General features: G+C 67.4%; 57 protein-coding genes (2 of these 57 only partly in view). 34 read left to right on the top strand and 23 right to left on the bottom strand.

Annotated features, from left to right (window positions below; genetic code table 11):
* Positions 1 to 41 carry the final stretch of a PTS sugar transporter subunit IIA gene (locus tag ACP15H_RS23140; RefSeq protein WP_425068485.1) on the top strand. It extends 430 nt beyond the left edge of the window, so the window shows 41 of its 471 coding nt (coding positions 431-471); its start codon lies beyond the left edge, outside the window; its stop codon occupies positions 39 to 41.
* A gap of 24 nt (positions 42 to 65) precedes the next feature.
* Here ACP15H_RS23140 and ACP15H_RS23135 read toward each other — a convergent pair whose 3' ends face one another.
* Together ACP15H_RS23135 and ACP15H_RS23130 are read right to left on the bottom strand one after the other, a co-directional pair.
* Positions 66 to 287: a DUF1150 family protein gene (locus ACP15H_RS23135; protein ID WP_425068484.1), complete on the bottom strand. Its 222-nt coding sequence runs from the start codon at positions 285 to 287 to the stop codon at positions 66 to 68.
* 34 nt (positions 288 to 321) lie between these two features.
* Positions 322 to 783, bottom strand: coding sequence for an Hsp20 family protein (locus tag ACP15H_RS23130; protein ID WP_425068483.1), 462 nt, complete (start codon positions 781 to 783; stop codon positions 322 to 324).
* A 192-nt stretch (positions 784 to 975) separates the two neighbouring features.
* Here ACP15H_RS23130 and ACP15H_RS23125 point away from each other — a divergent pair, with 192 nt between their 5' ends.
* Complete coding sequence (locus ACP15H_RS23125; protein ID WP_425068482.1) at positions 976 to 2727, top strand: heparinase II/III family protein; 1752 nt, start codon at positions 976 to 978, stop codon at positions 2725 to 2727.
* An 82-nt stretch (positions 2728 to 2809) separates the two neighbouring features.
* On the opposite strand, the gene trpS is transcribed toward ACP15H_RS23125, so the two are convergent.
* Positions 2810 to 3883 carry a tryptophan--tRNA ligase gene (trpS, locus tag ACP15H_RS23120; RefSeq protein ID WP_425068481.1) on the bottom strand — a complete coding sequence of 358 codons (1074 nt, stop codon included), beginning with the start codon at positions 3881 to 3883 and terminating at the stop codon, positions 2810 to 2812.
* 221 nt (positions 3884 to 4104) lie between these two features.
* On the opposite strand from trpS, the gene ACP15H_RS23115 reads away from it, so the two are divergent.
* Complete coding sequence (locus tag ACP15H_RS23115) at positions 4105 to 5892, top strand: peptide ABC transporter substrate-binding protein (RefSeq protein ID WP_425068480.1); 1788 nt, start codon at positions 4105 to 4107, stop codon at positions 5890 to 5892.
* Between the two features lie 3 nt (positions 5893 to 5895).
* Here ACP15H_RS23115 and ACP15H_RS23110 read toward each other — a convergent pair whose 3' ends face one another.
* Positions 5896 to 7179 carry an MFS transporter gene (locus tag ACP15H_RS23110; protein ID WP_425068479.1) on the bottom strand — a complete coding sequence of 428 codons (1284 nt, stop codon included), beginning with the start codon at positions 7177 to 7179 and terminating at the stop codon, positions 5896 to 5898.
* Positions 7180 to 7246: 67 nt separating this feature from the next.
* On the opposite strand from ACP15H_RS23110, the gene ACP15H_RS23105 reads away from it, so the two are divergent.
* Complete coding sequence (locus tag ACP15H_RS23105; RefSeq protein WP_425068478.1) at positions 7247 to 8188, top strand: succinylglutamate desuccinylase; 942 nt, start codon at positions 7247 to 7249, stop codon at positions 8186 to 8188.
* Here ACP15H_RS23105 and murJ read toward each other — a convergent pair.
* The 4 genes from murJ to ACP15H_RS23085 form a co-directional block, all read right to left on the bottom strand.
* Positions 8157 to 9743, bottom strand: a complete 1587-nt coding sequence (gene murJ / locus ACP15H_RS23100) for a murein biosynthesis integral membrane protein MurJ (RefSeq protein ID WP_425068477.1) — start codon at positions 9741 to 9743, stop codon at positions 8157 to 8159. The genes ACP15H_RS23105 and murJ overlap by 32 nt on opposite strands.
* A 348-nt stretch (positions 9744 to 10091) precedes the next feature.
* Positions 10092 to 11345 carry a flavin-dependent oxidoreductase gene (locus tag ACP15H_RS23095; protein ID WP_425068476.1) on the bottom strand — a complete coding sequence of 418 codons (1254 nt, stop codon included), beginning with the start codon at positions 11343 to 11345 and terminating at the stop codon, positions 10092 to 10094.
* 19 nt (positions 11346 to 11364) lie between these two features.
* Positions 11365 to 11751, bottom strand: coding sequence for a gamma-butyrobetaine hydroxylase-like domain-containing protein (locus ACP15H_RS23090; protein WP_425069956.1), 387 nt, complete (start codon positions 11749 to 11751; stop codon positions 11365 to 11367).
* A 20-nt stretch (positions 11752 to 11771) separates the two neighbouring features.
* Entirely contained in the window at positions 11772 to 11990 is a 219-nt protein-coding gene (locus ACP15H_RS23085; RefSeq protein ID WP_425068475.1) for a Trm112 family protein, read from the bottom strand.
* A 126-nt stretch (positions 11991 to 12116) separates the two neighbouring features.
* Here ACP15H_RS23085 and ACP15H_RS23080 point away from each other — a divergent pair, with 126 nt between their 5' ends.
* The 3 genes from ACP15H_RS23080 to ACP15H_RS23070 are packed head-to-tail and all read left to right on the top strand — an operon-like array spanning position 12117 to position 14282.
* Positions 12117 to 12392, top strand: coding sequence for a metal/formaldehyde-sensitive transcriptional repressor (locus ACP15H_RS23080; RefSeq protein ID WP_425068474.1), 276 nt, complete (start codon positions 12117 to 12119; stop codon positions 12390 to 12392).
* Positions 12393 to 12403: 11 nt separating this feature from the next.
* On the top strand, positions 12404 to 13321 hold the full coding sequence (gene dmeF / locus ACP15H_RS23075; protein WP_425068473.1) for a CDF family Co(II)/Ni(II) efflux transporter DmeF: 918 nt from the start codon (positions 12404 to 12406) through the stop codon (positions 13319 to 13321).
* 46 nt (positions 13322 to 13367) lie between these two features.
* The gene (locus ACP15H_RS23070) at positions 13368 to 14282 is read left to right on the top strand and encodes an aminotransferase class IV (protein WP_425068472.1); all 915 of its coding nucleotides are present in this window, start codon (positions 13368 to 13370) and stop codon (positions 14280 to 14282) included.
* Positions 14283 to 14458: 176 nt separating this feature from the next.
* On the opposite strand, the gene ACP15H_RS23065 is transcribed toward ACP15H_RS23070, so the two are convergent.
* The 5 genes from ACP15H_RS23065 to ACP15H_RS23045 all read right to left on the bottom strand — a co-directional run bounded on the left by ACP15H_RS23065 (position 14459) and on the right by ACP15H_RS23045 (position 18978).
* Entirely contained in the window at positions 14459 to 15187 is a 729-nt protein-coding gene (locus tag ACP15H_RS23065) for an LON peptidase substrate-binding domain-containing protein (RefSeq protein WP_425068471.1), read from the bottom strand.
* Between the two features lie 10 nt (positions 15188 to 15197).
* The gene (gene trxA, locus ACP15H_RS23060; protein ID WP_425068470.1) at positions 15198 to 16130 is read right to left on the bottom strand and encodes a thioredoxin; all 933 of its coding nucleotides are present in this window, start codon (positions 16128 to 16130) and stop codon (positions 15198 to 15200) included.
* Between the two features lie 80 nt (positions 16131 to 16210).
* Positions 16211 to 16546, bottom strand: a complete 336-nt coding sequence (locus tag ACP15H_RS23055) for an Mpo1-like protein (RefSeq protein WP_425068469.1) — start codon at positions 16544 to 16546, stop codon at positions 16211 to 16213.
* A gap of 9 nt (positions 16547 to 16555) precedes the next feature.
* Positions 16556 to 17770: a CaiB/BaiF CoA transferase family protein gene (locus tag ACP15H_RS23050; RefSeq protein ID WP_425068468.1), complete on the bottom strand. Its 1215-nt coding sequence runs from the start codon at positions 17768 to 17770 to the stop codon at positions 16556 to 16558.
* Positions 17767 to 18978 carry a CaiB/BaiF CoA transferase family protein gene (locus tag ACP15H_RS23045; RefSeq protein WP_425068467.1) on the bottom strand — a complete coding sequence of 404 codons (1212 nt, stop codon included), beginning with the start codon at positions 18976 to 18978 and terminating at the stop codon, positions 17767 to 17769. The genes ACP15H_RS23050 and ACP15H_RS23045 overlap by 4 nt, the downstream gene beginning before the upstream one ends.
* A 118-nt stretch (positions 18979 to 19096) precedes the next feature.
* Between ACP15H_RS23045 and ACP15H_RS23040 the strand changes: the two genes are divergently transcribed.
* From ACP15H_RS23040 to ACP15H_RS23025, 4 genes are all read left to right on the top strand, one after another.
* Complete coding sequence (locus ACP15H_RS23040) at positions 19097 to 20497, top strand: sulfatase-like hydrolase/transferase (RefSeq protein ID WP_425068466.1); 1401 nt, start codon at positions 19097 to 19099, stop codon at positions 20495 to 20497.
* A 13-nt stretch (positions 20498 to 20510) separates the two neighbouring features.
* Positions 20511 to 21482 (top strand): Bug family tripartite tricarboxylate transporter substrate binding protein, encoded by a 972-nt coding sequence (locus tag ACP15H_RS23035; RefSeq protein WP_425068465.1) that lies wholly within the window; start codon positions 20511 to 20513, stop codon positions 21480 to 21482.
* A gap of 98 nt (positions 21483 to 21580) precedes the next feature.
* The gene (locus tag ACP15H_RS23030; protein ID WP_425068464.1) at positions 21581 to 22594 is read left to right on the top strand and encodes an aspartate-semialdehyde dehydrogenase; all 1014 of its coding nucleotides are present in this window, start codon (positions 21581 to 21583) and stop codon (positions 22592 to 22594) included.
* 109 nt (positions 22595 to 22703) lie between these two features.
* A complete protein-coding gene (locus ACP15H_RS23025; protein ID WP_425068463.1) occupies positions 22704 to 24134 on the top strand; it encodes a tetratricopeptide repeat protein in 1431 nt (476 codons plus the stop codon).
* Here ACP15H_RS23025 and ACP15H_RS23020 read toward each other — a convergent pair.
* From ACP15H_RS23020 to ACP15H_RS23010, 3 genes are read right to left on the bottom strand one after another with little or no spacing between them, the layout of a single operon-like run.
* Entirely contained in the window at positions 24131 to 24727 is a 597-nt protein-coding gene (locus ACP15H_RS23020) for a TIGR04282 family arsenosugar biosynthesis glycosyltransferase (RefSeq protein WP_425068462.1), read from the bottom strand. The two genes, ACP15H_RS23025 and ACP15H_RS23020, sit on opposite strands and share 4 nt — an antisense overlap.
* Complete coding sequence (locus ACP15H_RS23015) at positions 24724 to 25401, bottom strand: TIGR04283 family arsenosugar biosynthesis glycosyltransferase (protein WP_425068461.1); 678 nt, start codon at positions 25399 to 25401, stop codon at positions 24724 to 24726. The genes ACP15H_RS23020 and ACP15H_RS23015 overlap by 4 nt, the downstream gene beginning before the upstream one ends.
* Positions 25398 to 26339 (bottom strand): radical SAM protein, encoded by a 942-nt coding sequence (locus tag ACP15H_RS23010; RefSeq protein WP_425068460.1) that lies wholly within the window; start codon positions 26337 to 26339, stop codon positions 25398 to 25400. The genes ACP15H_RS23015 and ACP15H_RS23010 overlap by 4 nt, the downstream gene beginning before the upstream one ends.
* Positions 26340 to 26505: 166 nt before the next feature.
* On the opposite strand from ACP15H_RS23010, the gene ACP15H_RS23005 reads away from it, so the two are divergent.
* Positions 26506 to 27087, top strand: coding sequence for a malonic semialdehyde reductase (locus tag ACP15H_RS23005; protein WP_425068459.1), 582 nt, complete (start codon positions 26506 to 26508; stop codon positions 27085 to 27087).
* A 1-nt stretch (position 27088) separates the two neighbouring features.
* Here ACP15H_RS23005 and ACP15H_RS23000 read toward each other — a convergent pair whose 3' ends face one another.
* Both ACP15H_RS23000 and pdxY read right to left on the bottom strand, forming a co-directional pair.
* Positions 27089 to 27784 (bottom strand): LysE family translocator, encoded by a 696-nt coding sequence (locus ACP15H_RS23000; protein WP_425068458.1) that lies wholly within the window; start codon positions 27782 to 27784, stop codon positions 27089 to 27091.
* A 7-nt stretch (positions 27785 to 27791) separates the two neighbouring features.
* Positions 27792 to 28655, bottom strand: coding sequence for a pyridoxal kinase PdxY (gene pdxY / locus ACP15H_RS22995; RefSeq protein WP_425068457.1), 864 nt, complete (start codon positions 28653 to 28655; stop codon positions 27792 to 27794).
* Positions 28656 to 28723: 68 nt separating this feature from the next.
* Between pdxY and ACP15H_RS22990 the strand changes: the two genes are divergently transcribed.
* The 7 genes from ACP15H_RS22990 to ACP15H_RS22960 all read left to right on the top strand — a co-directional run bounded on the left by ACP15H_RS22990 (position 28724) and on the right by ACP15H_RS22960 (position 35349).
* Positions 28724 to 29605 carry an HpcH/HpaI aldolase/citrate lyase family protein gene (locus ACP15H_RS22990; RefSeq protein ID WP_425068456.1) on the top strand — a complete coding sequence of 294 codons (882 nt, stop codon included), beginning with the start codon at positions 28724 to 28726 and terminating at the stop codon, positions 29603 to 29605.
* Positions 29602 to 30675 (top strand): MaoC family dehydratase, encoded by a 1074-nt coding sequence (locus ACP15H_RS22985; RefSeq protein ID WP_425068455.1) that lies wholly within the window; start codon positions 29602 to 29604, stop codon positions 30673 to 30675. The genes ACP15H_RS22990 and ACP15H_RS22985 overlap by 4 nt, the downstream gene beginning before the upstream one ends.
* 134 nt (positions 30676 to 30809) lie before the next feature.
* Positions 30810 to 31208: a succinate dehydrogenase, cytochrome b556 subunit gene (sdhC, locus tag ACP15H_RS22980; protein ID WP_425068454.1), complete on the top strand. Its 399-nt coding sequence runs from the start codon at positions 30810 to 30812 to the stop codon at positions 31206 to 31208.
* A 10-nt stretch (positions 31209 to 31218) separates the two neighbouring features.
* Positions 31219 to 31605: a succinate dehydrogenase, hydrophobic membrane anchor protein gene (gene sdhD / locus ACP15H_RS22975; protein WP_425068453.1), complete on the top strand. Its 387-nt coding sequence runs from the start codon at positions 31219 to 31221 to the stop codon at positions 31603 to 31605.
* 3 nt (positions 31606 to 31608) lie between these two features.
* Complete coding sequence (sdhA, locus tag ACP15H_RS22970; RefSeq protein ID WP_425068452.1) at positions 31609 to 33453, top strand: succinate dehydrogenase flavoprotein subunit; 1845 nt, start codon at positions 31609 to 31611, stop codon at positions 33451 to 33453.
* A gap of 32 nt (positions 33454 to 33485) precedes the next feature.
* On the top strand, positions 33486 to 34265 hold the full coding sequence (locus tag ACP15H_RS22965; protein WP_425068451.1) for a succinate dehydrogenase iron-sulfur subunit: 780 nt from the start codon (positions 33486 to 33488) through the stop codon (positions 34263 to 34265).
* Positions 34266 to 34320: 55 nt separating this feature from the next.
* Positions 34321 to 35349 (top strand): amino acid ABC transporter substrate-binding protein, encoded by a 1029-nt coding sequence (locus ACP15H_RS22960; RefSeq protein ID WP_425068450.1) that lies wholly within the window; start codon positions 34321 to 34323, stop codon positions 35347 to 35349.
* Between the two features lie 161 nt (positions 35350 to 35510).
* On the opposite strand, the gene ACP15H_RS22955 is transcribed toward ACP15H_RS22960, so the two are convergent.
* On the bottom strand, positions 35511 to 37115 hold the full coding sequence (locus tag ACP15H_RS22955; protein WP_425068449.1) for a serine hydrolase domain-containing protein: 1605 nt from the start codon (positions 37113 to 37115) through the stop codon (positions 35511 to 35513).
* Positions 37116 to 37196: 81 nt separating this feature from the next.
* Between ACP15H_RS22955 and ACP15H_RS22950 the strand changes: the two genes are divergently transcribed.
* A complete protein-coding gene (locus ACP15H_RS22950; protein WP_425068448.1) occupies positions 37197 to 38006 on the top strand; it encodes an enoyl-CoA hydratase/isomerase family protein in 810 nt (269 codons plus the stop codon).
* A 165-nt stretch (positions 38007 to 38171) separates the two neighbouring features.
* Here ACP15H_RS22950 and ACP15H_RS22945 read toward each other — a convergent pair whose 3' ends face one another.
* Positions 38172 to 38360: a DUF1289 domain-containing protein gene (locus ACP15H_RS22945; RefSeq protein WP_422032121.1), complete on the bottom strand. Its 189-nt coding sequence runs from the start codon at positions 38358 to 38360 to the stop codon at positions 38172 to 38174.
* Positions 38361 to 38367: 7 nt separating this feature from the next.
* Entirely contained in the window at positions 38368 to 39039 is a 672-nt protein-coding gene (gene phaR / locus ACP15H_RS22940; RefSeq protein WP_425068447.1) for a polyhydroxyalkanoate synthesis repressor PhaR, read from the bottom strand.
* A 142-nt stretch (positions 39040 to 39181) separates the two neighbouring features.
* On the opposite strand from phaR, the gene ACP15H_RS22935 reads away from it, so the two are divergent.
* The 5 genes from ACP15H_RS22935 (at position 39182) to ACP15H_RS22915 (ending at position 44040) form a co-directional block, all read left to right on the top strand.
* A complete protein-coding gene (locus ACP15H_RS22935; RefSeq protein ID WP_425068446.1) occupies positions 39182 to 39526 on the top strand; it encodes a hypothetical protein in 345 nt (114 codons plus the stop codon).
* Positions 39480 to 40664, top strand: coding sequence for an alpha/beta fold hydrolase (locus tag ACP15H_RS22930; protein WP_425068445.1), 1185 nt, complete (start codon positions 39480 to 39482; stop codon positions 40662 to 40664). The genes ACP15H_RS22935 and ACP15H_RS22930 overlap by 47 nt, the downstream gene beginning before the upstream one ends.
* A complete protein-coding gene (locus ACP15H_RS22925) occupies positions 40648 to 41520 on the top strand; it encodes a LytTR family DNA-binding domain-containing protein (protein ID WP_425068444.1) in 873 nt (290 codons plus the stop codon). Before ACP15H_RS22930 ends, ACP15H_RS22925 begins: the two co-directional genes overlap by 17 nt.
* A gap of 116 nt (positions 41521 to 41636) precedes the next feature.
* On the top strand, positions 41637 to 42827 hold the full coding sequence (locus ACP15H_RS22920) for an acyltransferase family protein (RefSeq protein ID WP_425068443.1): 1191 nt from the start codon (positions 41637 to 41639) through the stop codon (positions 42825 to 42827).
* A gap of 34 nt (positions 42828 to 42861) precedes the next feature.
* Positions 42862 to 44040, top strand: a complete 1179-nt coding sequence (locus tag ACP15H_RS22915; RefSeq protein WP_425068442.1) for an acetyl-CoA C-acetyltransferase — start codon at positions 42862 to 42864, stop codon at positions 44038 to 44040.
* 209 nt (positions 44041 to 44249) lie between these two features.
* Here the strand turns inward: ACP15H_RS22915 and ACP15H_RS22910 are convergent, their stop codons facing one another.
* Both ACP15H_RS22910 and ACP15H_RS22905 read right to left on the bottom strand, forming a co-directional pair.
* On the bottom strand, positions 44250 to 44687 hold the full coding sequence (locus ACP15H_RS22910) for a hypothetical protein (RefSeq protein ID WP_425068441.1): 438 nt from the start codon (positions 44685 to 44687) through the stop codon (positions 44250 to 44252).
* Between the two features lie 50 nt (positions 44688 to 44737).
* Positions 44738 to 45946 (bottom strand): MFS transporter, encoded by a 1209-nt coding sequence (locus tag ACP15H_RS22905; protein ID WP_425068440.1) that lies wholly within the window; start codon positions 45944 to 45946, stop codon positions 44738 to 44740.
* 145 nt (positions 45947 to 46091) lie between these two features.
* On the opposite strand from ACP15H_RS22905, the gene phbB reads away from it, so the two are divergent.
* The 9 genes from phbB to ACP15H_RS22860 form a co-directional block, all read left to right on the top strand.
* Entirely contained in the window at positions 46092 to 46817 is a 726-nt protein-coding gene (gene phbB / locus ACP15H_RS22900) for an acetoacetyl-CoA reductase (RefSeq protein WP_425068439.1), read from the top strand.
* A 94-nt stretch (positions 46818 to 46911) separates the two neighbouring features.
* Positions 46912 to 47310, top strand: coding sequence for a carboxymuconolactone decarboxylase family protein (locus tag ACP15H_RS22895; protein WP_422008704.1), 399 nt, complete (start codon positions 46912 to 46914; stop codon positions 47308 to 47310).
* 1 nt (position 47311) lies between these two features.
* Positions 47312 to 48115, top strand: a complete 804-nt coding sequence (locus ACP15H_RS22890) for a methyltransferase domain-containing protein (RefSeq protein WP_425068438.1) — start codon at positions 47312 to 47314, stop codon at positions 48113 to 48115.
* Positions 48112 to 49767, top strand: coding sequence for a gamma-glutamyltransferase (gene ggt, locus ACP15H_RS22885; protein WP_425068437.1), 1656 nt, complete (start codon positions 48112 to 48114; stop codon positions 49765 to 49767). The genes ACP15H_RS22890 and ggt overlap by 4 nt, the downstream gene beginning before the upstream one ends.
* Before the next feature lie 2 nt (positions 49768 to 49769).
* Positions 49770 to 50954, top strand: coding sequence for a class I SAM-dependent rRNA methyltransferase (locus tag ACP15H_RS22880; RefSeq protein ID WP_425068436.1), 1185 nt, complete (start codon positions 49770 to 49772; stop codon positions 50952 to 50954).
* A 25-nt stretch (positions 50955 to 50979) separates the two neighbouring features.
* On the top strand, positions 50980 to 52194 hold the full coding sequence (locus ACP15H_RS22875) for a patatin-like phospholipase family protein (RefSeq protein ID WP_425068435.1): 1215 nt from the start codon (positions 50980 to 50982) through the stop codon (positions 52192 to 52194).
* 59 nt (positions 52195 to 52253) lie between these two features.
* Positions 52254 to 52436 carry a hypothetical protein gene (locus tag ACP15H_RS22870; RefSeq protein WP_425068434.1) on the top strand — a complete coding sequence of 61 codons (183 nt, stop codon included), beginning with the start codon at positions 52254 to 52256 and terminating at the stop codon, positions 52434 to 52436.
* Entirely contained in the window at positions 52433 to 53827 is a 1395-nt protein-coding gene (locus tag ACP15H_RS22865) for an amidase (RefSeq protein ID WP_425068433.1), read from the top strand. The genes ACP15H_RS22870 and ACP15H_RS22865 overlap by 4 nt, the downstream gene beginning before the upstream one ends.
* 82 nt (positions 53828 to 53909) lie before the next feature.
* Positions 53910 to 54449: the start of an LLM class flavin-dependent oxidoreductase gene (locus ACP15H_RS22860; RefSeq protein WP_425068432.1), read on the top strand. It continues 807 nt past the right edge of the window; the window shows 540 of its 1347 coding nt (coding positions 1-540); its start codon is at positions 53910 to 53912; its stop codon lies off the right edge, out of view.

Raw genomic sequence — 54449 nt, 5'->3', positions numbered from 1 at the left:
CGCTGCTCGTCGAGACGGTCCAGGCCCAAAGCGCGGCCTGAACCGCACGGTTCCTCAGAACGTCCTCAGTGTACCAGCGCGGGCTCGAGCTCGTGCTGGCGGATCAGCGCCTGCGCGATCTCGATCGACGGCGCCGACGCCATCGGCTTGCCATCGGCCGAGAAGATGCCGATCGCATGGTCACCGTCGGGCAGGCTGATCTCCTTCACATAGGCGATGTGCTCGGAGCCCAGGCTGAGAAAGGCCTCTTCGGCGAGGGGGGTAAACATCACAACATCATTTTCCATGGCTACCTCCTTGGCAGCGTCAACGCGCTCCGCCTCAACGGCTGCGACGCGCGGTGATATCGATCGTCTGGTCCGCGCCGCCGGCCGGACCGCCGGCGTCGATGCGGATGGTTCGAATGCGGGGTTCGAGCACCGGTCGCACCAGGTCGATCGACAACAATCCGTTGTCGAGACGGGCGCCCGTCACTTCGATCCCGTCAGCCAGCATGAAGGATCGCTGAAACTGGCGGGCGGCGATGCCGCGGTGGAGATAGACCCGGTCGCCCTCGTCGGCCTGCTTGCCGCGAACGGTGAGCTGGTTCTCGACGAGTTCGATCACCAGGCCGTCGCTCGTGAAACCGGCCACCGCGAGGGTGATCCGCAGTCCGTTCTCGCCGATACGCTCGATATTGTAGGGCGGGTAGCCCTCGGCGTTCTTGGCCAACCGGTCGAGCGTGCGCTCGAGCTGGTCGAAGCCCAGTAACAAGGGCGAATTGAAGACAGAAACGCGACTCATATAAAAAAACCCCCCTCCCATGGAGCGAGTGGCAGGGAACCCCGTGCGGGCCTTCCCTTGGAATGAATCTGGGGTGCAGGAGCCGGCGTTCAAGCCCACCCAACCATCGCCAGAGCGCTCCGGCTGGGCTAAAATGCCTGAAACCTCTCCACAGCCCGGCCGCTCGAGCCTCCCGGGCCAAAGAACGAAAAGATGACCTTGGTCGCTGACACACGACGGCACGGGGAACCCTTGGTCTCCGGCGCCCGCCCCATCCGTTCGGTTCCGACCCGCCCATCTGCCGGCGCGAAAGGGGAGCGCCGCGCCTTCGGCCGCTGGCTCCTCGGCTCGTCCCTATATTCCCTGACGCTTGGCTACGCGACCCCTCGCAGTTTCTTCGCCGTCGCCGCCGATTCCTGGCCGGGCGATCCGGTGGCCGGGCAGCGACTTCTGCAGACGGGCGAGTTCGCGGCCGGCGGCAGCGGCGGCACGGTCCTCCCCGATTCCGATGATCCGCCCTGGCAGCGTGCCGGGATGGCGCCCCGCTGGCTGGACGCGCTGAACGGGTTCGGCTGGCTGCGCGACCTGCGCGACAATGGCGATCCGCACGGCGCCCTGCTCGCCGCCAAGCTGGTCGACGACTGGACCAACCGCGAATGGCGGTGGTCGCCGGTGACCTGGAAGCGCGACGTGCTGGCGGCGCGCATGGTCGCCTGGATTCGGCACTATGAATGGATGGCGGCGGCGGCCGATCCCGGCTTCGCGGCCCGCTTCGTCTTTTCGCTTGGCCGCCAGCGCGTCCATCTGCGTCGCGTCGCGCGCCACGGCATGGTCGGCCACGAAGCGGTCGCCGTGTACAAGGCGCTGATCTTCGCCGACCTCGCCTTCATCCGCGACGGCAAGCACTTCGAGAAGAGCCTCGAACAGTCGCTGGCGCGGCTCTCGAAGTTCGTGAAGCGCTATGTGCTGCACGACGGCATCGTCTCGGAACGCGCGCCTCACCTGCAGCTCACCGTCCTGCGCCATCTGATCGACGTGCGGGCCGCCCTGGTGTCGGCCGAGCGCCGCGCGCCGGCCGAGCTGGTCGCCGCGATCGACCGCATGGCGCCGATGCTGCGCTTCTTCCGCCATGGCGACGGCGGCCTGGCGCTGTTCAACGGCACGTGGGAAGGCGACCGCCGCCTGATCGATCTCGTGCTGGCGCGGACCGGCTCGGGCGAGATCGCGCCGACGATGGCGCTGGCGAGCGGCTTCCAGCGGCTGTCGGCCGGAACCTCGCTGGTGATCGCCGATGCCGGCAGCCCGCCGGGCCGCGGCATGGACGGCATCGCCCATGCCGGCACGCTGAGCTTCGAGATGAGCGCCGCGCATGAGCGGCTGGTCGTGAACTGCGGCACCTATCCCGGCGCGCCGCGCGACTGGCAGCATTTCATGCGCTTCACGGCCGCCCATTCGACGGCCGTGGTCGACGACGTGAATTCGACCGAGATCACCAACCATGGCGCGCTGGAATATCGCGCCGGCAACGTGCTGATCGATCGCGCCGACGATGCCGGCGCCCAGTGGCTCGACATGTGCCACGATGGCTACCGCTCGCTCTACGGGATCATCCACCGTCGGCGCCTGTGGCTGTCGCCCGACGGCGGCGACCTGCGCGGCGAGGATTCGTTCCTGGGCTACGAGGGCCGGCCGGTCACCGTGCCGGACCGGCGCTACATCGTGCGCTTCCATCTGCATCCGACGGTGAAGGCGACGCTGGCCCAAAGTGGACAGGCCGTCCTGATGCGTCTGCCGAGCGGCCGCGGCTGGCGGCTGCGCGCGACCGGCGCCGGCATCGGCCTCGCCGAGAGCATCTATCTCGGCGAAGAAGGCCGCGTGCGCCGCACCGAGCAGATCGTGCTGGTCGGCCAGGTTCCCGCGGAGGGCACCACGGTGAAGTGGGCCCTCACGCGCATGGAAGGCTAACGCTGGGGGCGCGCCACTCCAGTGGCGCGTCTTCCGCTTGTTCCGCCAAAGATCGCGCCACTGGAGTGGCGCGCCCCCAGCACTACGGCTTCAGGAAGCCGACCGTCTTATAGACCTCGTCGAGGATCGGCGCGGCGATGGCGCGGGCGCGCTGGGCGCCGTTGCGCAGCACGCCGTCGACATGGCCGGGGTCCTTCATCAGCCGCTGCATCTCCGCGCCGATCGGGCCCAGCTTCGCCACCGCGAGATCCGTCAGCGCCGTCTTGAACTCGGAGAACTGCTTGCCGGCGAACTGCGCGACCACGGCGTCCTTCTCCTGGTCGGCGAGGGCGGCGTAGATGCCCAGCAGATTGTCGGCGTCCGGCCGCTTCTCGGCATCTTCCAGCGTGTCGGGCATCGGCAGCGGATCGGTCTTGGCGCGGCGGATCTTCTGGGCGATCGCATCGGCATCGTCGGTGAGGTTGATGCGCGAATAGTCCGACGGATCGGACTTGCTCATTTTCTTGGTGCCGTCGCGCAGGCTCATCACGCGCGTCGCCGCGCCGAAGATCAGCGGCTCGGTGATCGGGAAGAAGTCGGGCTGGCTGAAATCGTTGTTGAACTTGATGGCGATGTCGCGCGTCAGCTCGAGATGCTGCTTCTGGTCCTCGCCGACCGGCACGTGCGTGGCCTTGTAGATCAGGATGTCGGCCGCCATCAGCGCCGGATAGGCGAACAGGCCCAGCGAGACGTTCTCGCGGTCCTTGCCGGCCTTTTCCTTGAACTGCGTCATGCGGCTCATCCAGCCCATGCGCGCCACGCAATTGAAGATCCAGGCGAGCTGCGCATGCTCGGGCACCATCGACTGGTTGAAGACGATCTGCTTCGTGCCGTCGACGCCGGCCGCCAGGAAGGCCGAGGCGATCTCGCGCGTCTGCGCGGCGAGCTGGGCCGGCTCCTGCCAGACCGTGATCGCGTGCTGGTCGACCACGCAGTAGAGGCATTCGTAATCGTTCTGCAGGCGCGCGAAGTTGCGGATCGCGCCGAGATAGTTGCCGAGATGGAGATTGCCGGTGGGCTGCACCCCGGAAAGGATCCGGCCCTTGAGGCCGCGCGCTTCGTAGGCGGCGAGATGCGGGTTGGGCGCGCCGGCGGCGGCGGGGATCGCGTCAGGCATGGATGTGGACTCCGCTAGAGGTCGATGGCGCGGGGTTTGGACCTCCGCGCACCCCGCCGGTGGAAGGTCAGGGGCGGGCGGGTATCGCGCAGACCGGACATCTAATCAAGGTGAAGCCGTTGACGGCGGCGGTCACGGCTGTTCCCATCGAATTGCACGCATCTTGCAAGATAGCCGGAGCGTCAGGGAAGCGGCTTCGACACTCTGATTGGAGGCATCCAATGGACGAGCGTGGCTTGCGTGGTCTCATCGACCGGGTAAAGGCGGGCGGGCTGTCCCGCCGCGCCTTCGTGAAACGGATGGCGGCGGTGGGACTCACCGCGCCCCTGGCGAACCAGCTCCTCGCTTTCTCGGGCGTGGCGATGGCGCAGTCGAATGCGCCCTACAAACCGACCAAGCGCGGCGGAGGCGGCCTGCTCAAGGTCATGTGGTGGCAGGGGCCGACCTTGCTCAATCCGCATTTCGCCGTCGGCACCAAGGACCAGGACGCGTCGCGCCTGTTCTACGAACCGCTGGGCGCCTGGGACCGCGATGGCAATCTCCAGCCCAAGCTCGCCGCCTCGATCCCGACCCGCGAGGACGGCATTGCGGCCGACGGCAAGTCGGTGACCTGGAAGCTGAAGCGCGGCGTCAAATGGCATGACGGCAAACCCTTCACCGCCGACGATGTCGTCTTCACCTGGGCCTATGCCAGCGATCCAGCGACGGCGGCGGTGAGCAGCGGCTCCTACAAGGACGTCGTGGTCGAGAAGGTCGACGACTTCACCGTCGTCGTGAAGTTCAAGCAGCCTACGCCCTTCTGGGCCGACGCCTTCGTCGGCTGGGCGGGCGGCATCATCCCCCGGCATCTGTTCGCCGACTATATTGGCGCCAAGTCGCGCGACGCACCGACCAATCTCAGGCCGGTCGGTACCGGCCCCTACAGGTTCAAGGATTTCAAGCCGGGCGACCTCGTCACGGGCGAGATCAACCTCGACTATCATGTGCCCAACCGGCCGTATTTCGATGCGATCGAGATGAAGGGCGGTGGCGACGCGGTTTCGGCAGCGCGTGCCGTGCTGCAGACCGGCGAATTCCACTTCGCTTGGAACCTTCAGGTCGAGGACGAGATCCTCCAGCGCATGGAGAAGGGCGGCAAGGGCCGGGTCGTCATCTCGCCCGGCGGCGGCATCGAGCACCTGCAGCTCAACAACACCGACCCGAACGTCGAGATCGACGGCGAGCGGTCGAGCCTCAAGGCGAAGCATCCGACGCTCACCGATCCGGCGGTGCGCCAGGCGCTGGCGCTGCTGATCGACCGCGATTCGATCGAGAAGCATATCTACGGCCGCATCGGCATCGCCACGCCCAACTACATCAGCAATCCCGAGAAATTCCGGTCGAAGACGACGAAATACGAGTTCAACATCGACAAGGCCAACGCCTTGCTCGACAAGGCGGGCTATGCGCGTGGGCCCGACGGCATCCGTGCCAAGGACGGCAGGAAGCTGAAATGGGTCTATCAGACCTCGATCAACCAGCCGCGCCAGAAGACACAGCAGATCATCAAGCAGGCCCTCCAGAAGGCGGGCATCGACGTCGACCTGAAGGCCGTGACGTCATCGGTCTTCTTTTCATCGGATGTCGCCAACCCCGACACCTATCCGCACTTCTACGCCGACCTGCAGATGTACAATAACGGCATGAATGCTCCCGACCCGGAGGTGTTCCTGCGTCAGTTCTGTTCCTGGGAAGCTGCGCAGAAGGAGAACAAGTGGCAGGGTCGCAACATCACGCGGTGGCAGAACAAGGAATACGACGAGACCCACAAGGCCGCCCAAGTCGAGCTCGATCCGCTGAAGCGGGCCGCCCTGCTGATCAAGTGCAACGAGCTGGTGGTCAACAATCATGTCGTCATCCCGCTGGTGGCGCGGCCCGGCGCGGTCGCCGTGATCAGCGGCCTTGTCGCGAACATCAGCGGTTGGGACAACAATACATGGGACCTCGCGAACTGGTATCGCGAGGCCTAGGCGTCAGGTCTTCTCGCTATCGCGATCGGGATGGTGGAACAGCAGGACCACCACGACCGACGACAGGGCGAGCACGGTCATCAGCAGGAAACCGTCGGCGAAGGAGCCGCGCAGGTTGAGCACCCAGCCGGTGATGGCGGGCGCGAGGAAGCCTGCGATGGCGAAGGCGAAATCCATGATGCCGAGCGCCGTCGCGGCGCGCTGCGGCACGATGTCGACGTTCACCGCATAGTAGGCCGCGTTGGCGCCCATCGAGGAGGCGACCGCCAGGGTGATGCCGGCGATGGCGACGGTGAGGTTGTCGGTGAGCGCCACCGGGATGACCGCGAGGGCGGCGACGAACTGGCTGCCGGCGATCAGCCAGGAGCGCGAGATGCGCATGCTGCCGGTGGTCTTGAGCAGATGATCCGACCAGCGGCCCATGGCCCACAGCAGGAACGCGGCGGACAGCCAAGGCAGGACCGAGAACAGGCCGACCGAGGCGAGGTCGAGCCCGTACTTGCGTTCCAGGTAGCTCGGCAGCCAGCTCATGAAGAAGAACAGGAAATAGCCGAAGACGAAGAAGGCCCAATAGTTCGCGAGCAGCGTTCGGTTGGTCAGCAGTTCCTTGAGCACGCCGGGCTCCGGCCAGGATTTCAGCACCGCGTGCGGCGCGGCGGTGACGCCGGGATCGACCTTGCGGATATGGGCGAGTTCGGCCTGGTTCACGAAGCGCGATTGCGACGGATCGTCCCGAAAGCAGAAATACCAGAGCGGAATCCAGGCGGCGGACAGGACGAACAGCGCGGCGAAGGTGAGCCGCCAGTCGAGCCAGCCGAGAAGCAGCGTCACCAGCGGTCCTCCGATCGCGAGCGCAAGTGGCACGGCCAGGAGCGCATTGGCGAGCGCCGTCGCGCGCTCATGCGGCGACAGCCAGTGGCTGACCGCGCCGGTCAGGGCTGGGAAGTTGGGGCCTTCCGAAACACCCAACAGCACACGCGCTGCATAGAGGATGGTGACGCTGGTCGCGAGCGCGGTGGCGCCGATGGACAGGCTCCACAGCACGGCTGCAATCGTGAGAATCAGCCGGGCGCCGTAGCGGTCGACCGCGAAGCCGCCGATCAGGGTGGTGATCGCATAGCCCAGGCCGAAGGCGCCCAGGATGCCGCCGGTCTCCGCCGGCGACAGGCCGAGATCCCGCTGGATCATGGGGATGGCGTAGGAGAGGGCCGCCCGGTCGACGTAGTTCACGACGGTGATCGCGAACAGCAGGAAGACGATGAACCAGCGGTACCGGCTGCGCGCCATTTGCTTCTCCTTGTCCCTGGCAAACTAGCATGCGAAGGAGCGGTGCAACCTGCCGATGGTCCTGAACATGTCCGAGACTCCGCCGATCGAATTCGCCTTCCCCGACCTGCGCCGCTGGGAGAAGGGCGCCGCGCCCTATATCCACGTGCTGGAGAGCGGCACGCCGGGGCCGACCGTGATGGTGGCGTCGCTGACGCACGGCAACGAGGTCTCGGGTGCCATCGTGGTCGATGCGCTGCTGGCCCAGAAGGTGAAGCCGCGCAAGGGCACGCTGATCCTGTCCTTCAACAATATCGAGGCCTATCACTCGTTCGACCGGCGCACGCCCTTCAAGTCGCGCCTGGTCGACGAGGATTTCAACCGCGTCTGGGGCCGGATCGACGAGCCCGCGACCACTGTCGAGACCCGGCGCGCACAGGTGCTGAAGCCGTTCGTCGAACGCGCCGACCTGCTGCTCGACCTCCATTCCATGCACGACGATGGCGTGCCCTTGATGCTGTCCGGGCCGCTCGACAAGGGCGTGGCCTTCGCCAAGAAGATCGGCACGCCGGTCGACATCGTGCGCGATGCCGGCCACGCCGCCGGCATGCGCATGCGCGACTATGGCGGGTTCGGCGATCCGAAGAGCCCCAAGAACGCGCTGCTGATCGAGACCGGCCAGCACTGGCGAGCCTCCTCGGTCGTCGTCGCCAAGGACGTGACGGCGCGCTTCCTGGTCGAGACGGGCATCGTCGAAGAGGCCGATCTTCCGGCCGGATGGCGCCAGCCCGCGCCCGCGAGCCAGCGCGTCGTCGAGGTGACCCATGCGGTCGCGACCAAGCGCGGCAATTTCACGCCGGCGCAGCGCTTCGAGGGCCAGGACGTGATCGCCAAGGCGGGCACCGTGCTGGGCCATGACGACGGCGAGCCGGTGACGACGCCCTACGACGACTGCGTGCTGGTCATGCCCTCGTCGAGCCGGCCGCTGCGGCCCGGCGTCACGGTTGTTCGCCTGGGTCGGCTGACTTGAGGTTGGGCTGGCGGCGCATCACGTAGCGCAGCTCGGAGATCCTGACCACGCCCAGCGCGGCGCCGAGCAGCGCATAGGCCGCAATACCGATCAGGCAGATGCCGGCCAGCGCCACGCCGCCCTCGATGTCGGCGCGCGATAGCGGCCTGGCCAGCCAGAGCAGCCCGAGCCAGAGCGCCCCGCCCATGCCGGCGCTCGCGGCAGCGATGCGGACAGCACGGGCGATCAACCGCCCGTCGGGCACCCATTGCCCACGCCGGCGCAGGACAGCGGCCAGCAGCGCCGCGTTGAGCCAGCCCGAAAGCGAGGAGGCGAGCGCGATGCCGACCAGCTCGAGCGACGTGCCGAACAGGAAATAGACGTTCAACAGGACGTTGGCCGTGATCGCTGCCAGCGCGATGTAGAGCGGCGTGCGGGTATCCTCGCGGGCGAAGAAGCCGGGCGCCAGCGCCTTGACCAGCACGAAGGCCGGGAGACCGACGGCAAAGGCCGCCAATGCGCTCGCCGTGCGCAGCGTATCGTCGGGCAGGAACCGGCCGCGCTCGAACAGCACGCGGATGATCGGGTCGGCCAGCAGCCACAGAGCAACCGCCGCCGGCAGGCTGAACAGCAGGCCGAACTCGAGGGCGCGGTTCTGGTTGGTCATGGCCGATTGCGTGTTGCCCGCCCGCAGCTCGCGCGCCAGCAACGGCAGCAGCGCCGTGCCGATGGCGATGCCGACGACGCCCAGCGGCAGCTGCGCGATGCGGTCGGCGTAGTAGAGCGCCGAGATCGTGCCGACCGGGAGCAGCGAGGCCCAGACCACGTCGAGCACGACGCTGATCTGCTGCACGCCGCCGCCGATCGCGACCGGCGTCGCGAGCTTCACCAGCCGTGCCACCCGCGGCGTCCAGCGCGGCCGCACCAGGCCCATGCCGACCTCGTCGCGCGCGCAGGCGACCAGCAGCCAGACCCATTGCAGCACGCCGGCGATCGCCACGCCGATCGAGGCGGCATAGCCCGAGTTGGGGAGCAGCGGCGTCAGTCCCAGCACGGCGCCGATCAGGGCGAGGTTGAGCAGCACCGGCGTTGCGGCGACATGGGCGAAGCGGTCGATGCCGTTCAGCACGCCGCCATAGAGCGAGGCCAGCGAGATGAACAGCAGGTAAGGAAAGGTGATGCGGCCGAACTCGACGGCCATGGCGAAGGTCGGCAGGTCGTCGCGCATGCCGGGCGCGAGCACGGCCATCACCCAGGGCATCGCGAGGATCGACAAGGCGGTGAACGGCACCAGCACCAGCAGCAGCGCGGCCTGGGCCTGGCGCGCGAAAGTCATCGCCTCGGCACGGCCGCCACCCGTCAATTCGCGCGCAAACAACGGCACGAAGGCCGCCGAGAACGCGCCCTCGGCGAACAGGCGGCGGAAGAAGTTGGGAAGCTTGAAGGCGACGAAGAACGCATCGGCCACGGCGCCGGAGCCGAGCACCGCCGACAGCACGATGTCGCGCACGAATCCCACGATCCGGCTCAGCAGCGTGAACCCGCCGACCGTCGCGATGGCCCGGGCGAGACTCATACGCGCGCCCTTCGGGAAACGACGGTGCAATCGCCGGTAGCCTCAATGGCCGTGGCAATTGGCAGTTCGGGGGAAGAGAAAGGTCCCTCACTGCGTTCGGGATGACAATGTTGCTGGAGTTGGCGCAGTGCGTCGATGCAGAAGACAGTGTCATCCCGAACGCAGTGAGGGACCTTTGACGCATGCGCGATGGTCCTGCCGGAAACGGCAGCAAATGCCTGTGTCATGGACATAATTCTGTCATCGCTCTCTGGCACATTCTCTCTCGGTGGTGGCCGGCGATGTGATGGCCGGTCTAAACCACCACCACGGCCGGTCCCGAGAGGGGCCGGTTTTCTTTTGGGCCGGTCACTTCGATGCGGCGGCGAGCTTCAGCAGCGTCTCGCGGTCCTGCGTGACGAGTTTCTTGTAGTCGCCGACGATCTTCTCGAGTTCGTCCGACGGCAGCACGCTTTCGAGATCGGTGAATCCCTGCGGGGCGCGCTGCTCGACGATGTCGAGCATCACGTCGATTCCCTTGCGCCGGTTGCTCTCGACGATGCGCGCGGTGGGCGGCAGGCGCCGCTCCTCGTAGCGCTTGAGCGCGATTTCGGGATCGTCGCCGACGGCCAGCTCCTGCGTGATCGCCTCGCCGTCGAGGATCGCCTGCGAGGCGCCGTTCGAGCCGATCGGATACATCGGATGGGCGGCATCGCCCAGCAGCGTGATGCGGCCATGGCTCCAGCGCGGCAGCGGATCGCGATCGACCATGGGGAATTCCAGGATCGTATGGGCGTTGCGGATGACCTCGGGGACATCGAGCCAGCCGAAATTCCAGTCGGCAAAGCGCGGCAGGAAGTCTTCCAGCCGGCCCGGCTTGTTCCAGTCCTCGCGCGAGGGCAGCGCGTCGTCGCCCATATGGAGATCGCAGATCCAGTTGATCAGTGCTTCGCCGCGTTCGGCGTGGGCGCGGCTGATCGGGTAGCAGACGAATTTCTGATTGTGATGGCCCGCCTGCACCATCGTGTTGCCGCCGAGATAGGGCTTGCCCACGGTGACGCCGCGCCACATCAGGATGCCCTGCCACTTGGGCGGGCCCTCGTCCGGGTAATAGTGCGCACGCACCGCGGAGTGGATGCCATCGGCGCCGATGAGGATGTCTGCCTCGACGTTCTCGACGGGCATGCCGTCGCGATCGACGAACTGTGCGGAGACCTTGTCGTGATGCTGTGCGAAGCGCGCGATGCGCCGCCCCATCCGGATACGGTCCGCGCCCAGCATTTCCCGGGCCGCACGGACCAGGATCATCTGCAGCTCGCCGCGATGGATCGAGAACTGCGGCCAGGGGAGGCCGGCATGGCGACCGCGCGGGTCGGCCCAGATCGTCTGGCCGTGGCGGTTGGCGTAGCGCAGCTCGCGCGTTTCGATGGCGGTGGCGGCGAGGGCGGGCTCGAGGCCTAGGCTGCACAGGATGCGCACCGCACCGGCCTGGATGTTGATGCCGACCCCCAGCGGGCGCATCTCCGAGACGGCCTCGTACACCTGCACGTCGTGCCCTGCACGATGCAGGCACATGGCTGCGGTCAATCCGCCGATCCCGGCGCCGGCAATGATGATCTTCATGGTTGGCTCGTTGGTCCGTTCAGATGTCCCGGCTCAGGCCGCGCTGGGCCAGGGCGGCCTCGTAGGCGGCCCAGCGCTCGGCCTGGGTTTCGCTGAGCTCGCGCAGATAGGCCCAGCTGTAGATGCCGCTGTCGTGGCGGTCGTCGAACACGATGCGGATCGCGTAGTGGCCGACCGGCTCGACCGAGGCGATCTTCACGTGCCGGCGGCCGCCCACGATCTTCTTCTGGTTCGGCCCGTGGCCCTGCACTTCGGCGGACGGGCTCTCGACCCGCAGATACTCTGCGGGGAGCGCGCAGGCATGGCCGTCGGAGAAGTCGATCTCCAGCCGTCCCTCCTCCTTGAAGACCCGCAGTTCGGTCGGCCACGGTGCCGTGTCCGATTCGTAATTGCCGCCGTCGGGCACGGCCTTGGGAAATTCGGCCGTCACGGCACGTCCCGCAGCTGGCGTGCCTCGCTCACCAGCATGATCGGGATGCCGTCGCGGATCGGGTAGGCGAGGCCGGCCTTGCGGCTGATCAGCTCGCCGGCCGCGGCGTCGTATTCCAGCGGGCCGTGCGTGGCGGGGCAGACGAGGATCTCGAGCAGCTTGGGATCCACGCCGGCACGGCGCGGGGCTGCGGGGTCGTCCGATGGAGGGCTCATCGTGCGGTGTTTCCCTGATTTTTGTGCCGCTCTTATAGCACGGCGGCGGATGCCCGCCCTAGTGCGCGGCGGCGCGGTCGGATGCGGGCTTTCTCACCACGGGAAAATAGTATAGGGGGGTATACTATGGCTCACCTTCAGAAGAACAAAGCCCGGCTGATGGCGCGGGTTCGCCGGATCGCCGGACAGCTGGCGGCGATCGAGAAAGCGATCGATCAGGACGCCGACTGTGCCGCGGTGCTGCAGCAGGTCGCCGGCGCACGCGGTGCGCTCAACGGCCTGATGGGCGAGCTGATCGAGGACCACGTCCGCGAGCATGTCGCACGGCCGGGACTCGACGCCGCGGCGCGCGCCGCCGGCGCCGAGGAACTGATCGCCGTCGTCCGCCGCTATGCGAAGTGAAAGGGGTCGACATGACCACCCGGAACATCGAGCAGCCTTCCCACGATCACGTGTTCCTCGGCGAGCGGCACGATGAAAATGCGCGGCGCACGCTCTGGGTCGTCGGGCTGACCGCGCTGATGATGGTGGGCGAGATCGCCGCCGGCATCGTCTTCAATTCGATGGCCCTGCTGGCCGACGGCTTCCACATGGCCACCCATGCCGGCGCGCTCGCCGTTGCGGCCGGCGCCTACGCCTTCGCGCGGCGACATGCCGCCGATCGACGGTTCACCTTCGGGACGGGCAAGGTCGGCGATCTGTCGGGCTTCGCGTCGGCGCTGGTCCTGGCGCTGGTCGCGCTGGGAATCGCCTTCGAGTCCGTCGGCCGCCTCTTCGATCCCTCACCGGTGGCCTTCGGCGAGGCGACCCTCGTCGCGATCCTGGGCCTGGTCGTCAACGTGGCCAGCGTATTCCTGCTGTCGGGCGGGCACAGCCATGGCCACCGTCACGATCATGACCACGACCATGGACATGACCACGCCGATCACGACAACAACCTGCGCTCGGCGTTCGCGCACGTCCTGGCCGACGCGCTGACCTCCGTCCTGGCGATCGTGGCCCTGGTGGCCGGCCGCTATCTCGGCTGGATCTGGCTCGACCCCGTCATGGGAATCATCGGTGGCATCGTGATCGCGGTCTGGGCGTGGAACCTCCTGCGCGACACCGCTGCCGTGCTGCTGGACACGAGCGATCCGCATCTCGAGGCCGAGGTGCGGGAGCAGGTCGAGGGGCCGGGCGATGCGCGCATCACGGATCTGCACATCTGGCGGATCGGTCCCGGCGCCCATGCCGCGATCGTCAGCGTCGCGGGCGGGGTCGACGACAAGACCATTCGCCAACGCCTCGTGTCGGTCCACGAACTGGCGCATGTGACGATCGAAACCCGTTGAGTCATGGTCCTGGTCGGGAAAGCCGAAACCGATCGAGGACCTGGCCATGGACTGTGACAGCGAGACCGCCGCCATCAAGGGTGTGGCCTACATGGACGGGCGCTGGATGAAATTGTCGGAGGCTGCGGTCCCGATCCTCGACCGCGGCTTCGTCCGCTCCGATGCGACCTACGATGTGGCGCATGTCTGGAAGGGACGCTTCTTCCGGCTGATGGACCATGTCGAGCGCTTCCAGTCGTCGATGGCCGGTCTCCGCATGTCGCTGCCGCTGACCGCGCAGCAGATCGCCGACATCATGATCGAATGTGCCAGCCGGTCGGGCCTGCGCGATGCCTACGTGCAGGTGACCTGTACCCGAGGGCTGCCGCCGGTGGGCACGCGCGACCCGCGCCTGTGCCGCAACCGCCTCTATGCCTTCGCGCAGCCTTTCGTCTGGATCGCCGACGAGGCCCAGCGGCAAGAGGGCCTGCGCATGATCCTGGCGCATACGCAGCGCATCCCGCCGGAATCGCTCGACCAGAGGATCAAGAACTTCCACTGGCTCGACCTGACGATGGGAATCTTCGAGGCCTATGACCGCGATGCCACCATCGCGCTGCTGCCGGCCGCCGACGGCACGGTGACGGAGGGTCCGGGCTTCAACGTCTTCGTCGTCCGCGACGGCGCGCTCGCCACGCCGGCGCGCGGCCTGTTCGAGGGCATGACGCGCCGGACCGTGATGGAGATCGCCGAGACGCTCCAGCTGCGGGTCGAGGTGCGAGCGGTGCAGGCGCGCGAAGTGGCCGAGGCGGACGAGATCTTCATCAGCAGCACGGCGGGCGGCATCATGCCGGTCGTGAACTACGAAGGGCGGCCCGTCGGCGACGGCCGGCCCGGCCCGCTGTCGCGCCGCATCGAGGAACTCTATTGGGCACGACACGAGGAGCCGGCGCTGTCGACTCCCGTGCCCTACGCCGACTGACGATTAGAGCCTTCCGAGCACGCTGGGTTCAACGACACCAACCTCATGCTGAGGAGCGCTCCACAGGAGCGCGTCTCGAAGCATGGGCACGAGCACCACGTTTGTTGAGCATCCTTCGAGACGGCCCTTCGGGCCTCCTCGGGATGAGGTGGTAATCAACTTGAGACCGAACGCCTCTAATTCGTGCGGCCGGGCGGTGTGTCCGAGTTGTCGCCGAAGGCGCTCATTTCGAGGAAGGCGATCAGCAGCTTGGCGCGCGCCGTGGAGTCGGCGGCTTCCAGCAGGGCCTGCTTCTCGGCCGGGCCGAACGGCAGCACCATCGACAGCGAGGTGACGAGGTTGGCGTCGGCCGCCTTGTTCACGGCATCCCAGTCGGTCGAGAGCTGGCGGCCGCGGAAGAAGGCGGCGAGGGCAGCCATCAGCCGGTCGCGGTCGAGTTCGACGACATCGTCGGCATGGTCGAGATCGGCGCGATAGGGCGAGAAGACGGACGAGACGCGGCGGTAGCCGCCTTGCGCGGGGTCGAGCTCGCGCACGATGTCGAAGCGGCAGACGCCGCTCAGCACCAGCATCAGCCGACCGTCCTCGGTCTCGTTGAAGTTGGTGATGCGCCCGGCGCAGCCGACGCGGTGCACCTTGGGCGGGCCATCCTCGGTCGCCATGCCGTCGCCGGCGAAGCCACCGGGCTGAACCGGCTGCACCATGCCGATCATGCGCGAGCCGGCCAGTGCGTCGGAAATCATCGCGAGGTAGCGCGGCTCGAAGATGTTGAGCGGCAGCTTGCCGCCAGGCAGCAGCAGCACGCCCGACAGCGGGAAGATCGGCAGCGTCTCGGGAAGCTGCTCGAACGACGGCTCGAACGGATTGCGCGCCGGCCTGTCAGAGGAGCGCTCCGAATCGCTCATGAAGAGGGGCTCACGAGAACAGGATGGTCGAGAGCCGCTTGCGGCCGTCGACGGAAATGGGATCGCTGAAGCCCAGCGCCTCGAAGAACTTCAGGAGCTGCTGGCGGGCGGCGGCCTCGTTCCAGTTGCGGTCGGCCTTGATCATGGCAAGCAACTCGTCGACCGCCTCCTGTTTCTGGTTTGCGGCCCAATAGGCCATGGCGAGGTCGAGGCGGGCCTGGAAGTCCTTCGGATCGGCCTCGGCCTTGGCCTTGAGCTCGCCGATCGGGCCGGCATCCTTGGCCTTCTCGGCAAGATCGATCGCCGCCTGGGCGGCCACGACGTCGGCGCCGGTGCGCTCCTTGGCCGGGATCTGCTCGAGCAGCTCCTTGGCCTGTTCGACATCGCCGAGCGAGACCTGGTAACGCGCGAGACCGGCCAGGGCCACGACATTGGTCGGCTCGAGCCCCAACACCTCGCTGTAGAGCTGCGCGGCGGTATCCATGTCGTTCTGCGCGACCGCGGCCTTGGCCTGTTCGAGCAGTTCGGCCAGCTCCGCAGCCGCCGGATCGCCGGTGGCGCCGCCGGAGGCCTGGATGAGACGCGCGACGAATTCCTTCAGCTGGCTCTCGGGCACCGCGCCCATGAACCCGTCGACCGGACGGCCGCCGAAGAAGGCATAGACGGCCGGAATCGACTGGATGCGCAGCTGCTGGGCCAGCATCTGGTTCTTGTCGATGTCGATCTTGACCAGCTTGACCGCGCCCTTGGCCTCCTTGACGACCTTTTCGATCATCGGCTGGAGCGTCTTGCACGGCCCGCACCACGGCGCCCAGAAATCGACGATCACCGGTACCGTGCGCGAGGCTTCGAGCACGTCCTTGGCGAACTTCGTCTGGTCGCTGTCCTTGATCAGGTCGGCGGGGGCAGCCTGCGGCGCGGCGCCCTGCAGCATCGTTTCCATGAGTCCTCGAACGGATTGGGGTGTCGGCCTGCAATGTGGCGTCGGCCCCCCCGGGAAGCAAGGGGCCACACCGATCCGTTCTAGGGGGCCCGAACCTGGTGCTTCATCAGCTCGTCACCCAGCCGGCCGGTGAGGAAGAGGCCGCACATGCGGTAATCGCTGATCAGCGACCAGAGCGGCGCCTCGAAGGTGGCGGGCTTGTTCTTCTCGATGAAGAAATGACCGAACCAGGCGGGGCCATAGCCGCACACGGGGACGCCCAGCAGCCACCACCAGTTCTGCGATGCGACCGCCCAGATCAGAAGGGCGGCGGAAGCGATGGTGCCGACATAATGAACGGCCCGCGTCGAGGGCTTCGCGTGCTCGCGCAGATAGAAGGGCCAGAACTCGGCATAGGTCCGGAAGCGTGAGGCCATCCGGAGAGCCTACCCCAAAGCACCCGACTTTTTGAGGGCGTCGATCTCCTGCTCGCTGAAGCCGCTCTCGCGCAGCACCTCGTCATTGTGCTGGCCGACCTCGGGGGGCGGGCCGGCGGTGCGCGGCGTGGCGAAGCCCAGGCGGATCGGCGTGTTCACCGTGCGCGGGATCGCGGGATTGCTCGTAGCGGCGAAGATGCCGGCATGATCCGCCTGCTCGTCGTCGATCACGTCGGCCAGCCGTCCGATCACCCCGAAGGGGATGCCGGTGCCCGACAGGCGCTTCTCCCAATCCTCGTAGGTACGGGCGGCGAAGACCGGCGCCAGCAGGTCGTGCAGGTCCTGGGCATGAGCGCGCCGCTCCGGCCGTCCGGTGAAGCGCGGATCGGCCATCAGGTCGGGCCGCCCGATGATGTCGCAGAACGTGGCCCAGAGCCGGTCGTCGCGGACCATCAGCAGCTGCAGCCAGCGATCGTCCTTCGTGCGGTAGAGGTTGGTCAGCGCATTGCGTGGCCTGTCGGGCGGCGGGCGCACCGGCAGCTGCGCGCCGATCAGCGCGCCGGCGGCCGTGGTGCCGTTGGCCCAGACGCCGTTGGCGTAGAGCGAGGTGCCGACCCAGCCGCCCTTGCCGGTCTGGTCGCGCCGTCGCAGGCCCATCAGGATCGCGGCGACCAGGGTCATGGCGGTGGCGCGGTCGCCCTGCGCCGGCAGCGAAACGCCCGGCGGACCGCCATCGTAGCGCGCCGCATCGAGGATGCCGGAGCGGCCGAAGTAAGCGGTGATGTCGAAGCCCGGACGGTCGCGGTCGGGGCCGGTCTCGCCGTAGCCGGTGAGCGAGCAGTAGACGAGGCGCGGGTTGATCGGCTGGATGTCTTCCCAGCGCAGCCGCAGCCGCTCGCGCGCCGGCGGCGGGAAGTTCACGATCATCACGTCGGCCCGCTTCAGCAGCCGTTCGAGGATCGTGCGGGCGCCGTCGGTCTTGAGGTCGAGCGCCAGCGAGCGCTTGTGACGGCCGTCGAGCTGCCACGGAAAGTTCTGGTCGCTCTGCGGATAGCTGGCGTTGCGGAAGCTGTTGCGATGCGGATCGCCGTCGACCGGCGGTTCGATCTTGATGACGTCGGCACCGAAATCGCCCAGGGCCGCCGCCGCCGCGGGCGCGGCGATGAAGGAGCTGATGTCGAGCACGGTGAGGCCCGCGAGCGGCAGCGGTTCGTCCGCCGTCATCGAAGCGCACCGCTGGCCTTGAGCGCCTCGACTTCCTGCGCACTCATCCCGGCCTCGCGCAACACCTGCTCGCTGTGTTCGCCGAGCGCCGGCGCGGCATGCGCGATGCGCTGGGTGGCGAAGCCGAGGCGGATCGGATCGGCCAGCGTCCGCGGCATCTCCGGGATCGCCGTGTCGACCACGGCGCCGCAGGCTACGGCCTGCTCATCGTCGGGAACATCCTGCGGGCGGCTGATGACGCCGAAGGTGACGCTGTGCGTCGCCAGCGCCTCGCGCCAGTGCTCGTAGGGCTTTGTGGCGAAGGTGTCGCTCAGGATGCCGGCCAGTTCGCCGGCGCGGGCGCGCCGCTCGGGCTCGGTGGAGAACCGAGGATCGTCGATCAGGGCCTCAAGTCCCATCGCCCGGCAGAGCGGCGCCCAGAGCTTGTCGGTGCGCACGATGGTGAGCTGCAGCCAGCGATCGTCGGACGTGCGGTAGATGTTGCCCAGCGCCGAGCGGGGGCGGTCGGGCGGCGGCCGGTGCGGCAGGAAGGCGCCGACGAGGGCTGCCTGGGCGATCACGCCGCACGACCACAGGCCGTTGCCGAGCAGCGAGGTGCCGACCCACGAGCCTTCGCCGGTCTTCATGCGGTGGATGAGCGCCATGAGGATGGACGAGACGAGCGCCATCGCCGTCGCGCGATCGCCCTGGGCGGGTCCGGGCACGCCCGGCGGTCCGCCTTCGTAGCGCTGCGCATCGAGCAGGCCGGAGCGGGCGAAATAGGCGGTGGCATCGAAGCCGGGCCGGTCGCGATCGGGGCCGCTCTCGCCGTAGCCGGTGAGGGAAGCGTAGATCAGCTTGGGGTTCACCTGCTTCACGTCCTCGTAGGCGAGCTTCAGCTTGTCGCGCACCGGCGGCGGGAAGTTGCAGATCAGGATGTCGGAGGTCGCGATCAGCCGGTCGAGGGCGGCACGGGCGTCCGCCTGCTTGAGATCGAGCACGATCGAGCGCTTGTTGCGCGAATCCATCTGCCACGGGTAGTTGACCGGGCTTTTCGGATAGTTCGCCGAATCCTGCATGATCCGGCGGTTGGGATCGCCGTCCGGTCCTTCGACCTTGATCACGTCGGCGCCCCAGTCGCCCAGCACGACGGCAGCGGCCGGTGCGGCGATGAATGAGCTGATGTCCAGTACGCGCAATCCCGCCAGCGGCAGGGCAGTCTCGGTCATGGATTCTCCCTTTCGCGGCCGATATGGGCGCGACGCTCTGGCCGCCGTCAACACCGCTCGTTAGCTTGATTTCGGCACGCGGTGTGCTTGCCGGCATTTGAGAACGAGGAACCCGATAGTGGCAAAGAAGCGCAAACCGAATTTTCTGATCGTGCTGATCGACGACCTCCGGTTCGACGAGCTGGGGATCTGCGGCCATCCTTATATGAAGACGCCGCATATCGATCGCATCGGCCATGAAGGCGCGATGTTCACTTCGGCGTTCCATACCACCCCACTTTGCTCGCCCAACCGTGCCTCGATCCTGACCGGCCAGTATGCGAGCCGCCACGGCATCATCGACAATGTGGCGCGCGACGCCCACAGCCATCGCTTGCCGAACTACCACGTGATCCTGCAGCGCCTGGGCTACGAAACCGCCCATATCGGCAAGTGGCACATGGGCAATTCCGGCGGTCCGCGGCCGGGCTATGACAAGTGGGTGAGCTTCCCCGGCCACGGCTCGATCATCGATCCGATCCTGAACATCGACGGCAAAGAGAAGAAATACGAAGGCTACATCACCGATCTGCTGAACGGGCATGCCATCGACTTTCTGAAGAAGAAGCGCGACAAGCCCTTTGCGCTGTTCTTCGCGCACAAGGCCGTGCATCCCGACGCGTTCCAGGCGGCCGACGGCACGATCGACTTCACCGACGGCGGCTACCGTCCCGCGCCGCGCCATGCCGACCTCTACAAGGGCGAACACTTTCCGCGCCGGCCCAATGCACTGCCTGCGGCCGATGTGGTGAAGGACAAGCCGGCCTGGACCGAAGCCCATGCGCTTCGCGTCAACGAGGCCTCGCGCAAGGTGCTGGATGGAATCCTGGCCGGCACCGACGAGGAAATCCGCCTGCGCGCCGCCATGATGGCTTCGGTCGACGAGGGCATGGGCGACATCCTCAAGCTGCTCGAGGAGAAGGGCGAACTCGACAACACCTTCATCCTGTTCCTCGGCGACAACGGCTACTTCTTCGGCGAGCACGGGCTCGGGCCCGAGCGGCGCTTTGCCTACGAAGAGGGCATCAAGTCACCGTTCCTCATCCGTTATCCCGCCTGGTTCAAGCCGGGTACGGTGAACGACGAGTTGGTGCTGGCGCTCGACATCGCGCCGACGCTCGTCGACCTCGCGGGCGGCAAGGCGGCTGACTTCAAGACGATGCAGGGCCAGTCGCTGAAGCCCCTGGCGAAGGGCGCAAAGCCCAAGGGCTGGCGCACGTCGTTCATGTGCGAATACTTCAGCGAGAACGCCATGCCGTGGCTGGTGGGCATGAGCTACAAGGCGATCCGCACCAAGCGTCACAAGTATATCCACTGGACGCAGAAATCGCTCGACGGCGTCGCGTGCGACGAACTCTACGACCTCAAGAGCGATCCCTACGAAATGAAGAACCTGATCGGCAAGCGGTCGGAGAAGGGCCTGGTCGCGCGCCTGCGCAAGCAGCTCGCGTCCCTGGTCGCGAAGTCCGTCGGTCTCTAGGAGGCTGAAAACCATGCTCTTGACGAAGAGAAGTCTCCTGGCGGCCGGACTGGCCGTCGTCTCGACGCGGAGCATGGCGCAGGCCTGGCCGACCAAACCGATCCGCATAATCGTGCCGCTGGCGCCCGGCGCCACGGCCGACATCATCGCCCGAATCTATGCCGACGAACTGGGCAAAGCGCTCGGCCAGACCGTCGTGGTCGACAACAAGACCGGCGCCGGCGGCACCATTGCCTCCGCCGAAGCCGCGCGCGCCGCCCCCGACGGCTACACGATGCTGCTGATCTCCCAGGGCACCATGGTGTTCAATATCGGGCTCTATCCGAAGCCGGGCTACGATCCGGTGAAGAACTTCGACCCGGTTGCGGTTGCAGGTTCCGTCTCCAACGTCCTGATCGTGCATCCGGACAATCCGGCGAAGACGGTGGCCGACCTGATTGCGCAGGCCAAGGCGAAGCCGGGCGAACTGACCTACTCGTCGGGCGGAACCGGGACGAGCCATCATCTGTCGGCCGTCCTGTTCGAGCGCGATGCCGGCGTGAAACTGCAGCACGTGCCCTATCGCACCACGCCCGCCGGCATCATGGGCGTCGCCAACGGCGAGGTGACGATGGCCTTCTACAACACGCCGACCGTGGTCGGTCAGATCAAGGGCGGCAAGCTGAAGGCCCTGGCTGTCACCAGCGCGCAGCGGTCGGAACTGCTGCCCGAGGTGCCGACGATGGTCGAGCAGGGGATGAAGGACTACGTCTTCAACACGTGGATGGGCTTTGCCCTGCCGAAGGGTGCACCGGCAGCGATCGTCGACAAGCTGAATGCCGAGTTCACCCGCATCGCCAATCTGCCGGCGGTGCGCGAGAAGACGAAGGGCCAGGGCATCGACATGATGCCACCCGAGCCGCCGGCCGCTGTCGACAAGCTGATCCGCGACGAGCTGGCGCTCTGGCTCCCCATCATCAAGGCCTCGGGCGCGACGGCCGAGTAGCCGGTGGCGGCGGGCCGCATCCTTGCCAAAGCAGGACCTTGCGCGTATCTCCCCCTGTCCTTCAATCAGGGGTGCGCGCACGCTAGGCGCATATAGTCATGGGCTACAGACTCGCCGTCGTCGGCGCGACCGGTAACGTCGGTCGCGAAATGTTGCAGATCCTGGCCGAGAGGAATTTCCCGGCCGATGAGGTCGTGGCACTTGCCTCCTCCCGTTCGGTCGGCCTGAAGGCCTCGTTTGGCGACAAGTCGATTCTGAAGGTCCAGGATCTAGCCAAGTTCGACTTCAAGGGCATCGACATCGTGCTCAGTTCGCCGGGCGCCAAGGTGTCGGCCGAGCACAGCCCGCGCGCCGCCAAGGCCGGCGCGGTGGTGATCGACAACACCTCCTACTGGCGCATGGACCCGGACGTGCCGCTGGTCGTGCCCGAGGTCAATCCGCAGGCGATCGCCGGCTACAAGGGCCGCGGCATCATCGCCAATCCGAACTGCTCGACCATCCAGATGGTCGTCGCGCTGAAGCCGATCCACGACGCGGCCGGCATCAAGCGCGTCGTCGTGTCGACCTATCAGTCGACCTCCGGCGCCGGCAAGGAAGCGATGGACGAGCTGGTCAACCAGACCAAGAGCTTCTTCGTCAACCAGACGCTCGACCCGGTGAAGTTCACCAAGAACATCGCCTTCAACGTCATTCCCCAGATCGACGTCTTCATGGATGACGGCTCGACCAAGGAAGAGTGGAAGATGGTGGTCGAGACCAAGAAGATCCTCGATCCCAGGATCAAGGTCCACGCGACCTGCGTGCGCGTACCGACCTTCGTCGGTCACGCCGAGGCGGTGAACCTCGAACTCGAGCGGCCGCTCGACGACGACGAGGCGCGACGCATCCTGGCGGCGGCGCCCGGCGTCCTGGTGGTCGACCAGCGGGAGCCCGGCGGCTACGTGACGCCGAAGGAAGTCACCGGCCAGGACGGCGTGTTCGTGAGCCGCATCCGCTCCGATCCCACGGTCGAGAACGGCCTGGCGATGTGGGTCGTCAGCGACAATCTGCGCAAGGGCGCGGCGCTGAATGCCGTCCAGATCGCCGAGGAGCTGATCAAGGGCTACATCTAGCCGAACGGCCTTCGGGCATACGATCTTCGAATGGCGCTGGCCTCTGGGTCGGCGCCATTTTCGTTTGAGGACGGATGCTTGTGTGGGGTCGCTGAGGTAGACTGCAGGCGTGAACGACGCGCCCCACATCCATCCGACGAAGCGTGAATCCGCGGCTGCCAGCGCGCCGACGCCGTTGTTCGGCAGCGCCGCCGACAGCTTCGTCCAGCAATTGCGCCTGGCGTCGCAGGCCCATCGCGCGGGGCGTCTCGACGAGGCGATCACGTCCTACCTGCGGCTGCTGGCCGTTCGCCCCGATCATGCCGAGCTGCACAACAATCTCGGGGTCGCGCTGCGTCTCGCGGGCAAGCTCGAAGCCTCGGTGTCGCATCACCGGCTGGCGCTGGCGGCGGACCCGGAAAATCCGGCCCTGCATTCCAATCTCGGCAATGCGCTGCGCGCCGTGAATCGGTTCGACGAGGCGGTGAAGCATCACTACCGGTCGATCGCGCTCAGCCGCGATTATGCCGAAGGCTTCTTCAATCTCGCGCTCTGCCTGCGCGACCTCGGCCGCTTCGACGAAGCCATCGGCTGCTTCAGCCGCGCCCTGACGATCAATCCCGACAGCCGGCGCGTCCGCGTCGAGTTCGCGATCGCGCTCCTGATGCGCGGCGAACTGGAAGCGGGTTTTGCCGCCTACGAGATCCGCAAGCGCCTGCCCGAAACGCCGACGCCCGACTTTGCGCAGCCGGCGTGGGACGGCGGGCCGCTCCAGGGCAAGCGCATCCTGCTCTATCCGGAGCAGGGCCTGAGCGACGTGCTGCTGTTCGTGCGCTTCGCCCGCGAGCTCAAGCGGCGCGGCGCCACCGTCATCGTCCTGTGCCAGGCGCTGCTGAAGGAGTTGCTGCGCGCGGCCGACTACATCGACGAGGTCGTGGCCGAGGAAGAACAGCTCCCGCCGTTCGACGTCCATGCCTCGATGGTCTCGCTGCCGCATCTGTGCCGCGCCGATTTCGCGGCGCTTTCGACGGCGACGCCCTATCTCCGGGCGCCCCAGGAGAGCCGCATCAAGCTCGGCCGGCTCGAGCAGGCGAAGCTGCGCATCGGCATCTATTGGGCGGCGATGCCGGGCCAGGCGCAGGATCGCCAGCGCTCGGTGTCGTTCGAGCATTTCCTGGCGCTGTCGGGCGATCCGGAGCTGCTGTTCTTCAGCCTGCAGGGCGGCGTCCACCAGAAGGACATCCAGGCGTTCGGCGCCGGCGGTCTGGTGCACGATGTCGGCCGCGGCATCTTCGACTTCGGCGAGGCCGCGACGGCGCTGTCGCAACTCGACCTGCTGATCTCGATCGACGCGCCGGTGGCACACCTTGCTGCGGCAATGGGCGTGAAGACCTGGGTGCTGCTGCCCTCGACCGCCGATTGGCGCTGGCAGCTCGGGGGCGCCGCGGCGCCCTGGTATCCGTCGGCGCGCATCTTCCAGCAGACGAGTCCGGGAAACTGGAACGACGTCTTCGCCGCCGTGCGGCGCGAACTCGACACCCTGAAGAAGACAGCGGCCTAGGGCGAAAGCCGCCGCAGCGCGGCTGCATCGTCGACGTCGTCGAGCGTATCGGCCAGGGCGGTCGTGACGTGTCGCGGCAGGCCGGCCAGCGTGTCGGCGAGCACCGTCGGCGTCGACCAGTGCACGCCGTCGAACAAGGAACGCGGCAGGGGCCGCACACGTCGCGCGCCGACCAGCCAGAAGCCGCCATCGCGCGCCGGGCCGAAGACGAGATCGTGTCCGCCGAGCAAGGCGAAAGCCCGCGCGATGTGATGTTGGCGCATCGCCGGAATGTCGCTGCCCACCAGCACGACGGGCCCGGCGGGCAAGGTCAGGAACGGCCGCTTCATGCGCCGGCCGAGATCGCCCGGCCTCTGAGGCTTTCTGCGGGAGACAGGCACGAGCCTCCAGGCGGGATCACGGAGCGACGTGTCGGGGGTCACGAACAACCACACGGTCCAGCGCGGATCGCGCGCCATTCGCCCGATCTGCTCGTCGAGAAGGCGGCGATAGAAGCGGGCGGCCTCCCTCATGCCGATCTCATTGCCTAGCCGGCGCTTCACGCGACCGGTCTGCGGGGCGCGGGCGAAGATGACGAGATGGCGTTTGATCATCCGTAGAGACGTCGAAGGGTCTGTGGCGGGACGCCGGCGAAATGGAGCGAAAGACAGGTGAGGTTGCGCAGCGGGCGCAGCCACCAGCCGTCGCGCCGATAACGGGCCGCGGACGTGATCGCATCGGCCTCCAGAGGAAGGAGATCGTTCCGACCGATGCGGCGCACGAGATCGACGTCTTCCATCAGCGGCAACGGCCGAAAGCCCCCGAGACGGTCATAGTGGGTGCGGGCGATCAGCAGTCCCTGGTCGCCATAGGGCAGGCCGAAAGCGCGGCACCGCCAGGCGGCCAGTCGCTCGACCCTGCGGGCGGCGCGTTCGGCGGCCTCGAAGCGCAGTCGGAAATAGCCGGCTTTGCCGGCGACCGACGCCACGAAGCGGGCGATCACGTCGCCCGCCCCCTCGCCCAGTCTCGTATCGGCGTGCAGGAACAGCAGCCATGGCGCGCCGCCCGCAGCCGCGCCGGCGGCAAGCTGGCCGCCGCGCCCGGCCGGCGCCGTCACGACCGCGGCACCGGCCCGGCGCGCAATCTCGACCGTGTCGTCACAGGAGCCGCCGTCGCAGAGGGTCGTCGAGAAAGCGAAGTCGGCGTGGCTGGGAAGGGCCGCCAGGGTGCGGGCAAGCGTCGGGCCTGCGTTGAGCGTCGGAATGACGATGTCGATGGCGGTCTTCACGCGCTGCAGGCAGCCCCGCCCAGGACGCAGAACTTGGCGCAATGAGGATGGTTGAGGCGCACCTCGCCGACGCTTTCCGCCAGCGTCCCGCCCAGTTCGAATTGCGGATCGTAGGGCAGCAGGGTGCAGGCCACGACGGCGGGTCGTGCCGCGCCCTTGCGCTTCACCACCATGCGCGACGACGCACACATCACGCTGTCCGGCGACTTCTTGAGGATGCCCCAGCAGGCCGTGGTGATTTCGGGAACATCGACGGTCGGATCCATCTCCGGAAAGAGGACCAGGGTCGCGGGATCGCGCGCATCGATCGCCACGCCCAGTCGTGCGAAAAGCTGCGCATAGCCGGCGCGGACTTCGTCATCGGTCTCGTTGGAGAAGTGGCGGCCCGCCACATGCACGTCGAAGCCTGCCTCGGCCAGCCAGACCAGCCCGTCGATGGTCGGCTTCCAGCTTCGCAGGCCGCGCTCCTCCTCGTGCAGCTCTCGCTCGTAGTGATCGACCGAGACACGGATCGCGAGATTGTCGCGACCGTGCCGCGCCAGCAGGTCGAGCAGCGCCGCCTTCATCTTGTGCATCGGCTTCATCGCGTTGGTCAGCACGATCGCCTTGAGGCCGCGCGCGAGCACGTCGTCCAGCATCGCCGGCAGGTCGGGATTCATGAACGGCTCGCCGCCGGTGAAGCCGATCAGCCGCGTGCCGTGGCCGTCGCGTTCGATCTCGTCGAGATAGGCCGCGACTTCGGCGGCCGTGAGATAGACGAGCCGGTCGTTGCGCGGCGAGGATTCGATGTAGCAGTTGCGGCAGGTGAGATTGCAGAGGGTGCCGGTGTTGAACCACAGCGTCTCGAGCGCCTTCAGGCCGACATGCGCGCGCGTCTCGCCCTTGGCCGTCAGCCAGGCATCCTTGAATTTCGCGGGATCGAGCAGAGCGGGCAGCATCGAAAAAATCCTGCGCAACGGGCGGCGGCGGAGGCTAGCACAATTCGTGCAATGCAATGGTGGCCGCGAAAGGGCGGGTTCCGAAACCGTAACTTGCTCACGTGCGCGCGTCTCGACCGCGCGACGGCGCTTCGCTACGGTTCGTCAACACCTGAGGGGATTTCGAATGCTCGACGACAAGGCGCTTGCCAAGATTTTCAGCGACGCCCGCACGCACAATGGCTGGCTCGACAAGCCGGTGACCGACGACCAGCTCCGCCACATCTACGACCTCATGAAATGGGGCCCGACCTCGGCCAACTGCCAGCCCACCCGGATCGTCTTCGTGCGGACCAAGGAGGGCAAGGAGAAGCTCAAGCCGGCGCTGAGCGCGGGCAATACCGAGAAGACGATGACCGCGCCGGTGACGGCGATCGTCGCCTACGATCCGGAATTTTTCGAGCACCTGCCGCGGATGTTTCCGCACGACAAGACCGCCATCCACTGGTTCAAGGGCAAGCCCTCGGCCGAACCGACCGCGTTCCGCAACGGCAGCCTGCAGGGCGCCTACCTGATCATCGCGGCCCGCGCGCTCGGCCTCGATTGCGGCGCCATGAGCGGCTTCGACAATGCCAAGGTCGATGCGGCGTTCTTCCCCGATGGCAAGTTCAAGACGAACTTCCTGTGCAACATCGGCTACGGCGATCATTCGAAGCTGTTTGCGCGCAGCCCGCGTTTCGAGTTCGACGAGGTCTGCACGCTCGCCTGAGCTACAGGCCGAGGGCGCGTCCCATCTGCTTCCAGGGCAGTGGCAGGAGCGAGATCAGTGCCACCAGCCCGAAGCCCAGGATGATCGCGCCGGATCCGCGGTTGAGCCACAGCAGGCCGGCGCCGGTGAAGCGGGCCCTGAGCGATACCGACGCCGTGCAGATGATCGTCCACCAGGCCAGAGCGCCGCAGAACACGGCGGCGACCAGCAGGGTGGCGTCGGGCAGGCTCGCGCCGACGCCGGCCAGGTTGCGGCCGGCGAAGGCCGCGCCGAAGGCCATCACGGTGAGTGGATTGAACACCGTGATGAAGAAGCTCGAACTGGCATAGTGCAGGTGGGTCGAGAACTGGTGCTCGCGGTCGTCGGCCACGGGATCGCCGACATTGCGTGGCCGGTGACGCATCGTCGTCCAGCCCATGATCACCAGGACGAGGCCGCCGATGCCCAGCAGCCAGGCCTCCCGCTCGATCACGAACTGCTGCACGAAGGACAGGCCGAAGGCCGCGACGGCACCGAACACCGCGTCGCCCAGTGCCGCGCCGATGCCGGTCATGTAGCCGGCCATGGCGCCGACGGTGATGGAGCGCCGGATGCAGAGGGCCGCCGCCGGCCCGACCGGCACCGCGATCAGGAAGCCGATCGCCGCCCCCTCGATGGCCAGCGAGATGGGATTGAACACGAAACCCGGCACGTCCATCGCGTGCCTATAGCCTCTCGGCCTTGAACGCGCGCGGCGGGGCGACCAGCCGGTCCTGCGCCGCCACCAGCTGCAGCTCGCGCTCGCCCATCGCCCGGGTGGCTTCCAGCACCGCGAAGATCGACGAGGCGGCCTTGCCCAGCGCATCGGCGATTTCGTCGCCCGAGATCCAGTGGGCCGTGAACAGGGCGGCGACGGCGTCGCCGGTGCCGTTCGGTGCGATCTCGAAGCCGATCATCGGCGTTGCCACCCGCCAGGCTGCCTCCCGCGTCACCGCCACCATCTCGATCGTGTCGGCCGAGGCGTCGGCACGGCGCAGGCTGGTGATGAGGGCGAGCCGCGGCCCCGGTCGCTCGCCCTGGAGCAGGGTGCGTGCGGCCGCCAGCGCCTCGTCCATGGTCGAGACGGTGCGGCCGGTCAGGTGTTCGAGCTCGAAATGGTTGGGTGTCACCAGGTCTGCAGCGGGGATCGCGCGCTCGCGGAAGAAGGTATCGATGCCCGGCTTGACGTAGATGCCCGTGTCGATGTCGCCCAGAACCGGATCGCAGCACCAGACGGCGCGCGGGTTGGCCGCCCGCACGCGGCGTGCAGTGTCCAGGACGACATCGGCCAGCGCCGCGTCGCCGACATAACCCGTGAGCAAGCCATCGCACCGCGAGAATTGGCCCAGCGCCTCGATGCCCTGAACGATCTCCGAGACCTGCTGGGCCGAGGCCGCGCGACCGCGCCACGCGCCGTACCCCGTATGATTGGAGAACTCGACCGTATTCACCGCCCAGACTTCGTGGCCCAATCGTTGCAGGGGAAAAGCTGCCGCACGATTACCGACGTAGCCGTAGGCGACATGGCTCTGGAGGGACAGGAAGCGCATGGCCGGCGCCACCTTGCCACAAGGAGGGCCGTCATTATAGTCCGCCGCGTTTTCGGGGAGGCCCAGAGATGTCGAAGTCCGTCCGTCCGCGCCGCAGCGTGCTCTACATGCCCGGGGCCAATACGCGTGCGCTGGAAAAGGCGCGCACCCTGCCGGCCGATGCGCTGATCTTCGACCTCGAGGACGCGGTGGCGCCCGATGCCAAGGAGGCGGCGCGTGCCAACGTGGTCGCGGCGGCGCAGAGCAAGGGCTACGGCAAGCGCGAGATCGCGATCCGCTGCAACGGTCTCGGCACGCCCTGGGGCGCCGCCGACATCACCGCGATCGCCAAATCGGGCGCCGACGCGGTCGTGGTGCCGAAGGTGGAGAGCGCGGCCGAGGTGGCAAGCGTCATCGGCCTGCTCGATGCGGCCGGCGCGCCCGAGTCGATGGCGGTCTGGGCGATGATGGAGACGCCCAAGGGCATCCTGCGCGCCGAAGAGGTGGCGGCCTCGCATCCGCGGCTCACGCTGTTCATCATGGGCACCAACGATCTGGTGAAGGACATGCGCGCGCGCCACACGCCGATGCGCCTGCCGATGATCACGGCGCTCGGCCTCGGCATGCTGGCTGCTCGTGCCCACGGCCTCACCATCCTCGATGGCGTCTACAATGACATCCAGGACGCCGAAGGCTTCCGCGCCGTCTGCCAGCAGGGGCTGGAGATGGGCTTCGACGGCAAGACGCTGATCCATCCCACGCAGGTCGAGCCCTGTAACGAGGTGTTCGCGCCCTCCGCGGCCGAACTGGAAATGGCGGCCAAGATCGTGACGGCCTTCAAGGCGGCGCAGGCCGAGGGCAAGGGCGTTGTCACCGTCGATGGACGCATGATCGAGAACCTTCACGTCGATCAGGCCGAGCGTGCGCTGGCGCTCGCCACCGCGATCAAGGAGCTGCAGGCCGCGCCATGAGTTCCAAGAGTTCCAGCAAGACCAACAACGGCAACTTCTTCGAGGATTTCCGCGTCGGGCAGGAGTTCCATCATGCCACGCCGCGGACGCTGACGGAGGCCGATGCGGCGCTGAACGTCGCGCTCTACGGCTCGCGCTTCGCCATCAACTCTTCGGACGAATTCGCGCGCGCGATCGGCCTGCCGCGCGCGCCGCTCGACGACATGCTCGTCTTCCACGTCGTGATCGGCAAGACGGTGCCGGACATCTCGCTGAACGCCGTCGCCAATCTCGGCTATGCCGAGTTCCGCTGGGGCGTGCCGGTCTATCCGGGCGACACGCTGTCGTCGAAGTCGACCGTGCTGGGCCTGCGCGAGAATTCCAACAAGACGAGCGGCGTCGTCTGGGTGCGCTCGACGGGCGTCAATCAGAAGGGCGAGATGGTGCTCGACTATGTGCGCTGGGTGATGGTGCACAAGCGCGATCCCGAGGCGCCCGTCCAGCCGACCGTCGTGCCGAAGACCGCGCCGGCGGTGAAGCCGGAGGATCTCGTCGTGCCGGCCGGCCTGGCGCTCGGCGGCTATGACGACGGCGCCGCCGGCTCGTCGCATCGCTGGGAGGATTACGCCCCGGGCGAGCGCATCGACCATGTGAGCGGCATCACGCTCGAGGACTCCGACCACATGTTCTCGACGCGGCTCTACCAGAACACCGCGCGCGTCCATTTCGACGCCTTCGCCGGCAAGCAGACCCGCTTCGGCCGTCGTCTCGCCTATGGCGGTCACGTGATCTCGCTGATGCGGGCGCTGTCGTTCAACGGGCTGGCCAACGGTTTCCGGGTCGCCGCCTTCAATGCCGGAAGCCACGTGGCCCCGACCTTCGGCGGCGACACGATCTATGCCTGGTCGGAGGTGCTGGAGACGGCGCCGTTGCCGGGCCGTGAGGATGTCGGCGCTTTGCGAATGCGAAGCATTGCGGCAAAGGATTGCCCGTGTGGCGAGTGGCCGGGCAAGGGCGCGGACGGCAAATACCACCCGGCCGTGGTCCTCGATCTCGACTATTGGCTGCTGATGCCGAGGCGCAAAGCCTAGCGGAACAGCCGGCAGGCGGATTTGCGCTTGCAAATCCGGGGCTTAAGGCTCGTGCGACGCCGACATTCGTTGACTTGATGCGGCTGCGCGCTAAAAACAGCGCCAGCCGATATCGGCACTAGAGGTCATCACGGATGAGCGTCGCCAACCGGCCGGTGCATCGGCCGCTTTCTCCGCATCTGCAAGTCTATCGCCCGCAGCTCACCTCCATTCTCTCGATCCTGCATCGTGCGACGGGCATCGCCCTGTCGGTGGGCGTGCTCTATCTCGCCGTCTGGGTGATGTGCGCGTCTGCGGGTCCCGGGACCTATGCGAAGTTCCAGGGCTTCAACAGTTCGATCGTCGGGCGCTTCGTGCTGGGCGGCTGGCTGTTCTGCATGTTCTATCACCTGTTCAACGGCATCCGGCATCTCTTCTGGGATGCGGGCTACGGCTTCGAGCTCAAGGACGCCTATCGCAGCGGCCGGCTGGTCGTGGCGGCTTCCCTCGTGGTGACGGCGATCGCATGGATCGTCGGTCTGCGGCTGATCTGAGGAGCGACGGATGAACAGCGATCTCAGAAGCCCCCTCAATCGCGCCCGCGGTCTCGGCTCGGCCAAGGACGGGCTGCATCACTGGTGGGCGCAACGTCTCACCGCCCTCGCGCTGATCCCGCTCGTGATCTGGTTCGCCATCTCCCTCGTAACGATGAGCGGTGCCGACTACGGCATGGTGCGCGCCTGGATCGGATCGCCGGTCGCGATGGTGCTGCTGATCCTGACCATCGTGATCGGGCTGCATCACGGCCAGCTCGGGTTGCAGGTCGTGATCGAGGACTACGTGCACAATGACGGTATCAAGCTGGCGCTGATCGTGGCGGTGAGGTTCATCGCGGTCTTGTTCGGCCTGGCTGCGGTCGTGGCCATCATGCGTATCGGATTCGGAGGCTAAGTCATGGCCGAGGCCAGCAGCGGCAAGAGCACCCCGCCCGTCGCGGGAATCGTCAACATCGGCAACACCGCCTACAAGGTGATCGATCACGAATACGACGTGGTCATCGTCGGTGCCGGCGGTGCCGGTCTTCGCGCGACCTTCGGCATGGCCAACAAGGGCTTCAAGACAGCCTGCATCACCAAGGTGTTCCCGACCCGCAGCCACACCGTGGCGGCGCAGGGCGGCATCTCCGCCGCGCTGGGCAACATGGGCCCGGACGACTGGCGCTGGCACATGTACGACACGGTCAAGGGCTCCGACTGGCTCGGCGACCAGGACGCGATCGAATATATGTGCCGCGACGGCATCGGCGCGATCATCGAGCTCGAGCATTACGGCGTGCCGTTCAGCCGCACGCCCGAGGGCAAGATCTACCAGCGCCCGTTCGGCGGCATGACGACGGAATACGGCAAGGGCATCGCCCAGCGCACCTGCGCCGCCGCCGACCGCACCGGCCACGCGATCCTGCACACGCTCTATCAGCAATCGCTGCGGAACCACGCCGAGTTCTTCATCGAGTATTTCGCCCTCGACCTGATCATGGACGAAGGCGTCTGTCGCGGCGTCATGGCCTGGAACCTCGACGACGGTACCATCCATCGCTTCCGCGCCCACAAGGTGGTGCTGGCGACCGGCGGCTACGGCCGCGTCTACCAGACGGCGACCTCGGCCCACACCTGCACCGGTGACGGCGGCGCCATGGCGCTGCGCGCCGGCCTGCCGCTGCAGGACCTCGAGTTCGTGCAGTTCCATCCGACCGGCGTGTTCGGCGCCGGCTGTCTCATCACCGAGGGCGTGCGCGGCGAAGGCGGCTACGTCACCAACTCGAGCGGCGAGCGCTTCATGGAGCGTTATGCGCCGTCGGCCAAGGATCTGGCCTCGCGCGACGTCGTCAGCCGTTCGATGACCGTCGAGATCCGCGAAGGCCGCGGCTGCGGTCCGAACAAGGATTACATCGAGCTGCACGTCGAGCATCTCGACCCGAAGATCATCCACGAGCGCCTGCCGGGCATCGCCGAGACCGCGCGCATCTTCGCCGGCGTCGACGTCACCCGCCAGCCGATCCCGATCCTGCCGACCTGCCACTACAACATGGGCGGCATCCCGGCGAACTATCACTGCGAAGTGATGACGGTGAAGGACGGCAATCCCAACACCGTCGTCCCTGGCCTGATGGCGCTGGGCGAGGCTGCCTCGATCGGCGTCCATGGCGCCAACCGTCTCGGCTCCAACTCGCTGCTCGAGCTGGTCGTGTTCGGCCGCTCCGCCGCCAACCGCGTGGCCGAGCAGATGACGCCGGGCCAGCCGCACAAGGACATGAAGAACGCCGGCGAGGAGGCGATCGCCCGCCTCGACCGCGCCCGCCACGCCAATGGCGGCACGCCGACGTCCCAGCTGCGCGCCATGATGCAGAAGACCATGCAGAACGATTGCGCGGTGTTCCGCACGACCAAGACCCTCGAAGAGGGCTGCGTGAACATGGACAAGGTGTTCGCGGGCAAGGACGACGTTCGCGTCAAAGACCGCTCGATGATCTGGAACTCCGATCTGATGGAGACGCTGGAGTTCGAGAACCTGATCCTCCAGGCGCAGGGCACGATCCGCTCGGCGGCCAATCGCAAGGAAAGCCGCGGCGCCCACGCGCACGAGGATTTCCCGGACCGCAACGACAAGGACTGGCTGAAGCACACGGTCGTCTGGGTCGACGAGAAGACCGGCAAGACCCGGATCGACTACCGTCCGGTCAACCTGCAGCCGATGAGCAACGACGTCCAGTCGTTCCCGCCCAAAGCCCGCGTGTACTAAGCGCCCGCGTGTACTGAGTTCGAGAGGACCAAATGGCCGAGTTCACTCTTCCCGCCAATTCCAAGGTCGGCGTCGGCCAGACCTACGCCGCTCCGGCGGGCGCCAAGAACATCCGGAAGTTCAAGGTCTACCGCTGGACCCCGGAGGACGGGAAGAACCCGTCCGTCGACACCTACGAAGTCGACATGGACACCTGCGGGCCGATGGTTCTCGACGCGCTGATCAAGATCAAGAACGAGATGGACAGCTCGCTCACCTTCCGGCGCTCGTGCCGCGAGGGCGTGTGCGGGTCGTGCGCCATGAACATCGACGGCACCAATACGCTGGCCTGCACCAAGTTTATCGACGAGGTGAAGGGCGACATCAAGATCTACCCGCTGCCGCACATGCCGGTGGTGCGCGACCTGGTGCCCGACCTCAACGTGCCCTACGCCCAGCTCACCTCGATCGAGCCGTGGCTGAAGTCTTCCACCCAGCCGCCGACGCGCGAGCGCCTGCAGTCGCCGGAGGAGCGCGCCAAGCTCGACGGCCTGTGGGAGTGCATCCTGTGCTTCTGCTGCTCGACGTCGTGCCCCAGCTACTGGTGGAACGGCGACCGCTATCTCGGCCCGGCCATCCTGCTGCAGGCCTATCGCTGGATCGCCGACAGCCGCGATGAAGCCAAGGGCGAGCGCCTCGACAATCTCGAGGATCCGTTCCGGCTCTATCGCTGCCATACGATCATGAACTGCACCAAGACCTGCCCCAAGAGCTTGAACCCGGCCAAGGCGATCGCCGAGATCAAGAAGCTGATGGTCGAACGCACCATCTAGGCGGCTCGCCTTTTGCTATGCTGAAGCCACCGGGAGACAAAAGGGGGCTTCAGCCATGTCATTCAAATCCATCACCGTAGCGGCCGCGCTCGCGTCCACGGCGGCGCTCGTCGCCGGTCCGGCATCGGCCGGCCCGACCTTCGACGCGGTCAAGGCCAAGGGCTTCGTCCAGTGCGCGGTCAACACCGGCCTGGCGGGTTTCTCGTTTGCCGACAGCCAGGGCAAGTGGACCGGCCTCGACGTCGATCTGTGCAAGGCCATCGCCGCGGCGATGTTCGGCGACGCCGAGAAGGTCAAGTTCACGCCGACCACCTCCCAGCAGCGCTTCGTCGCCCTGCAGTCGGGCGAGGTCGACGTCATCACCCGCAACGCCACGCAGACCCTGCTGCGCGACACCTCGCTGGGTTTCAACATCGCGGGCGTCAATTTCTACGATGGCCAGGGCTTCATCGTGCCGGCCAAGAGCAACATCAAGAGCGCGAAGGATCTGAACGGCGCCACGGTCTGCGTGCAGCCGGGCACGACGACCGAACTCAACCTCGCGGACTATTTCCGCAAGAACAAGATGACCTTCAAGCCGGTGCTGATCGAGAAGCTCGACGAGCTGCTGCAGGCCTATGCTTCCGGCCGTTGCGACACCTACACGACCGATGCCTCGGGGCTCGCCGCGGTGCGGGCCGGCCAGCTCGCCGGCAAGGGCGAGCATGTCATCCTGCCCGAGCGCATCTCCAAGGAGCCGCTCGGCCCGATCGTGCGCCACGGCGACGACCAGTGGTTCGATCTCGTGAAGTGGACCCTGATGGGCATGATCGAGGCCGAGGAGATGGGCATCACGTCGAAGAACGTCGACGAGATGCTGAAGAGCGACGATCCCGCAGTGAAGCGCTTCCTGGGAGTCACGCCGGGTTTCGGCAAGGCCGCCGGTGTCGACGAGAAGTGGATGTACAACGTCATCAAGCAGGTCGGTAACTACGGCGAGAGCTACGACCGCCATGTCGGCCCGGCCACGGCGCTCAAGCTCGAGCGCGGCCAGAACGCGCTGTGGACCAACGGCGGCCTGATGTACGCGATCCCGTTTCGTTGAGGTCGGGAGTTTAAATAATTCCGTCGTCTCGACCGTAGCGCGCAGCGCGGAGTGGAGAGACCTCTCTCCACAATTAGCCGGCTTTTGGCGGAGCGAAGGTCTCTCCGCTCCGCCTCGCTACGCTCGGCTGCGGTCGAGACGACGGTTCTTTTTCGAGAGCTTCAGGGCGTGAGATCGAACCGCATCCTCTTGATGCGGCCGGTCGAGACTTCGAGGGCGACGATCCTGCCGTCGCGGTCGCGGACCAGATGGGCGAGCTGGGTGGCCTTGATCCAGCTGCCCGGCGATTCGACCTCCACCGTCTCGGCATCGAGGCCGCGCACGATCCAGGGCGCGCCGCCCGAGATCAGCGGTCCGCCGACCTCCATCGTCCAGTCCTTGCCATTGCGGCTGATGCGCCACACGGCGGCGCAGTCGGACGAGACGTAGGTGCCGGCGAGATCGGCCGGTACCGCCGCGCGCTTGGCGAGCTTGCCGAAGGTGACGATGCGGCCGGCGCCGAGATCGACCTTCAGCGTGCCCTTCGGGCCGGGCTTCAGGGCGAATTCGTAGGAGCCACGCTCCGCCGCCAGCCAGCCGCCGGCCCGCCGGCCCAGCACGAAGGGCATCCCGTTCTGCGTCACGACGGCCTCGCCGTTGCGCCACGCCAGGTCGAACAGCGACGGTTCTGCCGCGCTGAACCAGGTGCCGGCCAGCGGCTTGATCTCGGCGGCCGTGATCGGCGGCAGCGCGGGCTTCATCCTCTTGTCGTCTTCCAGCGCCAGCGCCGCGATGGTACGGGCGCGCCGCCAGGGATCGATGCTGCCCAGGTTGGCGATCACGACGACGGTGAGGTCGGCCTTCGGCACGCGCAGGAATTCCGTGCGGAAGCCCGGCCACAGGCCGCCATGGCCGACCGTCTGCAGGCCACGCAGCGCCTCGACCGCGACGCCGCGGCGGTAGTTGTTGGCCTTGCCGCCGGTGAGGGGCGCAACGGCCGTGAGCTGCGCCGGGATCGTCTTTCCGAGCGTCGGCCGGTCGAAATGCCGGCTCCAGATCAGCAGGTCCTCGACGGTGGAGGTGAGGCCGCCTTCGCCGCCCTGAGGGTAGGCATGCGCGGCGCGGCGGAAGCCCTGCTCGGCATCGCCGAGATAGCCGGTGGCGAGGTTCGGGATCACCGCGTCGATCTCGGCGACCAGCGAGGTGTGCGCCATGCCGAGCGGCTTGAAGATGCGTTCGGCCAGCACGTCGCCCAGCTTCTTGCTTGCCAGCTTCTCGACGATCAGGCCCAGCAGCAGGAAATTGGTGTTGCTGTAGAGGAAGCGGCTGCCGGGTGCGAAGTTGAGATGGCGGTTGCGCGTGCAGGCGTCGAACAGGTCTTCGGGCCGTGCCGGCCTGTCGAGCCCGTGCCCGCCCAGACGCAATAACTCGAGGAAATCGGGCAGGCCGCTCGAATTGCGCATCATCTGGTCGATCGTCACCGGCAGCGGCGGCAGCTCGGGCAGATACTTGTGCGGCGGATCGGAGAGCTTGAGCTTGCCTTCGGCCGCCAGCATCAGGGCCGCCGTCACCGTGAACTGCTTGCTCACCGAGGCGATGCGGAAGCGCGTGTCGGGCCGGATCGGCACGCCGAGCTCGATGCTGGCCAGGCCGAAGCCCTTGCAGAACGCGATCTCACCGCCGCGCATCACGCCGACGACGGCGCCGGGCGAGCCGGGCTTGGTGTAAGGGGCAAACAACGCGTTGACGCGGCGCTCGAAGACGGCGGATTCAATGGCTTTCGACATGCAGGCCAGTCAATCGAAGCGGCTCGCCCTTGTAAAGGCGAGCCGCTAGGCTTGCGCGAAGAGTCGGGGAGAAAGCGCGCGATGGATCGTCAGTTCGTGAAGATCGAGAAGGGGCTGGGGCCGCAGGGGCGCATCGCTGTCGTGCGCTTCGACCGCGGCGACAACATCAATGCGCTGAGCCAGCAGGCGATGCGCGAGCTGCGCGACGTGCCGCGCGAGTTCGAGGACGATCTCGAAACCTCGGTCGTGATCCTGACGGGATCGGCCAAGGCTTTCTCCGCCGGCTTCGACCTCAAGGATGGCGACGGCCGCGCCCGCGACGGCTTGCCAATTGGCGAGCGCATCCATCGCCAGCGCCTGGGGCCCAGGATGTGCAAGGCGTGGCAGGACATGGACCAGATCACGATTGCCGCCATCGAGGGTCACTGCATCGGCGGCGGCGCGGCGCTGGTCGTGTCGCTCGACTTCCGCACCTGCGGCCGCTCGGCGCATTTCCGCATTCCCGAGGTCGAGCTCGGCATGAACATGAGCTGGGGCTCGATCCCGCGCATGCTGGCGCTGATGGGCCCCGCGCGCACCAAGCAGGCGGTGATCCTGGCGTCGGACCGGATCGGGGCGGCGCAGGCGCTGGACTGGGGTCTCGTCGAGGACGTCGTGGACGACGGCCAGGCGCTCGACGCGTCGATGGCATTCGCCGAGCGCATCGCCCGCCAGCCGCCCATTCCGGTGCGCATGACAAAGGCCACGGTCAACCGCCTCGCCCATGCGCTCGACGATCTCGGCAGCCACATGGACGCCGACCAGAACGTGCTGACCGGCCTGACCGAGGACTACAAGGAAGGCACGTCCGCCTTCCGCGAGAAGCGCAGGCCGTCGTTCAAGGGACGCTGATCATTGCTTTCAACTTTCCTCCCCCGTCATACGGGGGAGGTGGCCGCAGGCCGGAGGGGGAGAGCCACAGGTCTGATCTCTTCCGGTCCGACGATCATCGCGTTGCCTTCCCCCTCCCTCTTCTCCTCCCCCGTACGATGGGGGAGGAGAAGAGGGAGTGGTCGGCTAGAGCTTCCGCGTCGGCAGCTGGTCGACGATCGCCTGGCGTGCCGGGTCGTCGAGCATGGCCCAGCGGCCGATCTCGTCGATCGTGCGCCGGCAGCCGAGGCAGAGGCCGCTCTTCTGGTCGAGCTTGCAGATGCCGATGCAGGGCGACATCACGCGACGGACCGCGGACGATGGCGACGACGTCATCGAGCGGTCAGGGCTTCTTGCCGAGTTCCGCGAGCTGGCTCTGCAACTCGTCGAGCTTGCGCTTCAGGTCGTCGATCGCCGCATCGCTGGACGGCGCCGCGCTCTCCGGCCTGGCCGGCTCGTGACCGTTGGCGGCCCCAGGCGACGAAGAGGGCGACGGCGCGGATGCCTGCCCGCTGCCGGGAGCCTGCGCGCCGGGCGCGGTGCCGAAGGGGTTGAACATGCGCATGGCGTTCTCGAACATCGCCATGTTCTGCTTGCCCATCGATTCGAACTGCTGGAACGGATTGAAGCCGAAGGCATTCTGCATGTAGCGCCGCATCTGGTCCTGGTTGCGGGCGAACTGCGTCATCGACATTTCGAGATATTGCGGCACCACGCCCTGCAGGCTGTCGCCGTAGAAGGAGATGAGCTGGCGCAGGAAGGGAATCGGCAGCAGCGTCTGGCCGCCCTTGCTCTCTTCCTCGAAGATGATCTGCGTCAGCACCGAGCGCGTGATCTCGTCGCCCGTCTTGGCGTCGTAGACCACGAAGTCGGTCTTGTCCTTCACCATCTGGGACAGATGATCCAGCGTCACATAGGCCGAGGTCGCGGTATTGTAGAGCCGTCTGTTCGCGTACTTCTTGATCACCACCGGCGCCGATTTCGGTCCGCCGTCGGGTACTGCCTGGTCGGCCATTACGCTTCGCTCCTCTAGCTCCCGCGCGCGGTGAACGCTCGTTTACTCAGGGTTCGCCACCTTAGCGCCGATGCCGCAGTGCGACAACCCAACCTTCGCCGATCGAAGCAGCGTTGGCGCGGCTATGCGTTATAGTGCGCAGATGGTCTCCGGAAACGACGACAAGACGGCCGGTACAACCGACTCGGGCGCCGAATTCGACAGGCTGGCCCGGCGCTATCTCGATCTGTGGCAGGCCCAGCTCGCGGGCCTCGCGTCGGATCAGGCCGTCACCGAGCAGATTGCCCGCCTGTTCGCGGCCGCGAATTCCCAGGTCGCTTCGGCATTGCAGGTTGCGCAAGGAGCGTCCCATGCAGGTACGACTAGGTCCCCGTCCACTGCCGCTCCATCTGGGAACGGCCCTGATGACGTGGGCGAGCTCCGAAAGCGCGTGGAGTCTCTTGAAGCAAGGCTCGCCGACCTCGAAGCCCGCCTCCGCGGTTCCTGAATCGCTGGCGGCCCTGCTGCCGGAGATCGCCGCGCTCGAAGCCAAGGCCGGGCCCGGCCAGTTCGAACAGGCGCTGCAGCGCGAGATTCGTCGTCGCCAGGTCCGGCTGGCCGACGGCGTGCTCGCCTATCAACGCAACGACGTCCATCGCACGCTGGTCGATCCGCCTGCCGTGTGGCGCGAAGGCAATACGCGCCTGCTCGATTACGGCACCACGCATCGCGCGTCGCGCAAACGCGGCGCGCGCGCCGTGCTGGTCGTGCCCTCGCTGATCAATCGCTGGGAGGTGCTCGACCTGACGGCGGAGAAGAGCCTCATGCGCGCCATGGCGGCGCAGGGGCTGCGGCCTTATCTCGTCGACTGGGGAACGCCCGACGACGAGGAGCGGCGCTTCGACTCCACCGCCTATGTCGCGCGCCTCGAGCGGGCGCTGGGCTATGTGGCCCGGCGGGCCCGGCGGGCGCCGGCGGTCCTCGGCTACTGCATGGGCGGCACGCTCGCCGTGGCGCTGGCGGCGCGCCGGCCGCGTCGCGTCGCGGGCCTCGCGCTGATGGCGGCACCGTGGGATTTCCACGCCGATCGAACGGGGCAAGCCTTCCTGCTCTCGACCGGGCCGCTGCTCGCGGAGGTGGCCGATCGCGTGGGCGAGTTGCCGGTCGACATCCTGCAGACCCTGTTCTGGTCGCTCGATCCCTGGTTGTCGGTGAAGAAGTTCGGACGTTTCGTGGGGCTCGATCCCAAGGGCGAGAGTGCCAAGGAGTTCGTCCTGCTCGAGGACTGGCTGAACGGCGGGGCGCCGCTTGCCGGTCCGACCGCGCGCGAATGCCTGGTCGGCTGGTATGGCGAGAACTCGCCGGGCCGGGGCCAGTGGGTCGTCGGCGGCAAGCGCATCGTGCCGTCGAAGATCAAGGTGCCGTCGCTGGTCATGATCCCCTCGGGCGATCGCATCGTGCCGCCGCTGTCTGCGGCCGCGCTCGCGGATCCGAAGAAGGGGCTGAAGAAGGCGACCCGGATCGACCTGCCGCTCGGTCACATCGGCATGGTCGTCAGCGGTCGCGCCCGCGAGCTCTGCTGGACGCCGCTGATCGACTGGATTTCCGCTCTTCCTGTCCGGCGATCCCGTGTCGCCGCCGGCTAGGTCCGTCGACTGGCGCGTGCCGGCGATCTGGGCGGTGCTGCTCACCGTCTCGGTGTTCGCCCATGTCCATGTCGAGATCGCCAACGAGACGGCGCGCGGCGTACGGATGCCCTATGCGACGGCGCTGGCGATCCAGATTGCCAGCCACCTGGTGGTGGTGGCGCTGCTGCCGGCGATCTACTGGCTGCATCGGCGCTGGCCGATCGCCGGGCATCCGCGCAACCTGCTCATCCATGTGACTGCGGTCGTGCCCTTCAGCATCGCCCATACGGTCGGCATGGCGGCGCTCCGGTTCGTGTGGTTCGGGGGAGTGCTGGGCGAGACGCACAGCTTCCCGCTCACCGTCGACCGGATGCTCTACGAGTTCGCCAAGGACATCATCGCCTATGGCCTGCTGAGCGCCGGCGCGGTGGCCTTGCGCCACATCCTCGCCCGTCCGGCACCGCCCGTCGCCGCCGAACCGGGCGCCGAACCCACCGGCCAACCTGTCGCCGAGCCCACGCCGCCAGCGGTGGCGCCCCTGCCCGAGCGCTTCGCGGTGCGCCGCAAGGGCCGGGAAGTGATGGTCGAGGTGGCCGACATCGACTGGATAGAAGCCTCGGGCAACTACGCCGTGCTGCATGTCGGCGACGAGACGTTCGAGATCCGCTCCTCGCTCACCCGGCTGGAAGGCGAGCTCGACCCCAAACGGTTCGTGAGGGTGCACAAGTCGCACCTGGTGAACATCGCCCGCGTGGTCGAGGTGACGCCCTGGGTGAGCGGCGACTGGCGCATCCGGCTGCAGAGCGGCGCCGAGGTCAATCTGAGCCGCCGCTATCGGCAGCGTTTCGAGGCCCTGGCGCCCGTCCGGGCCTGACCGGACGTCCCGCACGGCTCGCCGGTCGTCCCACGTGCTCTGCCGGTCATCACAAAACGACGCGAAATCAAGGGCTTGCAGGGTAGGTCGGGGTACCCACCCACCGGAGCTTCCGCATGCCCCGCCTTGTTGCCGCCCCTGCCATCCGACGTGCCGATCTCGACTGGCTGCGGGTCCTCGCCTTCGGCCTGCTGATCTTCTACCACGCCGGCATGGCCTGGTCGGGCTGGAGCTGGCACGTCACCAGCCCGGACAGTCTCGAGGGATTGCGCGAGGCCATGCGGTTCCTCAACCGCTGGCGCATGCCGCTGATCTTCGTGGTTTCGGGGGCAGCCATCATGCTGGCGCTGGGCGACCGCACGCCCGCTTCCTTCGTCCGCGACCGGCTGAAACGCCTGCTGCTGCCGCTGGCTTTCGGCATGGTCGTGATCGTGCCGCCGCAGGTCTATCTGGAGCGGCTCTATCGCGGCCAGTTCAGCGGCTCGTTCCTGCAGTGGCTGCCCCAGGCCTTCGAGGGCACCTATCCCGCCGGCAATCTGAGCTGGCACCACCTGTGGTTCCTGGCCTACGTGCTGGTCCTCACTTTGTTGCTCCTGCCCGTCTTCCTGTGGGCCCGGTCGCCCTCGGGGCAGGCCGCCGTCGCGAAAGCCGGCCGGATCGCCGCCCGCTTCGGCCTGCAGTGGACGATGGTCCTGCCGCTCGCGGGTTCGACCCTGTGGCTGGCGCCGATCTCCTGGAACATCAACGGGCTGGTCGGCGACTGGCACGGCCTCGTCTCCTACGGCGCGCTGCTGCTCTACGGCGCCTTCCTCTTCGGCTCGTCCGATCTGCTGGCGGCGCTGGAGCGCCAGCGCCTCTTCTCGCTGGCCGTCGGAATCGCGGCCTATGCCATCCTCTATTTCGGCTTCTTCACGGGCACGGTCCGGCCGACCATCCCGCCGGAGGTGCGGCCGGCTTTTGCGCTGCTGTCGGCGGTCAATGCCATGGCGTGGCTGTTCGCCATCATCGGCTTCGCGCACCGGTATCTCATCGGGCGGCCGGCGTTTCTCTCCAAGGCGACCGAAGCGGTCTATCCCTTCTACCTGATCCACCAGACGGTGACGGTCGTGGCCGTCTACTGGCTCCTGAAGATCGGTGCCCCACCGGTCCCGGGCTTCCTTGCGGCCGTGGTGGCGACCTTCGCCGGAACCTGGTTGATTTACGCAGGCCTTGTGCGCCCGTGGCGCTGGATCCGGCCGCTGTTCGGAATGAAGCCGGCCCGTCCGGGCGAGCGGCGGTCCTTGCCCCGCCGCGCGGCAGGCCTATAAATATCCGCAAGGGCGGCCTGCCAAGGAGGATTTCATGACGGACATCGTAATCGCGAGCGCAGCGCGCACGCCAATCGGCTCGTTCAACGGCGCGTTCGGTGCCGTGCCGGCACACGACCTGGGCAAGGTCGCCATCAAGGGCGCGCTCGAGCGCGCCAAGGTGAAGCCCGAGGAAGTCGACGAAGTCATCATGGGCCAGATCCTGACCGGCGGTCAGGGCCAGAACCCGGCGCGTCAGGCGGCCGTCAATTCCGGCATCCCGGTCGAGAAGACCGCGCTCGGCATCAACCAGCTCTGCGGTTCCGGCCTGCGTGCCGTCGCCTTCGGCTGGCAGGCGATCCGCAACGGCGACGCCAGCATCATGGTGGTCGGCGGCCAGGAGAGCATGAGCCAGGCGCCGCACGCCGCGCATCTGCGCGACGGCACCAAGATGGGCGAGCTCAAGATGGTCGACACCATGCTGAAGGACGGTCTGTGGGATGCGTTCCACGGCTATCACATGGGCAACACCGCCGAGAACGTCGCGCAGAAGTACCAGATCACCCGCGCCGAGCAGGATGCCTTCGCGGCCTCGTCGCAGAACAAGGCCGAGGCGGCCCAGAAGTCCGGCCGCTTCAAGGACGAGATCGTCCCGGTGACGGTCAAGACCCGCAAGGGCGAGGTCGTCGTCGACAGCGACGAGTTCCCGCGTCACGGCACGACGGTCGAGGCGCTGGGCAAGCTGCGTCCGGCCTTCGCCAAGGAAGGCGGCTCGGTCACCGCCGGCAACGCCTCGGGCATCAACGACGGCGCCGCGGCGCTGGTGCTGATGAGCGCCGACGAGGCCAAGAAGCGCGGCATCACCCCGCTCGCGAAGATCGTGTCGTGGGCGACCACGGGCGTCGATCCGTCGATCATGGGCATCGGCCCGGTCACCGCCTCGCAGGCCGCGCTGAAGAAGGCCGGCTGGACGGTGAAGGATCTCGACCTCGTCGAAGCCAACGAGGCATTCGCCGCCCAGGCGGTCGCCGTGGGCAAGGAACTCGGCCTCGATGCCGCGAAGCTCAACGTCAACGGCGGCGCGATCGCGCTCGGCCATCCGATCGGCGCCTCGGGCGCGCGCGTGCTGACCACGCTGCTCTATGAAATGCAGAAGCGCGACGCCAAGAAGGGGCTCGCCACCCTGTGCATCGGCGGCGGCATGGGCATCGCGATGTGCGTCCAGCGCGACTGATCTTCCAGTCGACGCCTAGAGATCGAACGCCCGAAGGATCGCTCCTTCGGGCGTTTTCATTGAAACAACCTCATGCTGAGAAGCGCTCCGACGGAGCGCGTCTCGAAGCATGGGCCACACGCACCGCGCCCGTTGCCCATTCTTCGAGACGGCCGCTGCGCGGCCTCCTCAGGATCAGGTGGGGTGGTGAACGCGAACCGGCGAGAACTCTAAGGATTGTAGTAGCTACCGACCTGGGTGCCGGCGCGGACGAGGCGGCGGCCGTCTTCCTGCGACAGCCAGGTGAGCTGGGCGTCGTCGGTGCCCTTGGGCTGAGCCAGCAGGAAGCGGGTCTCGCCGGGAACGACGGTGATGACCAGTTCGGTGCTCTCGCTGCTGCCGAAGGCGCGCAGATCGTAGGGATTGGGCGGCAGGTCGAGGCGCATCCAGGTCGATCCCGTCAACCCGCCGATGGGGTGGCGGCTCATCGAGATGGGGATGCTCGGCGCATCCGGCGGAGCCTTGTCGCGCACGATGTAGAGGGCCGCCATGCCGTCCTTGGCCACCGGGAAGGACGTCGTGCCATAGGCCTGGTACCAGGGCGACGGCGAGTTCTGGCAAGCAGACAGGGAAAGCGCCAGCAACGCGGCGCCCAGAAACTTAATCATGCAACGACCTCCGCCGGCAAAGTCCGACGGACCGGCCTGCGGGTCAAGCCTCAGCCTGTCGCTGGGGCCGGCAGGACGCGCAGGCGCGCCAGCGGTGACAGGATGATGACGAGGGTCGACAGCGCGAACGCCACGGCGATCAACAGCAGGGCCGCGTGCATCCCGGCGTGTGCCGCCACCAGCCCGCCGGCCAGGGCGCCCAGCGGACGAACGCCGTAGATCGCGGTCTGCACCGTGGCGTTGACCCGGCCCATCAGCGGCGACGGCGTCACGAGCTGGCGGACGGTCGTCTGACAGATCAGCCAGAGCATCGGCCCGAACCCCACCAGGAAATAGCCGCCGGCAGAGAGGACCAGGCCGTTGCCGGACGGAGCGGCGAGGAACATCAGGGCCGCCACGATCGATATGGCCGGCCCGAACATCAGGGTCACGAACGGCGGCAAGCGGCGCGCCGTCGCGGGCGCCACCAGAGCACCCAGGATCAGCCCGGCGCCATAGGTCGATTGCGCGAGGCCCATATGCGCCGGGTCGAGGCCGAGCGGTCCCAGCGCCAGCGGCGCCCAGATGGCAAGCAGCGCGAAGAACGCGAAGTTCCAGAAAATCGCGCAGAGGCTGATGCCGCGCAGCAGCTCGTTGCGCACCACGAAGGCCGCGCCGAGGCGGATGGCGCTGGCGAGAGTCGGACGGTCGCCCTGTGTCGTCGGAGCCGTGCCTTCCGGCAACGCGAGAACGCACACCAGCGCCAGCGCCGCTCCCAGGGCTGCCAGCGCATAGCCCCAGGTCGGCGACAGATGCTGGGCGAGCAGGCCGGCCACGAACGGGGCGGCGAGACTGACGACGGCACGCGCCAGTTCGAGGCGTGCATTGGAGCGGGGCAGGTCGCCGGGCGCCACGAGGCTCGGCAGCAGCGAGACCGAGGTGAGAACGTAGACCACGGTGCCCGATGCGCCGGCGACGGCGGCGAGGCCCAGCAGGACGACATAGCCGGAGGCCGCCGCTGCAACCGCGACGATCGAGGCGGTGAGGCCGAGCGCCAGCGCGACGATCAGCATGCGGCGGCGCGGCAGTCGGTCGATCCAGGTGCCGGCGGGCAGCGAGACCAGCAGCCAGGCAGCGCTTTGCGCGGCGACCAGCAGGCCGAGCAGGTCGGGGCCGGCGCCCAGGACGAGCGTGGCGGTCAGGGGCAGGGTGGCGAGCGCCAGCTGGTCGGCGGCATGGGTCCCGGCGGCGGCGCCGAGCAGGGCGGTGAAGGGCTTCATGACGTCGCTTCTAGAGTCGAGACGACAGCCCGCTCTATCCGGCGGCGTCCCTCAATTCGAATCGCGCGCGACGTCAATCTGACGCTTGCCCGGGACGGGGGCTAACCGGCTAGACTGCAGGAGCGATATCTCCAGGGAGGAAAAAATGGCCGGACGGGTAGCAGTCGTGACGGGCGGAACGCGTGGCATCGGCGGTGCCATCTCCCGGATGTTGAAGGACAAGGGTTACAGGGTTGCCGCAACCTACGCCGGCAACGACGAGGCGGCGCAGAAGTTCAAGGCCGAGACTGGCATCGCCGTCTACAAGTTCGACGTGTGCGACTTCGAGGCCTGCCAGAAGGCCGTCGCCCAGATCGAAAAGGATCTCGGGCCGGTCGAGGTGCTCGTGAACAATGCCGGCATCACCCGCGATTCGACGATGCGCCGGCTCACGCGCGACATGTGGGAGGCGGTGATCGACACCAATCTCGGCTCCTGCTTCAACATGAGCAAGGCGGTGTGGGACGGCATGAACGCGCGCGGCTTCGGCCGTATCGTCAACATCGGCTCGATCAACGGCCAGGGTGGCCAGTACGGCCAGGTGAACTACGCCGCCGCCAAGTCGGGCATCCATGGCTTCACCAAGGCGCTGGCCCAGGAAGGCGCGCCCAAGGGCATTACCGTGAATGCGATCGCGCCGGGCTACACCGACACCGACATGGTGTCGGCCGTGCCGGCCAACGTGCTGGAGAAGATCGTGGCCAAGATTCCGGTCGGCCGGCTGGGCAAGGCCGAGGAAATCGGCCGCGGCGTGATGTTCCTGATCGCCGACGATGCCGGTTTCATCACCGGTTCGACCCTGTCGATCAACGGCGGCCAGCACATGTACTGATACGAACCTGGCATCAGCTTGATACTGACCAGGCGGCGCGAAAGCGCCAAGATGGGCCGGCACATTGCCGGCCCTTTTCATTGGTGGAGCAACCATGGCCAAACTGACCGAATACGAGGACATGAACCCGCGGGCCAAGGCCGTCGTCGAGGGCATCGCCAAGGCGCGCGGCATCGATCCCGCGGGCATCAACAATGTGTGGAAGGCGCTGGCCCGCCACCCCGACACGATGGAGCGCTTCGCCGCCGAGATGAAGGCGGTGATGGCGCCGGGCGCGCTCGACGGTCTCACCAAGGAGCTGATCTATCTCGCCGTGTCGGTCGCCAACCAGTGCGATTACTGCATCAACTCGCACGGCTACATGGCGCGCCAGAAAGGCATGACCGAGGAGATGTTCGACGAATTCATGGCGGTCGTGCTGGCTGCGCAGAAGGGCAACAAGATCGCGACGGGCTATCGTGTGCCGATCGACGAGGCCTTCGAGGAGAAGTGACGTGAGCGACGCCAAGTCCACGGTGTGGGATGCCAATCTCTACCTGAAGTTCGCCGATCACCGCACGCGGCCGGCGCTCGACCTGATGGGCCGCCTCGATCCGGCCAACGGCGCACGACCAGGCCATGCGATCTACGATCTGGGCTGCGGCGCGGGCAACATCTCGCGCATCCTGGCGGAGCGCTTTCCCGAGGCACCTGTCATCGGCATCGATTCGTCGGAGGAGATGCTCGCGAAGGCACGCAGCCAGACGGTCGATGCGCGCGTCACCTTCGCCAAGGGCGACCTCGCGCATTTCCAGCCCGGCCTGCCGCCCGGCATTCTCTACAGCAACGCCGCCTATCAATGGCTCGACGGCCATATCGAGATGTTTCCGGGCCTGTTGAAGCTTCTGCCGTCGGGCGGGCAGCTCGCGATCCAGATGCCGCGCAATCATGAGGCGCCTTCGCATGCCTCGATGAACGAAGCGGCGCAGGCCGGTCCGTGGCGGGACAAGCTCACGAAAGTGCGCCCGATCGTTCGCGTCGAAGAGCCGGAACGCTATTACGACGTGCTGAAGCCGCTCTGTTCGGATCTCGAAGTCTGGGAGACGATCTACCAGCAGCCGCTCACCGGCAAGGACCCGGTGGCGCAGTACACCTCGTCGACCGGCCTGCGTCCCTACCTCGAACTGCTGCAGGAACCGGAGCGCAGCGCGTTCTACGAGGCCTATGCGGCGCTGCTGCGCAAAGCCTATCCGACGCGTCCCGACGGCATCACGCTGTTTCCGTTCCGTCGTCTCTTCATCGTGGCGCGCCGCGCATGATCGTGCGGCACCTGCTGGGGGTCGCGCTGCTGCTGGTCGCGGCCTGTCGCGCGCCTGCCGCGGAGGCGGCGCCACAGTCGATGGTGGCGGCCGCCCATCCGCTGGCGGTCGAGGCGGGGTTGGAGGTCCTTCGTCGCGGCGGCACCGCCGTCGATGCGGCGATCGCCGTCCAGATGGTGCTGGGCGTCGTCGAGCCGCATGCGTCGGGGATCGGCGGCGGCGGCTTCCTGCTGCACTATGACGGCACCAGTCATGCCATCACCGTCTACGATGGCCGCGAGACGGCGCCGACCGGTGCGAGTCCGGCGATGTTCCTGTCGACCGATGGGAAGCCGCTTGGCTATCGCGAGGCCGTGGCCTCCGGCATGTCGGTCGGTGTTCCCGGCGTGATGGCCATGCTCGAGCTCGCGCACAAGGAGAAGGGCAAGCTCGCCTGGAGCGAGTTGTTCGGTCCGGCGATCGCCGCGGCGCGCGACGGCTTTCCGGTTTCGTCCCGTCTCGCCGCCTGGCTCCAGAGGATTCCGGCGCTGCGCGAGGAGCCGGCGATCCGCGAGACCTACTTCGATGCCGACGGCGCGCCGCGCAAGCTGGGCGAGCGCATCGCCAACCCGGCGCTCGCCGACACGATGGAACTCATCGCCAGGCAGGGCGCGCGCGTGATGTACGAAGGTCCGATCGCGGCGGAGATGATCGACCGCGTGCGCAGCCATCCCCGGCCGGGCACCCTCTCCGCCGCCGATCTCACCGACTACAAACCGATCAGGCGGGAAGCCGTGTGTGGGTCCTATCGCATCTGGACCGTCTGCGGGATGCCGCCGCCCTCGTCGGGCGGGATCGCGGTCCTGCAGGTGCTCGGTCTGATCCAGCCCTTCGACCTTCAGCGCGATCCTCCCAACGATCTTCGCGCTGTCCATCTGATCGCCGAGGCAAGCCGCCTGGCTTTTGCCGACCGCGACCGCTACGTCGCCGATCCCGCCTTCGTCGACGTGCCGGTGGCCGGCCTGCTGTCGCCCGCCTATCTCGCGGAGCGCCGCAAGCTGATGTCGCCGGATCGCAGCATGGGCGCGGTCGGCCCCGGCGTGCCGCCCGGCTATATCGAGCGCGGCACCAGCCATGTCAGCATCGTCGATCGCTGGGGGAACGCCGTCGCCTTCACCACGACCATCGAGGCGCCGTTCGGCGCTCACATCATGGTGCGCGGCTTTCTGCTGAACAACGAACTCACGGATTTCTCGCCCCTCCCCGAGCTTGCCGGGAAGCCGGTCGCCAACCGGGTGCAGCCGGGCAAACGGCCGCGTTCGTCGATGTCCCCGACCTTCGTTCTCGACCGGGAGGGCAGGCTGGTCGCGGCCCTGGGCTCGGCAGGCGGGGCCCGGATCATCGGCGACACGCTGCAGGCCCTGATCGGCATGCTGGACTGGGACCTGTCGGCGCAGGCCGCCGTCGACCTGCCGCGGGTGATCAGCCTGAACGGGGCGACCGAACTGGAGGAGGGCACACCGATCGCCGACCAGGCGGCCGCCTTGCGCGCGCTGGGCCATGAAGTACAAGTCCGCCGGCATGAAGGCGGCCTGACCGCCATCCGGCGCAACGGCGACGGGTGGGAAGGCGGCGCCGATCCGCGGCGCGATGGCGTCGCCCGAGGAGAATAGATTTGGCCCTGAAGAAGCTCCCCACCGTCATCCTGCGCGCCGGCGAGGATCGCCGCGTCCGCTCCGGCCATCCCTGGGCCTTCTCCAACGAGATCCTGATGGACGCCGACGCCAAGGCGATTCCCGCCGGCAGCCTGGCCACCCTGCGGGCGCCGGGCGGCGAGGCGCTGGGAGTCTGCACGTTCAACCCCCATTCGCTGATCGCCGCCCGCCTTCTCACGACGAATCCCGAAGCCCAGATCGACGCGTTGTTCTTCGGGCGCCGGCTGGCCCAGGCCGCCGCGTTGCGGGACCGGCTGGTGGGCGTTCCCTATTACCGCCTGATCCATGCCGAGGCCGATGGACTGCCCGGCGTGATCGTCGACCGGTTCGGCGATTCCTTCGTGGTGCAGGTCAATACCGCCGGCATGGACGCGCTGACGCCGGTCATCCTCGAGGCGCTGGAGGCGGAGTTCTCGCCCCGGACGATCATCCTCAAGAACGATTCGCCGGTGCGCGTGCTCGAGGGCCTGCCGCGCGAGGTCGTGGTGGCGAAGGGCGAGGCCGGCAGCATCGAGCTGATCGAGAACGATGCCCGCTTCGTGGCCGACCTGTCGGGCGGGCAGAAGACCGGCTGGTTCTACGACCAGCGCGACAACCGGCGCTTCATGGCCGGTCTGGCCAAGGATGCGCGCGTCCTCGACGCCTATTGCTACAGCGGCGGCTTCGGCGTGCTGGCGGCGACGCGCGGTGCGAAGTCGGTGTTGTGCCTCGACCGGTCGCAGCCCGCCCTCGACGCCGCCCAGAAGGCGGTCGAGCTGAACAAGGTCGAGAAGATCGTGTCGCTCCAGAAGGGCGAAGTGTTTGAAACGCTGGAGAAGCAGAAGCCGCGCAGCTACGAGGTCGTGATCTGCGATCCGCCGGCCTTCGTGAAGAACCGCAAGGACCTCAAGATCGGCGCGCAGGGCTATCGCAAGCTGGTGCGCCTGGCGGCGCCGCTGGTCACCAAGGGCGGCTTCTTCTTCGTGGCGTCGTGCTCGCATCTCGTCGATGTGCCGCTGTTCGCCGAGCAGGTCCGCCGCGGCCTGCGCGATGCCGAGCGCAATGGCCGCATCCTGCTGAGCAGCGGCGCCGCGCTCGACCATCCGATCCATCCGGGCCTGCCGGAGACGGCCTATCTGAAAGCCATGGTGCTGCAACTGGACTGACCACGAGAAGGCAGGGGGAGAGGGGATGTCGACAATCGCAATGGGCCGCCGCTGCCTGCTGGTGGGCGCGGCGTTGCTGGGGCTCGTCGGGACCGGCTGTTCGATTCCGGCTCGCGACGACGCGGTGCCGCGCCTGCACACGGAGCAGGCAATGCCGCTCGGCATTCCCAATGCGCGCTTCTACGCCGACGGCGATCCCAAGCCGATGGTCGAGGAGGGCGCGCGGTCCGGCCTGCGCGAGATAGCCGCCCTGCGTGCCGAGGGCAGGTCGCCGATGCGGGTTCCACCAGCCTACTTCCTCGCCGTGTCCGGCGGCGGTGACAACGGTGCCTTCGGCGCCGGGATCATGAACGGCTGGACGGCGATCGGGACGCGCCCGACGTTCAAGGTGGTGACGGGCGTCAGCACCGGGGCGCTGATCGCGCCCTTCGCCTTCCTGGGCTCCGACTACGATGCGCAGTTGCGCGAGGTCTATACGACCATGACGCCGGAAAAGGTCTATCGCCGGCGCGGTCTCACGGCGGCGCTGTTCGACGACGCCATGGCCGACACGGGCCCGCTCGCGGAGATCATCGCGAAGTATGCCGACCAGAAGATGTTCGACGCGATCGCGGCCGAGTACAACAAGGGGCGGCTGCTGATGATCGGCACGACCGATCTGGATGCCCAGCGGCCGGTCATCTGGAACATCGGCGCCATTGCCGCCAGCGGACATCCGGGTTCGCTCGATCTCTTCCGCAAGATCCTGCGCGCGTCGGCCGCCATCCCCGGCGCCTTCCAGCCGGTGCTGATCGACGTCGAGCTCGACGGCAAGAAATACCAGGAGCTGCATGTCGACGGCGGCGCCATCGCCCAGCTCTTCCTCTATCCGCCGTCGATCGATATCTCCAGCCTCAAGCGCGAACGGCACGCCTACATCATCCGCAACGCCCGGCTCGATCCCGACTATGCGATGGCCGAGCGCCGCACCATCACCATCGCCGGTCGCGCGATCGCCACGATGCTGGCGGCCAGCGGCGTCAACGACGTGATCAGGACCTACTTCGTCTCGCAGCGCGACAAGGTCGACTACAACCTCGCCTATATCGGGCGTGATTTCGAGGCGCCGAAGCAGGGCGAGTTCGACCAAGCCTACATGAACGCGCTCTACGAATATGGCGTGCGGCAGATCGTGGAAGGCCGCGCCTGGCACAAGCATCCGCCGGGTCTGGAAACGCTGACCGCCGTGCCGGCCCGCTGAATTCGGCAGGTGGCTGGCACGAGTCCTGCCTGCGTCCTTCGGAACGATGGAGAGATGTCATGGACAAGAATGCGATTGAGCTGCTGGCGCACCGCGCCGGTCTGGCCAGGGCATTGGCCGAGTTTCCCGAGGACGTGACGATCGCCGCAAAGCAGGCCGCCGACGTGGCGCAGAAGATCAAGCGCCCGGCCGATGCGAGGGCCGAGCCCTGGCCGCCGATGAAGGCGGGGACGACGCTATGAGCGACCTGCACTGGATGACGGTGGACGCGGCCGCGCGCGCCATCGCCGCGAAGGAGCTTTCGCCCGTCGATCTCACCAAGGCGCTGCTCGATCGCATCGAGCAGCTCGATCCCCGGCTCAATGCCTTCATCCGCGTCGACGGCGATGCCGCGATGGCCGCGGCCCTGGCCGCCGAGACCGAGGCCCAGTCGGGCCGGCTGCGCGGGCCGCTGCATGGCGTGCCGGTCGGCATCAAGGACATCATCGATGTCGCGGGCCTGCCCACGACCTGCCATTCGAAGGTCCTGCAGGACAATATGGCGACCGCCGATGCGGTCTGCGTCGAGAAGCTGCGCGGCGCCGGGGCCATCGTGCTGGGCAAGCTTTCGACCCACGAATTCGCCATCGGCGGGCCGAGCTTCGACCTGCCCTGGCCGCCGGCGCGCAATCCCTGGAATACCGATCATCATCCCGGCGGCTCCTCGTCGGGCTCGGGCTCCGGCGTGGCGGCCGGCCTGTTTCCGATGGCGCTGGGCACCGACACCGGTGGCAGCGTGCGCAATCCCGCGAGCTGTTGCGGCATCGTCGGCCTGAAGCCGACCTACGGGCTGGTCTCGCGCCGCGGCGTCTTCCCGCTCTCCTTCACGCTCGACCATGTCGGGCCGATGACGCGCACCGTCGCCGACAATGCGCTGATGCTTGAAGCGATCGCCGGCCACGATCCGCTCGATCCCGGCAGCGCGGCGGCGGCGCAGGGCCACTACGGCGCCGCGCTCGACCGCGGCATCCGCGGCCTGCGCGTGGGCTTCGTGCGTCATTTCCACGAGGTCGATACGCCGGCGAATCCCGAGGTCACGGCCGCCCTGGAGCATGTCGCGCGCAGCTTGCAGGTCGAAGGGGCCGAGCTGCGCAACATCACGTTGCCGGCGCTCGGCGAGTTCGGCGCGGTGAACCGCGTGATCCTGCAGAGCGAGGCCTGGTCGATCCACGGCCCGTGGCTCGGCGAACGTCCCGGCGACTACGGGAAGCTCGGCCGTCAGCGCCTGATGGCCGGCGCCTTCATGAGCGCGGGCGACTACATGCTGGCGAGCCGCCGCCGCCTGCAGATGATCGCCGAGGTCGAAGCCGCGTTCCGCGAGGTCGACGTGCTGCTCTGCGCCAGCTCGATGGACCCGGCCTGCCGCATCGAGGATACGGCCGAGGTCGAGCGCACCTACCCGCGCCAGGCCCGCACGCCGTTCAACGTCACCGGCCATCCGGCGCTCGCCATGATGGCCGGCCTCTCGGTCGGCGGCCTGCCGGTCTCCGTGCAGTTCGTCGGCCGCTACTTCGACGAGGCGACCGTCTTCCAGGTGGCGCGCGCCTGGGAGCGCGTGGCCGGGACGGACAAAAAGCATCCGCCGATCGTCTGATCGGGGAAACTTTTCGTCGAATTAGTTCTTGTCGTCCGAGCGGGCCTTGCCGGTCCGCCCGGCGGGCGCAACATAGCGCTCCATGACCCAGAAGAAGCTTCGCCTCGGCGCCTTCATGCGCCCTGTCAGCATCCACACCGCCGCGTGGCGCTATCCCGGCGGCACGCCGGACGCCAACTTCAATCTCAAGGCGCTGGTGCAGTACGCGCAAACCTTGGAGCGCGGCAAGTTCGACGCCTTCTTCATGGCCGATCACCTGGCCGTGCTGAACATGCCGATGGATGCGCTGAAGCGCAGCGCCACGGTGACCTCGTTCGACCCGCTGACGCTTCTGCCGGCGCTGGCGATGGCCACCAAGCATCTCGGCCTGATCGCCACCGCCTCGAGCACCTTCGAGCCGGCCTACACGATCGCCCGGCGCTTCGCCTCGCTCGACCATATCAGCGAGGGCCGCGCCGGCTGGAACCTGGTGACGACGTCCAATCCCGATGCCGCGCTGAACTTCGGCCTCGACGACCAGATGCCCCATGCCGAGCGTTACGCCCGCGCCCGCGAATTCTTCGACGTGGTGACGGGCCTCTGGGATTCGTGGGCCGACGATGCCTTCGTCCGCGACGTCGAG

The organism is Reyranella sp. (assembly GCF_965249915.1).
GTDB lineage: Bacteria > Pseudomonadota > Alphaproteobacteria > Reyranellales > Reyranellaceae > Reyranella.
Note: the sequence above shows the minus strand (reverse complement) of the source record. Positions and strands in the feature narration are given on the sequence as shown.

What these genes read in the sequence shown, in the direction of transcription:
- ACP15H_RS23030 (WP_425068464.1), top strand. Translation starts at nt 21,581, where the DNA reads ATGGGCTACAGACTCGCCGTCGTCGGCGCGACCGGTAACGTCGGTCGC.
- ACP15H_RS22950 (WP_425068448.1), top strand. Translation starts at nt 37,197, where the DNA reads ATGGATCGTCAGTTCGTGAAGATCGAGAAGGGGCTGGGGCCGCAGGGG.
- ACP15H_RS23010 (WP_425068460.1), bottom strand. Translation starts at nt 26,339, where the DNA reads ATGCTGCCCGCTCTGCTCGATCCCGCGAAATTCAAGGATGCCTGGCTG.
- ACP15H_RS23020 (WP_425068462.1), bottom strand. Translation starts at nt 24,727, where the DNA reads ATGATCAAACGCCATCTCGTCATCTTCGCCCGCGCCCCGCAGACCGGT.
- sdhD (WP_425068453.1), top strand. Translation starts at nt 31,219, where the DNA reads ATGAACAGCGATCTCAGAAGCCCCCTCAATCGCGCCCGCGGTCTCGGC.
- ACP15H_RS23005 (WP_425068459.1), top strand. Translation starts at nt 26,506, where the DNA reads ATGCTCGACGACAAGGCGCTTGCCAAGATTTTCAGCGACGCCCGCACG.
- ACP15H_RS23055 (WP_425068469.1), bottom strand. Translation starts at nt 16,546, where the DNA reads ATGGCCTCACGCTTCCGGACCTATGCCGAGTTCTGGCCCTTCTATCTG.
- phbB (WP_425068439.1), top strand. Translation starts at nt 46,092, where the DNA reads ATGGCCGGACGGGTAGCAGTCGTGACGGGCGGAACGCGTGGCATCGGC.
- ACP15H_RS23105 (WP_425068478.1), top strand. Translation starts at nt 7,247, where the DNA reads ATGTCCGAGACTCCGCCGATCGAATTCGCCTTCCCCGACCTGCGCCGC.
- ACP15H_RS22945 (WP_422032121.1), bottom strand. Translation starts at nt 38,360, where the DNA reads ATGACGTCGTCGCCATCGTCCGCGGTCCGTCGCGTGATGTCGCCCTGC.
- murJ (WP_425068477.1), bottom strand. Translation starts at nt 9,743, where the DNA reads ATGAGTCTCGCCCGGGCCATCGCGACGGTCGGCGGGTTCACGCTGCTG.
- dmeF (WP_425068473.1), top strand. Translation starts at nt 12,404, where the DNA reads ATGACCACCCGGAACATCGAGCAGCCTTCCCACGATCACGTGTTCCTC.
- ACP15H_RS22910 (WP_425068441.1), bottom strand. Translation starts at nt 44,687, where the DNA reads ATGATTAAGTTTCTGGGCGCCGCGTTGCTGGCGCTTTCCCTGTCTGCT.
- ACP15H_RS22965 (WP_425068451.1), top strand. Translation starts at nt 33,486, where the DNA reads ATGGCCGAGTTCACTCTTCCCGCCAATTCCAAGGTCGGCGTCGGCCAG.
- ACP15H_RS23035 (WP_425068465.1), top strand. Translation starts at nt 20,511, where the DNA reads ATGCTCTTGACGAAGAGAAGTCTCCTGGCGGCCGGACTGGCCGTCGTC.
- ACP15H_RS22875 (WP_425068435.1), top strand. Translation starts at nt 50,980, where the DNA reads ATGTCGACAATCGCAATGGGCCGCCGCTGCCTGCTGGTGGGCGCGGCG.
- ACP15H_RS23085 (WP_425068475.1), bottom strand. Translation starts at nt 11,990, where the DNA reads ATGAGCCCTCCATCGGACGACCCCGCAGCCCCGCGCCGTGCCGGCGTG.
- ACP15H_RS23130 (WP_425068483.1), bottom strand. Translation starts at nt 783, where the DNA reads ATGAGTCGCGTTTCTGTCTTCAATTCGCCCTTGTTACTGGGCTTCGAC.
- ACP15H_RS23045 (WP_425068467.1), bottom strand. Translation starts at nt 18,978, where the DNA reads ATGACCGAGACTGCCCTGCCGCTGGCGGGATTGCGCGTACTGGACATC.
- ACP15H_RS22865 (WP_425068433.1), top strand. Translation starts at nt 52,433, where the DNA reads ATGAGCGACCTGCACTGGATGACGGTGGACGCGGCCGCGCGCGCCATC.
- ACP15H_RS22960 (WP_425068450.1), top strand. Translation starts at nt 34,321, where the DNA reads ATGTCATTCAAATCCATCACCGTAGCGGCCGCGCTCGCGTCCACGGCG.
- ACP15H_RS22935 (WP_425068446.1), top strand. Translation starts at nt 39,182, where the DNA reads ATGGTCTCCGGAAACGACGACAAGACGGCCGGTACAACCGACTCGGGC.
- ACP15H_RS22870 (WP_425068434.1), top strand. Translation starts at nt 52,254, where the DNA reads ATGGACAAGAATGCGATTGAGCTGCTGGCGCACCGCGCCGGTCTGGCC.
- sdhC (WP_425068454.1), top strand. Translation starts at nt 30,810, where the DNA reads ATGAGCGTCGCCAACCGGCCGGTGCATCGGCCGCTTTCTCCGCATCTG.
- ACP15H_RS22920 (WP_425068443.1), top strand. Translation starts at nt 41,637, where the DNA reads ATGCCCCGCCTTGTTGCCGCCCCTGCCATCCGACGTGCCGATCTCGAC.
- sdhA (WP_425068452.1), top strand. Translation starts at nt 31,609, where the DNA reads ATGGCCGAGGCCAGCAGCGGCAAGAGCACCCCGCCCGTCGCGGGAATC.
- ACP15H_RS22905 (WP_425068440.1), bottom strand. Translation starts at nt 45,946, where the DNA reads ATGAAGCCCTTCACCGCCCTGCTCGGCGCCGCCGCCGGGACCCATGCC.
- ACP15H_RS22990 (WP_425068456.1), top strand. Translation starts at nt 28,724, where the DNA reads ATGTCGAAGTCCGTCCGTCCGCGCCGCAGCGTGCTCTACATGCCCGGG.
- phaR (WP_425068447.1), bottom strand. Translation starts at nt 39,039, where the DNA reads ATGGCCGACCAGGCAGTACCCGACGGCGGACCGAAATCGGCGCCGGTG.
- ACP15H_RS22895 (WP_422008704.1), top strand. Translation starts at nt 46,912, where the DNA reads ATGGCCAAACTGACCGAATACGAGGACATGAACCCGCGGGCCAAGGCC.
- ACP15H_RS23070 (WP_425068472.1), top strand. Translation starts at nt 13,368, where the DNA reads ATGGACTGTGACAGCGAGACCGCCGCCATCAAGGGTGTGGCCTACATG.
- pdxY (WP_425068457.1), bottom strand. Translation starts at nt 28,655, where the DNA reads ATGCGCTTCCTGTCCCTCCAGAGCCATGTCGCCTACGGCTACGTCGGT.
- ACP15H_RS23065 (WP_425068471.1), bottom strand. Translation starts at nt 15,187, where the DNA reads ATGAGCGATTCGGAGCGCTCCTCTGACAGGCCGGCGCGCAATCCGTTC.
- trxA (WP_425068470.1), bottom strand. Translation starts at nt 16,130, where the DNA reads ATGGAAACGATGCTGCAGGGCGCCGCGCCGCAGGCTGCCCCCGCCGAC.
- ACP15H_RS23125 (WP_425068482.1), top strand. Translation starts at nt 976, where the DNA reads ATGACCTTGGTCGCTGACACACGACGGCACGGGGAACCCTTGGTCTCC.
- ACP15H_RS23095 (WP_425068476.1), bottom strand. Translation starts at nt 11,345, where the DNA reads ATGAAGATCATCATTGCCGGCGCCGGGATCGGCGGATTGACCGCAGCC.
- ACP15H_RS23000 (WP_425068458.1), bottom strand. Translation starts at nt 27,784, where the DNA reads ATGGACGTGCCGGGTTTCGTGTTCAATCCCATCTCGCTGGCCATCGAG.
- ACP15H_RS23050 (WP_425068468.1), bottom strand. Translation starts at nt 17,770, where the DNA reads ATGACGGCGGACGAACCGCTGCCGCTCGCGGGCCTCACCGTGCTCGAC.
- ACP15H_RS23080 (WP_425068474.1), top strand. Translation starts at nt 12,117, where the DNA reads ATGGCTCACCTTCAGAAGAACAAAGCCCGGCTGATGGCGCGGGTTCGC.
- ACP15H_RS23115 (WP_425068480.1), top strand. Translation starts at nt 4,105, where the DNA reads ATGGACGAGCGTGGCTTGCGTGGTCTCATCGACCGGGTAAAGGCGGGC.
- ggt (WP_425068437.1), top strand. Translation starts at nt 48,112, where the DNA reads ATGATCGTGCGGCACCTGCTGGGGGTCGCGCTGCTGCTGGTCGCGGCC.
- ACP15H_RS23110 (WP_425068479.1), bottom strand. Translation starts at nt 7,179, where the DNA reads ATGGCGCGCAGCCGGTACCGCTGGTTCATCGTCTTCCTGCTGTTCGCG.
- ACP15H_RS23135 (WP_425068484.1), bottom strand. Translation starts at nt 287, where the DNA reads ATGGAAAATGATGTTGTGATGTTTACCCCCCTCGCCGAAGAGGCCTTT.
- ACP15H_RS22915 (WP_425068442.1), top strand. Translation starts at nt 42,862, where the DNA reads ATGACGGACATCGTAATCGCGAGCGCAGCGCGCACGCCAATCGGCTCG.
- trpS (WP_425068481.1), bottom strand. Translation starts at nt 3,883, where the DNA reads ATGCCTGACGCGATCCCCGCCGCCGCCGGCGCGCCCAACCCGCATCTC.
- ACP15H_RS22955 (WP_425068449.1), bottom strand. Translation starts at nt 37,115, where the DNA reads ATGTCGAAAGCCATTGAATCCGCCGTCTTCGAGCGCCGCGTCAACGCG.
- ACP15H_RS22985 (WP_425068455.1), top strand. Translation starts at nt 29,602, where the DNA reads ATGAGTTCCAAGAGTTCCAGCAAGACCAACAACGGCAACTTCTTCGAG.